Raw genomic sequence first — 57,671 nt, 5'->3', positions numbered from 1 at the left:
CCCGAGATGTGGCTGAAACATTGAAGCTGGAGCTTGCTGGCACCGTTCGAAGCCATCAGGAGACAGCCATGAACAAGATCTCGTTGACCCGCCGCGCTTTCGTCACCTCTGCCAGCGCCGCAGGTCTGCTCGGCGCATCGGGGCTCGCTTTGCCCTATTATTCGCGCGCCAGCCAGCGCCCGGCCTTCACCCATGGCGTCCAGTCCGGCGATGTCGATGCCTCGAGCGGCATGGTGTGGACGCGCACCGACCGGCCTTCGCGCGTCATGTTCGAAGTGTCGTCGACGGAAAACTTCGCCAATGCGACGCGGCTGGCGCCGCTCGATACCTCGCCGGCCAGCGACTTCACGGTCAAGCGCCTGCTTACCGACCTCGCCTCCGACCAGGATATCTTCTACCGGATGACTGCCGCCGACCTGTCGGATATCAACGCCGTTTCCGAACCGATCGTCGGCCGTTTCCGCACAGCACCCGCCTCGAAGCGCGACATAAAATTCGCCTGGTCGGGCGACACGGCCGGCCAGGGCTGGGGAATCGATGAGACCGGCATGAAAACCTACGCCACCATCGCCAGGCACACGCCGGATTTCTTCCTGCATTCCGGCGACACCATCTATGCCGATGGCGCCATGAAGGACGAGGTAGACCTGCCTGGCGGCGGCAAGTGGAAAAACGTCGTCCTGATCGACGGCAAGCGCAAGGTGGCCGAGACGCTGGATGAGTACCGCGACCAGTGGAAATACAACATGATGGACAAAAACGTTCTGGCCTTGAGCGCCATCTGCCCGACCTTCTACCAGTGGGACGATCACGAGGTGCTGAACAACTGGTCGGATTCGAAGAATCTCGGCGCCGACAGCCGCTACACCGAAAAATCCATCCATGTGCTCGCGGCGCGTGCGGCGCGCGCCTTCCATGAGATGACGACGATCCGCTACGAGCCGTCCGAGCCCGGCCGCGTCTACCGCAAGATCGCGCATGGGCCGCTGCTCGACGTGTTCTTCCTCGACATGCGCTCCTATCGCGGCCCGAACGGCCCCGACATGCAGGAGGACATGACGCCGCAGTCACGCATGCTGGGCGAACAGCAGACGAAATGGCTGAAGCGCGAGCTGACGAATTCCAGGGCGACCTGGAAGATCATTGCCGCCGACATGCCGCTCGGCCTCGTCGTCTGGGACGACGGCGCCAAGAAGGTCGGCGCGGAAGCCATCAGCAATGGCGACAATGGCCTGCCCAAAGGCCGCGAGCTCGAGATCGCCGACCTGTTGCGCTACATCAAGACTGCCGGCATCACCAACACGGTCTGGTTGACCGCCGATGTCCACTACACGGCGGCGCACTATTACAACCCCGACAAGGCGCGGTTCCAGGATTTCAATCCTTTCTGGGAATTCGTCTCGGGCCCGATCCACGCCGGTACCTTCGGTCCCAATGATTTCGACATGACCTTCGGCCCGGAGCTGAAATTCATCAAGGCGCCGACCACCGAACAGGGCCAGAACCTGCCACCCTCGGCCGGCCTGCAGTTCTTTGGCCTGGTGGACATTTCAGGGGCGACAGAGCAGCTGACCGTGCGGCTGATGGATCGCGACGACATCGAGCTTTACAAGGTGACGCTCGATCCGGTGCGGTCGGCGTAAGCCTTTGGGTCGGTGCGAAGGATCGCTATGCCTGGAATGGGCAGCCGTCAGTCCGGGTAGCAAACCGTCGGAATCTTCGGCCACACCGCGCTGTCGCAGCCTGCAACCTGCTGCCTCTGCTTGAAAGAGGCGCTGACCGGGCCGGTGACCACGGGGTCGACGCCATCAGGGGCGTCGGCAAACATCTGCTCGGCCGTCCGGTCGGACGACGAAGCCGGATTGGCTTCCTTCACCGTGGCGGCCGATTGAGCGGCATTGGCCGCCAGCACGGCAGCGAATGCGACCGAAGCGATGAGGGGCCAAAATCGGTTGAGTTTGTCGGTCATGAATTTCGAACTACCCGGGCCCAGAAAGGTTCCCGCCTTGGTTAACAAAACCATCTCACACCGAGATGCTTAAGATTTGATGAGTATTTGGTGGTGCGCCTCCTCTTTCGCAATTGCGAAAAACCCTGTATGAGCCGCGCAACCGAAAGAGGCGGCGCCTTTTGGCCTGCTGCCTGCAACGCTCCCGAGACCACAAAATGAAAATTCGTAATATCGCGATCATCGCGCACGTCGACCATGGAAAAACCACCCTCGTCGACCAATTGCTGCGGCAATCCGGTTCCTTCCGCGACAATCAGCGCGTCGCCGAGCGCGCCATGGATTCCAACGACCTCGAAAAGGAACGCGGCATCACCATCCTGGCCAAGGCGACCTCGGTCGACTGGAAGGACACCCGCATCAACATCGTAGACACCCCCGGCCACGCCGATTTCGGAGGTGAGGTCGAGCGCATCCTGTCGATGGTGGATTCGGCGATCGTGCTGGTCGACGCGGCCGAAGGCCCGATGCCGCAGACCAAGTTCGTCGTCGGCAAGGCGCTCAAGGTCGGCCTGAAGCCGATCGTCGTCATCAACAAGATCGACCGTCCGGACGCCCGCCACGTCGAAGTGGTCAACGAGGTGTTCGACCTGTTTGCAGCGCTTGACGCCACCGACGAGCAGCTCGACTTCCCGATCCTCTACGGTTCTGGCCGCGATGGCTGGGTCTCGGAAAATCCGGAAGGCCCGAAGGACCAGGGCCTGGCGCCGCTGTTCGACCTCGTCATCAAGCATGTGCCGGAGCCGACCGTTCATCCCGGCCCGTTCCGCATGATCGGCACCATCCTGGAAGCCAATCCCTTCCTCGGCCGCATCATTACCGGCCGTATCGAGAGCGGCACGCTGAAGTCCAACCAGGCGGTCAAGGTGCTCCACCATGACGGCACGCAGATAGAAACCGGGCGCATCTCCAAGATCCTCGCGTTCCGTGGCCTTGAGCGCCAGCCGATCGAAGAGGCGCAGGCGGGTGACATCGTCGCCATTGCCGGCCTGTCCAAAGGCACCGTCGCCGACACGTTCTGCGACCTGGCGGTGACCGAGGCGTTGCATGCGCAACCGATCGATCCGCCAACCGTGACCATGTCTTTCCTGGTCAACGATTCGCCGCTCGCCGGCACTGAAGGCGACAAGGTGACCAGCCGCGTCATCCGCGACCGCCTGCTGCGCGAAGCCGAAGGCAATGTCGCGCTCAAGATCGAGGAATCGCCCGACAAGGATTCGTTCTTCGTTTCCGGCCGCGGCGAATTGCAGCTGGCCGTGCTGATCGAGACGATGCGCCGCGAAGGCTTTGAAATCGCCGTGTCGCGTCCGCGCGTCGTCATGCAGAAGGGCGAGAACGGTGAATTGCTGGAGCCGGTCGAGGAAGTCGTCATCGACGTCGACGAGGAGCATGCCGGCATCGTCGTGCAGAAGATGTCGGAGCGCAAGGCCGAGATGGTCGAGCTGCGCCCCTCCGGCGGCAACCGCCAGCGCATCGTCTTCCACGCGCCGACACGCGGCCTGATCGGTTACCAGTCGGAACTGTTGACCGACACGCGCGGCACCGCCGTGATGAATCGCCTGTTCCACGCCTACCAGCCCTACAAGGGCGAGCTGCCGGGCCGCACCAACGGCGTGCTGATCTCCAACGAACAGGGCGAGGCAGTGGCCTATGCCATGTGGAACCTCGAAGACCGCGGCCCGATGGTCATCGACCCGGGCGTCAAGGTCTATCAGGGCATGATCATCGGCATCCATAGCCGTGACAACGACCTCGAAGTGAACGTGCTGAAGGGCAAGAAGCTGACCAACATCCGCGCCGCCGGCAAGGATGAGGCGGTCAAGCTGACGCCGCCGATCCGCATGACGCTGGAGCGCGCGCTGGCCTGGATCCAGGACGACGAGCTGGTCGAGGTGACGCCGAAGACCATCCGCCTGCGCAAGCTCTATCTCGACCCGAACGAGCGCAAGCGCTTCGAGAAGTCGGCCAAGGTTGTGGGCGCGGCGTAATCGTCTGATTGTCTAAATTCGAGAGGGGCGAAGCACCGGTGCTTCGCCCCTCTTGTCATTCACCCACGGCAGCCGAAATGATGGCTTCACGATCCGGCTCGTCGGCCAGGTCAATGCGAATCGCCGTGCCGTCGCGGGCCGGCTTGCGCAAAGCTCTGGCGCCTTCGGGAACAACAACCAGCAATCGTTTCTCCTCCAGCGCCTGAAGCCTTGATCGGGAGATGCCGAGTTCGCCGGCGAGCAAGCGGTCGAGCCGCAGCGATGTCGGCATTTCCAGCCCAAGCCTGATTTCAAGCGCGGCTGCGGGTCGGCCTTCGCCGCCGAGCCGGTGTTTGTGAACGGCGACATCGGGAAACTCCTCGACGCGACCGACCCGGTTTCGCAAAGCCACGACATCGAAGGCATGGCGGCGGGCGGGGGCCGGATCGTTGCTTTCGAGCGCTGCCAGCAGCGCGGGTTCGATGTCGCGGCGGTTGCAGCGTTCGAAAATGCCGAAATTCCACGAATTGTCGCAGTCGATGCAGCGATAGATCAGCCAGACATCAATGCGTTTGCCATTGGCGTTGACGCGGAATTTGTCGCTGCAGCGATAGGCTTTCACGGCGCTGCAGCGGTCGCAGTGGACCAGGGGTCGAGGCGCGATTTCGGGCGTGATTGCCCAGTGGATAGCGAGATGTTGGGACAAGCCGGAAAACCTTCCAGGTGGAAGTTCTTCAGGTCGGCAATGGCGAGATGCCCATGCGGGCACGGCGTGGCGAGAGCTAGCTATGTCGGAAATCAGCTGTCACGGGCGGCAAAGCGCGCGACAACGGTTCAGCAGTGCCAAACCGGTCTCGAACCGCCGCCTGAGGAACACGTGAAATGGAGCAGGCACCGCTTAATGCGGCGCCCTGCCAAGTGTGATCAGGGGAGTTGGCGAGACCGGCGGTTACTGAGGCAAAATGAAGCTCGAAATGAATGTCGGGACGGTTCTTCTAGCGGCAAGATGCCGAGCGGCAAGGTTCATAGGGTGTCTCGCCCTGCTCAGGCGAAGGCGATCTGTACCTTCATCGATTTGTTGCGGTCGCCGGCGATCTCGAAAGCCGCAACCGCCTCGTCCATTGGATAGATGCCGGTCAGCAGCGGCTTAACGTCGACGCGACGGTTGTTGATCAGATCGACGGCCAGCGCGAACTCGTCGTGGAAACGGAAGGAGCCGCGCATTTCGATCTCCTTAGCGACGATGAGATTCTGAGGCAGCGACATGTCGCCGCCTAGGCCGAGCTGCACGAGCACCCCGCGCGGCTTCAGCACATCGAGCCCGGCTCGCACCGCGCGCTCATTGCCGGAGCATTCGAACATGACGTCGAAACTGCCCTTCTCGACATTGTAGCCAGCGAGCTTGTCGGCATCTGTGGCGACATTGATGGTGCGGTCGGCGCCGATCTCGTTGGCCTTGGCCAGAACCGCGTCCATGACATCGGTGACGACGATCTCACGCGCGCCGTGGACACGTGCGGCAAGGATGCTGAGCGCACCGATCGGCCCGCTGCCTGTGACCAAGACCCGCTTGCCGAGCAGCGAGCCGGCGCGGTTGACGGCATGCAGCGTTACCGCGAACGGCTCAGAAAAGGCGGCTTCGTTGATGGAGACATGGTCGGCGATCTTGTGGCACTGCCAGGCCTCGGCGACGAGGCACTGGCGGAAGGCGCCCTGTATATGTGGCATCGGCATGGCGCTGCCGTAGAATCGCATGTCGAGGCATTGGTTCTGCACGCCCTGCAGGCAGTAGCGGCACGCATTGCAGGGCCGGCTGGGCGAAATCGCGACGCGGTCGCCGACCACGAGGCTGGAGACGCCGGCGCCAAGCGCCTTCACCGTGCCAGCGACCTCATGTCCGAGGATCATCGGCTCGCGCAGGCGCACCACGCCGAAGCCGCCATGATTGTAATAGTGCAGGTCCGAGCCGCAGATGCCGCCGGCCTCGACCGATATTTCGACCTGTCCGGCGCCAGGCGCGCCCGAATCGGTCTCTTCGATGCGCAGGTCTTTTGCGGCGTGGATGACGATTGATTTCACGGCCGCGATCCTTTCTCAAACCGCTGGCACGGGCAAGTCCGATCTCCGAAATGTGTCGCGTTCGTTGGCCCATCAGGCAGAGGGGTGCCAAATTGACGCCGATCGGATATCATTTGCCATCCAACGCTCGAAGGCTCCGCCATGCACCTCACCTCGCTGCTGATCTTCGCCGCCGCTCTCTTCGTTGCCGCCGGCTCCCCCGGCCCATCGATCGCGGCACTGGTTGCCCGCGTCATCTCGAAGGGCTTTCGTGACGTGTTTCCGTTCCTGCTCGCCATGTGGATCGGCGAGGCCATCTGGCTGTCGCTGGCGGTGTTCGGGCTGGCGGTCGTGGCGCAGACCTTCCATTTCGCCTTCGTCGTCGTGAAATGGATCGGCGTCGCTTACCTCGCCTACCTCGCCTTCAAGATGTGGAACGCACCTGTCGACGCAAAAGAAGGCGAGATGCCGCGCGAGGATTCGGCGACAAAGCTGTTCTTTGCCGGCATGGCGGTGACGCTCGGCAATCCCAAGATCATGATGTTCTATCTGGCGCTGCTGCCGACGATCATCGACCTCGCTTCGGTGAGTGTCATCGGCTGGGTCGAACTGACGGCGACGATGGCGGTGGTTCTGATCGCCATCGATCTCGCCTGGGTCGTCGCGGCCTCACAGGCGCGCAAACTGTTGAAGAGCAAGCGTGCGATGAAGATCGCCAACCGCATCAGCGCCACGACGATGGCCGGCGCTGCCGGGGCCATCGCGGCGCGATCCTGACCGCCTTTCTATGGGAACCTCAAAGCTAGACTTTGTCCAATAGATCCATGCTATCAGACGTGCCAACTTTCCAGCCGGCGAAGCATCCCAAAACGCCACAGGCCGCGCATCGTACGCCAACATACAGCCAGCGAACGCCGTCACGTTCCGGGTAGATGGAAAACCCGACGCCGATGTTTGCAGCTTCGGAGCCGCACTCGGTGCACGCCCATCGTTCCGGCTGGGCTTCGTCCCAAAATTCCGCACTGTCGCAGATAAGATGCTCGGATCCGCAGACCGTGCACGTTCGTCGCGCCACACCCTCGTCATCGTCGGCATCGAGGAGAAACGAGATGGAACCGCACTTGCAGCGGGCGAGCCTGAAGTCATGAACCTCGGCGTTGTCGGCGCCATAGGCTTCCAAGTATTCTCCGATGTCAGTGGGCTCGCTGCCAACCCACCACTTGCCTGACGTATCTATCGTCATTGGTCACCTCGCCATGGCGTGGTATTCGTCGTTCGGGCGCATGTCGATGGCCGCCGCCACGCGGTTCGACATGTTGAAGAAGGCGGCGGTCGAGGCGATGTCCCAGATGTCGCGGTTGGTGAAGCCGGCGTTGCGCAGTGCTTCCCTGTCCGCCTCGACGATCTTTGCCGGCTCTTCCGTCAGCTTGACGGCGAATTCGAGCATCGCCGTCTGTTTCGGTGAAAGATTGGCAGCGCGGAAGTTCATCACCATCATCTCGCCGAGAGCCGGATCGCCGGAGATCTGGCGCACCGCCGCGCCATGCGCGGTCAGGCAATAATAGCAATGGTTGATCGAGGAGACGACGACCGCGATCATCTCCCGTTCCAGCTTCGACAGGCCGGATTCACCCAGCATCAGATCATTGTAGGTTTCGGTAAAGGCGCGCAGCTTCTTCTCGTCGAAGGCATAGGCAAGAAGCACGTTGGGAACCAGGCCGAGCTTTTCCTCGCATTTGGCGAAATAGGCTTTTGTCGCCTCGCTCAGTTCCGCGATACCCAAGTCAAGTGCGCTGATTTTGCCGGACATGGGGTCTTCCTCCTCGTTCACCGCCGCCTGACCGTCGAATTCCTGTAATTCTTATCGAGCCGTCAAACCTTTGTCGCCAAACAGCGGTCATCTGCTACCATAGTCGTAAAAGCATGTGACGGGAGGACAACATGGCGAGCGTGAAATCCGCAGCTAAGCCGAAGAAAACAGCCACTGCCGGGGTGAAACCCGACGGGAAGCCGGCCAGGCTCGCCGACTATCTGCTGGCCCGCGCGCCGGCCGAAGACATTGCCGCCTATGACGCCGCCGACCTGGAGCGAGCCGCCGACCTGGCAGGACGTGCGGTCGCCGCCCACAAGAAGGGCCAAAGTGTCGTCGCCGTCGATGCCGGGTCGGGCGTCTCCCGCGAGGGCCGCCCGATGACGATCATCACCGTCGTCAACGACAACATGCCGTTCCTGTTCGATTCGATCCTCGGCGAGATCACAGAAACTGCCGGCGAACCGACTTTGGTCACCCATCCGGTCATCGTCGTGCGTCACGGCAAGGCCGGCGTCGACGAGATCCTCGGCGACGGCAGCGCCCTCAAGGACGATGGCAATCACGACCGCCTGAGCGTCGTCCATGTCCATATTCCGCGCCTGACGGCGGAGCAGGCCGACGCGCTGGCCGACCGCCTGCGCAAGATGCTCAACCAGGTGCGCGCCGCCGTCAGCGACTGGAAGCCGATGCTCGCCCGTCTCGACCAGGCGATTTCCGAATTCCGCTATTCCGCCGTGCCGCTCGACAAGAAGAGCGTTGCCGAGGCCATCGCCTTCCTTGAATGGCTGCGCGACGACAATTTCACTTTCCTTGGCATGCGCGAGTTCAAATATTCCGGCGGCGCGGAGAGCGGCAATCTGGAGCGCGCCGACAAACCCGGTCTCGGCATCCTCGCCGACCCGGATGTGCTGGTGCTCCGGCGCGGCACCGAGGCGGTGACGACGACGCCCGAAATCCGCGCCTTCCTGCATGGGCCGGAGCCGCTGATCGTCACCAAGGCCAACGCCAAGTCGCTGGTGCACCGCCGCATTTATCTCGATTATATCGGCGTCAAAACCTACACCGCCAAGGGCACGCTTGCCGGCGAGTTGCGCATGGTCGGCCTGTTCACCTCGACTGCCTACACGCGCTCGGTGATGAAAATCCCGTATCTGAGGTCAAAGGCCGAGACCATCATCGCCAAGTCCGGCTTCGACCGGCACGACCATTCCGGCAAGGCGCTGATCAACGTTCTGGAGAGCTATCCGCGCGACGAACTGTTCCAGGTGCCGGTGCCGATCCTGAAGAAGCACGCCTCGGCCATTCTCGGCCTGGTCGAGCGGCCGCGGGTGCGGGCGCTGGTGCGCGCCGACCAGTTCGACCGCTTCGTCTCGATCCTCGTCTTCGTGCCGCGCGACCGCTATGACAGCGTCGTGCGCGAGAAGATCGGCACCTATCTCAAGACCGTCTTCGAGGGCCGTTTGTCGGCTTACTATCCGGCTTTCCCCGAGGGCGGGCTGGCGCGTGTGCATTTCATCATCGGCCGCTCCGGCGGCAAGACGCCGAAGGTCGAGCAGGCTGTGATCGAAGCGGCGATCCGCGACATCGTGCGAACCTGGGACGACGCGCTGGCCGAAGCCGCGGAAGCCGTCGGCGGCGATCCATCGCTGAAGGCGATCGCCGCGCGTCTGCCTGAGAGCTATCGCGATTCCTTCAGCGCGGCCGTCGCGCTGAAGGATGCGGGGCGCATCGCCGGCATCAGCACCGCCAACCCGATCGCCATCGACTATTACCGCCATGCCGAGCAGAAACCGCATCAGGCAGCGCTGAAGATCTACCACCACGGCAGCCCGGTAGCGCTGTCGCGTCGCGTGCCGGTGCTGGAAAACATCGGCTTCCGCGTCATCAGCGAGCGCACCTTCGAAGTTGGCGAGGACGGCGGCGACACCGTCTTCGTCCACGACATGGAACTGGAGAACAGCTACGGCAAGCCGATCGACCTCAGCGATGGCGGCGCGCTGTTCGAGGACGCGTTCCTGTCGGTCTGGCGCGGCGACATCGACAATGACAGCTATAACGGGCTTGCCCAGACCGCCGGCCTGTGGTCGGGCGAAGTCAGCATTCTGCGCGCCTATGGCCGCTACCTGCAGCAAGCCGGTATCCCGCAGAGCCAGGATTTCATCGCGGCCGCGCTCAATCGCTATCCCGACATTGCGCGCGGCCTGCATGCACTGTTCGTCGCTCGTCTCGGCCCGACCGCCGAGACGGAAGGCGTGATCGCCGCCAAGCACCTCAAGGCCAAGATCAAGGACGCGCTGGAGGAAGTCCCTAACATTGATGACGACACGATCATCCGCCGCTATCTCAACCTGATCGAAGCCTCGTTGCGCACCAACCATTTCGTTGCGGGAACGAAGGCGCGGGGCCAGTCGCTGGCGATCAAGCTCGATTCGCAAGCGGTCGAAGGATTGCCAGCGCCGCGGCCGTGGCGCGAGATCTTCGTCTATGGTTCCGAGGTCGAAGGCGTGCATCTGCGCTTCGGCCCGGTTGCGCGCGGCGGCCTGCGCTGGTCGGACCGCGCCCAGGATTACCGCACCGAGGTGCTCGGCCTGGTCAAGGCGCAGCAGGTCAAGAACGCCGTCATCGTGCCGGTCGGCGCCAAGGGCGGCTTCTATCCGAAGAAGCTGCCGATGAGCGCCGGCCGCGACGCCATCTTCGAGGCCGGCACCTCGGCCTACAAGAATTTCGTTTCCAGCCTGCTGTCGATCACCGACAATATCGGCCTCGATGGCGTCATACCCCCAGCCGGCGTCGTCAGGCGCGATCCTGACGATCCCTACTTTGTCGTCGCCGCCGACAAGGGCACGGCAACCTTCTCCGACACCGCCAATGCCATTTCGGAGAAACACGGTTTCTGGCTCGACGATGCCTTCGCCAGCGGCGGCTCGGCCGGTTACGACCACAAGAAGATGGGCATCACCGCCAAAGGCGCCTGGGAAGCGGTCAAGCGGCATTTCCGCGAGATCAACCGCGACATCCAGGCCACCCCCTTCACCGTCGTCGGCGTCGGCGACATGTCGGGCGACGTGTTCGGCAACGGCATGCTGCTGTCGCCGCAGACCAGGCTGATCGCCGCCTTCGACCATCGCGACATCTTCATCGATCCCGATCCAGACAGAGTGGCGTCGATGGCCGAGCGCGAGCGCATGTTCGCGCTGCCGCGTTCGTCTTGGCAGGACTATGACGAGACCAAACTGTCGGAAGGCGGCGTCATCGTCTCGCGCAGCCAGAAGTCGATCACGCTGCCTGCGGCAGCGGCGGCGGCGATTGGCCTCGCCAAGACCACCGCGACACCGGCCGAGATCATGACCGCCATCCTCAAGGCGAACGTCGACCTTCTGTGGTTCGGCGGCATCGGCACGTATTTACGGGCCTCGGGCGAAACCAATGCCGAAGTCGGCGACCGCGCCAATGACGCCATCCGCATCACCGCGCTCGATGTGCGGGCCAAAGTGATCGGTGAGGGCGCCAATCTCGGCGTCACGCAGCGTGCCCGCATCGAATTCGGCATGAATGGCGGTCGCTGCAACTCCGATGCCATCGACAATTCCGGCGGCGTCAACTGCTCCGACGTCGAGGTCAACATCAAGATCGCGCTGGCGTCCGCCATGCGCAAGGGATCGCTGACCCGGCCGGCCCGCAACAAGCTGCTGGCCGAGATGACCGACGAGGTCGCCGGCCTCGTGCTGTCCAACAATTACGAACAGACGCTGGCGCTTTCCATCGCCCGCAAGCGCGGCCTTGCCGACATCGCGCACCAGAGCCGGTTCATGGCGGCGCTGGAGGCTCGGGGCCTGCTCGACCGCGCTGTCGAGACGCTGCCGTCGCCGGCCGCCCTTGCCGAGCGCGAGGCGCGTGGCGAGCCGCTGACCCGGGCGGAGCTTGGCGTGCTGCTCGCCTATGCCAAGATCGTGCTGTTTTCCGACATCGTCGCCAGCGACGTGCCTGACGACGCGCATTTCGACCGCGACCTGATGGGCTATTTCCCTGACCGGATGGCGAAGAAATATGCGGCCGAGATCCATGGCCACCGGCTGCGCCGCGAAATCATCGCCCGCGTCGTCGCCAACGATCTCGTCAATCGCGGCGGACCGTCATTCGTCAACCGGCTGCAGGAAGCCACGGGGCGCAGCGCGGCCGACGTGGTGCGCACCTTCGCCGTGGTGCGCGACGGCTTCGCGTTGCCGGCGCTCTATCGGGAGATCGATGCGCTGGACAGCCACATCGACGGCCAGGCGCAGCTCGATCTCTACCAGTCCGTCAGCCGGCTTATCTTCGTGACCAGCGGCTGGTATCTGAAGAACGATGCCGGCACCGCAGCGCTCGGCCAGCGCATTGCCGAACTGCAAGAGGCGCGCATGGCGCTGGAGCCGAAGCTGCTCTCGCTGCTACCGGCCTTCTCGCGCGAGCGGGTCGAAGAGCGGCGGCACGGCCTCTTCAAGGCCGGCGCCCCGGAAAAGCTCGCCGGGCAGCTGGCAATGGCCGATGTGGCGGGACTGATCCCCGACATCGCACTGACGGCGCGCACGGCCAATGCCGACGTCGTCGCCTCGGCCAAGGCGTTCTTCGCCGTCAGCGATGCCTTCCGCATTCCGCGCGTCGAAGAGGCGGCGCGTTCTATCACGCCGTCGGACTATTACGACCAGCTGGCGCTGTCGCGCGCCACCGACACGATCGGCGCGGCGCGGCGCGGCATCGCGGTGGCGGCTCTCGCCGGCCATGCCGGAACGGCGGATCCTGTGGCGGCCTGGCTGGAAGCCGGCGGCGAGCGCGTGGCGCGCATTCGCGAGCGGCTGCAGGCGCTGACCGAAGGCGGGGATATCACCGTGTCCAGGCTGTCGGTGGCTTCGGGGCTGATGAGCGATCTGACGGGGATGTGAGGCTCGGGACTTACCCTCCCCCTTGTGGGGAGGGTCGCTGCGAAGCAGCGGGGTGGGGGTGCGGCACCGACCCCCACCCGGACCTTCGGTCCGACCTCCCCACAAGGGGGAGGTAGGGGCGCGGCGCCTTTCTTCGCGTCTCTATGCAGGTAGACAGCGGCGACATCCAGGTGAGGGGCAGCGCGAATCTTTGGCGGTTTGCATGAGCATTCGAAACATGCAGACATGGCGTCCGACAAGCGCGGTGTCCGGGGGAATCATCATGGCGGCGATAGATGCAGTGCAGCGGGCATCCGGGCGTGGCATCTGGGGGTGGATGTTCTTCGACTGGGCGGCGCAGCCGTTTTTCACCGTCGTCACCACCTTCATCTTCGGGCCTTATTTCGTCTCGCGCATGGCGAGCGATCCGGTCTCAGGCCAGGCGGCCTGGGGCTACGGCATCGCTGTTGCGGGCCTGGTCATTGCCGTGCTGTCTCCCATCCTCGGCTCGATTGCCGACCAGACCGGGCCGCGCAAGCCATGGATTGCGTTCTTCGCCTCGATCAAGATCATCAGCCTTTGCCTGCTATGGTTCGCCGCTCCCGGCTCGAACCTTTTCCTGGTGGTGCTGTTCTTTTCTCTCGCTTCGGTCGCGGCGGAATTCTCGACCGTGTTCAACGATTCGATGATGCCGCGCCTGGTGCCGAAGAGCGAGATCGGCCACGTCTCCAACATTGCCTGGGGACTTGGTTATCTCGGCGGCATGATCGCGCTGATCTTTGTCGTCGCCTGTCTGGCGGGTTCGCCGGAGACCGGCAAGACGATCATCGGCATCGACCCGCTCTTTGGGCTCGACCCGAAACTCGGCGAGGACGCGCGCGCCACCGGGCCGCTGTCGGCCGGCTGGTATTTCCTGTTCATCCTGCCGATGTTCTTCTTCACGCCAGACGCCATCAAAGGCATTCCGATCGGGCCGGCGGTGCGCGAGGGGCTGTCGGAACTGAAGTCGACGCTGACTGAAGTGCGCCGGCGCAAAGGCATCTTCCGCTTCCTTGTCGCCCGCATGATTTATCAGGACGGCGTCAATGCGCTGCTCGCTTTGGGCGGCACCTTTGCGGCAGCGATGTTCCATTGGTCGATCACCGAGATCGGCATGTTCGGCATTATTCTCAACGTCGTCGCCATCGTCGGCTGCCTGGTTGCCGCATGGCTGGACACCGCGCTTGGCTCCAAGACCATCGTGATGATTTCGCTCGTCCTGCTCAGCATCGCCACCATCGGCATCGTTTCGACCGGGCCAGGCTACACGCTGTTCGGCGCCTGGATGATGCCGGGAGCCGATAGTGGCGGCCTGTTCGGCACGGCGGCGGAAAAGGCCTACATTTTCTATGGCCTGTTGATCGGGCTGGCGTTCGGACCGGTGCAGGCGTCGTCACGCTCCTACATGGCGCGCAGCGTGACCGCGGCCGAATCCGGCCGCTATTTCGGCATCTATGCGCTGGCCGGAAGGGCGACGAGTTTCCTGGCGCCGTTCATGGTGGCGTCGATCACGCTCGCCAGCGGCTCGGCGCGGCTCGGCATGGCGGCCATCGTGCTGTTCCTGGGCGTTGGGATCGCGATATTGATCTGGACGCCGTACCCGGCGGATCAGCCAGTGGAATAGCGCCGCACTTTTCCTTCTCCCCTTGTGGGAAAAGGCAGAGGCGCTCAATGCCTGAAATGCCTCACGCCGGTAAACACCATGGCGATGCCATGCGCGTCGGCAGCGGCGATAACGTCGTCGTCGCGCATCGAGCCGCCGGGCTGGATCACCGCCGTGGCGCCGGCTTCGATCGCGGATATGAGCCCGTCGGCGAAAGGGAAGAAAGCGTCGGAGGCGACCACCGAGCCCTTGGTCAACGGCTCCGCGAGGCCAGCTGCTTCCGCCGCGTCGAGCGCCTTGTGGGCGGCGATGCGCGAGGAATCGACGCGGCTCATCTGCCCGGCGCCGATGCCGACCGTGGCGCCGTCCTTGGCGTAAACGATGGCGTTCGACTTGACGTGCTTAGCGATGCGGAAAGCGAATTTGAGGTCGGCCATCTCGGCCGCCGTCGGCGCGCGCCTGGTCACCACCTTCAGTTCGAAATCGTCGACCACCGCGTTGTCGCGGCCCTGGACGAGCATGCCGCCAGCGACGGATTTCACAGTGATGCCGCCGGCGTGCGGATCGGGCAGACCGCCGGTGACCAGCAGTCGCAAATTCTTTTTGGCGGCGATGATGCGGACAGCGTCCTCCGAAGCGTTCGGCGCGATGATCACCTCGGTGAAGGTTTTTACGATCTCCTGAGCCGCTTCGGCATCAAGGATGCGGTTCATGGCGATGATACCGCCGAAGGCCGAGACCGGGTCGCAGGCCAGCGCCCTGGCATAGGCAGCCGACAGCGAAGCGCCCTCGGCGACGCCGCACGGGTTGGCGTGCTTGATGATGGCAACGGCGGCGCAGCGGTTGGGGTCGAACTCGCCAACCAGCTCGAAGGCGGCGTCGGTGTCATTGATGTTGTTGTAGGACAGCTGCTTCCCCTGCAGCTGGCGGGCCGTGGCGACCCCCGGCCGCTTGTCGCCATTGACGTAGAAGCCGGCGCTCTGATGCGGGTTCTCGCCATAGCGCATGACGCTTTCCAGCCTGCCGCCGAAGGCGCGCCAGGTCGGGTGCTCGATCTCAAGCGTTTCGGCGAACCAGCCGGAGATCGCCGCATCGTAGCTGGCGGTGCGGGCAAAGGCCTTGGCCGCCAGCTTCTGGCGGAAATCCAGCGACAGCGAGCCGATGTTCATCTCCAGCGCGTTCAGCACCGAGGCGTAGTCGCCGGGATCGGTGACGATGGCGACATAGGCGTGATTCTTGGCCGAAGCGCGGATCATCGCCGGGCCGCCAATGTCGATGTTCTCGACAACAGCGGCATAGTCGGCGCCGGAACGGCGGACCTCCTCGAACGGGTAGAGATTGGAGACGAGCAGATCGATCGGCTCGATACCGTGATCGTGCATCGCCTTGGCGTGTTCGGGATCGTCGCGCACGCCGAGCAGCGCGCCATGCACCGACGGGTGCAGCGTCTTGACGCGGCCGTCCATGATCTCGGGAAAGCCTGTCAGTTCCGAGACGTCACGCACCGCCAGCCCCGCCTCGGCGATCGCCTTTGCCGTACCTCCGGTCGAGACCAGCTCGACGCCGGCCGCGACCAGCCCTTTGGCGAAGTCGATCAGGCCGGTCTTGTCGAAGACGGAAAGCAGGGCGCGGCGGACCGGAACGAGGTCGGGTGCCGGAATGTTCTTGGCGGCGACGGCCATGGGCTGGCGGCCTTTCAGGGCTGATTGGAGAGCGTTGCCGGGCCGTAGCACATGAGGTCAGGAAATCAAGCCGGAAGCTCGATCAAGCCGGCGCCGGCAACGACGCTCAGCTGTTCTCGGGATAGCCGGCGATGCCGGTGCGCGTGAGCTGCCAATGCACCTCGGCGATCTCCGAGGCCTTGAAGGCGAGCACGATCTGGCGGCTGCGGCGCGGGCCGCCAAGGCCGGCGAAATAGATCGATTCCTCGACCTCCGGCACCACTTCGGTGCAGGTGAACACCCAGGTGTCGGCCTGGTCGGCGGTCAGCACCAGGCGGTCATGCTCGTCCTGCAAAAGGTTGATATCAGGGTGGATGTGGAAGCGCACCACGACGAAGTCGCGGCCATTGTTGCGGATCGCCGCACCGCCCGGGCGGAGGAAGCGATCCCTGCCGGCGAGCACATTGCCCTCGCTCGACAGTTTCAGCTCGCGCTCATGCAGGAAGCCAAAGCGCTGCATATAGCCGTCATGGCGGGCGATGAAGCCTTGCGTGCCCTTCTGGTCGATGCGCTTGCAAGGCACATGCTGCGGGCCGCCGAGCAAGGGTGAGCCGAGCAGGTCGTTGACGCGCAGCGAATGGGAAAACCGCGCCGACGAAGTGTCGTTGATGGTGGCGGTCGAATGCGCCGCGGTGGCACGGGCCAGCGGCCGGAACTCGGCGGCGCCATAGGTGTCGATGCCGGCATTGACGATATAATGCTGGCGGCCGGACGAGAGTTCGAAGGCCAGGCACCCGGCATGCGCGGCGTTGGACACATCGACGGCCGGCGACGGGCCGGTATCGGCAATCACCGTAACGCCGCCCATACACAGCCGCTCATAGCCGGAATGCGGCGCGTGCAGCAGCGGCGCGCCGGCGGTGTCGTCGTGGCGCAAGATGGTGGCAATGCGGTCGTGGATGGTCGCGCCCATGCCGTTGAAGCGGGCCAGGCTGCCATCCTGATGGCGGAAGAAACGGAGCGCCGGCAGCATGCGGTCGATGGCGCCCATCAGGGCTGCCGGTGGCGTTTCGGCCTGATTGGCATAGGTCTGACGCAGCGGCAGGAGATCGGCGAGCAGTTCGAGCACCGCCATCGGGTTGCGCGAAATATGGCCGCCATCGGGAAGGATCTGGCGGTCGAGTTCTTCCGCCAGGTTGCGGGTGGCGCCGCGCAGTGCGGAGGCCGGCGCCGGCAGCGACAGCGCGGCGAAGGCAAGCGCGATGCGAGCGCGCAGCCTGTCCTTGCCGTCCGGCATTTCGCGCGCCATCGAGCGGAGATAGCGGATCTGCACGGCGAGCGATTTCAGGAAGGCGCGATAGAACGGAAATTCGGCCCCTTGTAGGACAACCGACGAGTGTTGCAACCAGGCAATGACGCGCTTGGCGGTGGTGCCGGGCTCCCAGGCTATGCCGGAAATCTGGTTGCCATGCATGGCGACCCAGTCGGAGACAAGCGCGCGTGCATTGGCGGCGGCCAGCTCGGTGCCGGCGGCGCGCATATGGCGCAGCCAACGAAAGCCGTGCAGCGTCTTCACCCAGCCGCGATTGGCGACATCGATCTGGAATGGCGATTTGCCGCCGGTCTCGACGAGGTGTCCCGACAGCGGATAGCGGCCATAGTAGATCTCGAGCGCGATCTGCGGATCGGCGAGCCTGAGGTCGGGCGGTGCAATCAGGACGCGTTCGGGCGTGCGCCCGGAATAGCGCCAGCGATAGACTGGCCCTGCGCGAAGGCGCCGGCGCGTCTTGCGCCAAAACTCCTTAGCGACAAGCGTCCACAGACGTGTCGTGCTGCCGGCAGCCAGTGCCAAAACCCCTCCTCGTCGCCTGGAGATAGAGCATGCTGTCGCCCGAAAACCGCGTCACACTTTTCGGCATCATGTTCCGGTACCCCAGCGAAGCTTATATGATTCAAGAACTTGTGCGAAGTCGAATTCCGCCGACGTGAAGCGCCTCACGCTGCCGGCCACCGACCCGCCCCGAAAAAAGTCAAGCGCTTCGCGGGTTTATGCCCGGCAATCCGGCACTCACTTGCGGTTGTGGCGAGACCGAAATTCGCTGGGCGAACAGTTTTCCCGGTCGCGAAACAGACGGGAGAAATAGAAGGCGTCGTGGATGCCGACGGCGGCCGCAATGGACTCGATGGGCGAATCGGAGGCGGCCAGCATCTGTTTGGCGCGGTCGAGCCTCGTGCGCAGTTGGAAGGCCTTGGGCGACATGCCGGCTGCCCGCGCAAATCTGCGCCGCAAGGTTGCCGGCGACATCGAGAATTTCGCGGCGAAGGCATCGAGATCGACCGGGTCGCACGCGCAGCGGCGCAATTCGTCGACGATGGGCTGCATGTCGGCGGCATCCTGGAGGCTGGGGTTTCGTTGACGGTTGTTCCAATCCATTGCCTGGCGGGCGGCACGCACGACGATGCGATGCATCGTGGCGGCGGCTTCTGCCTGGCTCAGCATCGTATCGAGCGACAGCTCACCATGCAGCCTGTCGAACAGCCGCTGCATTTTGCCGAGGTCGCGCAAGGGGACGACAGGGGCGTCCTCGGCAATCAGCCGCAGCCGGGTGAAATCGCGTATCAAGGCGCCGTCGAAGAGCGCCCAGCGTTCGAGCCAGCCCGATGCGTCCGGCCCGTAGGAATGCATCCTCCCGGGAAGCAGCCAGAACAGGGCCGGCGCTTGGATCGTCTGCATGCCGGCAGTCCTGGTTTCAAGCCAGCCTTGACCGTTCTCAATCAGCACCACGGCGAATTCCGGCAATTTGCGCGCTTGGATCGCCTGCGTGACGCGATGCCGACCAATCCCTGTAACCGACAGGCCGCCGGCCGCGGCCGGTGCGGATCTGTAGAGTGCGTAAGAGAGATCGTTCATGAGCGAAAAGTCCATGGCTTCGTTACGTCCATGGGCGAGTGTGCAAACAGTATGGCATTTCCAGCTAAGGATGGAAAATCGCAGGTGGCTGAAATGTCAAGCTCAACAGGTGGCATGCAACGACGGAGTCCTGTTGCGTCAATCGATCTGAACGCCAACGGCAAGACATTATCGATGGCGCCGAACCGGTTGGGTCATCTCGTGCCAACCGACGCCGGGATCGGCATCGATGCCATTCGAGGCCTCCTTGCCGAGCAAGGCTATGTCTGGCTGAAAGGTATCCTGCCGCGCCGCGACGTCATAGATTTTCGCGGCTGGGTGTTTTCGTATCTGGCCGACACCGGCTTGCTGCAGCCCGGGTCCGATCCCGCGCTTGGCCTGGCGGCCGGCACGTTCGACCGTCAGCTCGCCGATCGCCGGTTGATGGCGCTGGTTCGCTCCACCGCCTATGAAGGGTTCTGCGCACAGCCCCGGATGGCCCGGCTGATGGATGCGTTCGTCGGCGGGCTGTCCTATTTGCACAAGCGCAAGATCATGCGCTTCACCCAACCGGGCACCACCGTGGCGACGCCGGCGCATTACGATCTCGTCTATCTTCGCGGCGGCACCAGCCGCATCGTCACGGCCTGGATCCCGATCGGCGACGTTCCCGTCGACATGGGCGGCCTGGTTTATCTCGAGGGATCGCACGCCATCGGCCTCGACATGGAGGCCCGGTTCGCCAGGGACAATGCCGGGCTGAGCCCGCAGGAGCGCATCAGCGCCTACAACAGGAACATGAGCGAGGGCGGCTGGGTGTCGAAGGACCTGCCCGACATGGCGGAGCGGTTCGATACACGCTGGCTGATCGCGGACTTCGAGGCCGGCGATGTCGTCCTCCACTCGCCCTACATGATCCACGCCTCGACGACCAACCAGAGTGCGGAGGGGCGTATCCGGCTCTCCACCGATATCCGCTACCAGAATGTCGATGATGAGATCGATGCAAGGTGGGGGAAGCACTGGTCCCTGGACGACATGCTTTAGGGGGCGCAGCCGTTCGGGATTAGTCGAGGCATTCGCACTTCGTCATCCCAGGGCGAAGCAGGAGCGAAGCTCCGTCGCGGAGACCCTGGGATCCATTCCGTGACCTGGGCCGTGGAGTGCGGCGGAGCAGAATTCTGGACCGTAGCGGCGCTCATGTGTCGCGGCATGGCATCCTCGGGTCTGCGCTGCGTCGCTACGCTCCTTGCTCCGCCCGTGGATGACGAAGTCACGAAGGGCTGCGGCTCTGCCGACAAAATCCTAGGCGACACGTCGCATGCGGGCGGCGAAGAAGCCGTCCAGGCCGGAAACCCCTGGCGAACCAAGGTCAAGATCGGCGGGTGTGGTGCGCAGCGTGCCTTGCGGGGTCAGGAAGGCGTCGATGCCGGCGATTTCGCCGGGCTGCAGCGGATCGTCGGCGACGGTCTTGCTGCCGGCCAGAAAGGCGCGATACAGATCCTCGCCTTCGATCGGGTCCAGCGAACAGTTGGAAAAAACAATCCGGCCGCCCGGTTTGACCAAAGTGACGGCGCGGGCGAGCAGCTTTGCTTGCAGATCGGCTAGCTTTTCGACGTCGGCTGCCGTCTTGGTCCATGGCACGTCCGGGTGGCGCCGAACCGTGCCGGTGGAAGAGCAGGGCGCGTCGAGCAGGACGGCGTCGAAAAGCTCCGCCGGCTGGTATTTCAGCAGATCGGCCTGCACGATCTCGGCGGACAGCCCAAGCCGTTCGAGGTTCTGCGTCAGCCGCGCCAGCCGGTTCTTCGAGGTGTCCAAGGCGGTGACTTTGGCGCCGGCAAGGATAAGCTGAGCGGTCTTGCCGCCGGGGGCGGCGCAGAGGTCGGCGACGCGTAATCCTTTGACATCGCCGAACAGCCGCGCCGGAAAACTGGCGGCGGCGTCCTGGACCCACCATGCGCCTTCGCTGAAGCCCGGCAGTTCGGTGACGGAGGCGCTGAGCTTTTCCACTCGCACCGTGCCGGTCGGCAGCACGATGCCGCCGAACTTTTCGGCCCACAATTCGGGATCGGCCTTGACCGTGAAATCGACCGGCGCCTCAACGCGATGCGCCGCCAGGATCTGTCTGGTCATCTCGGCGCCATAGGCGGCCTTCAGCCGGTCGGAGAACCATTTTGGCGCCTCGTCGGTGGCGGCAAGAGCTGCCGGCAGTTCGGTCTCCTTGGCGCGCACCAAAGTGCGCAGCACGCCATTAACGAGGCCGGAAAAGCGCTGCGTGCGTGGGTCCGACTTGGCGTGGGTCACAGCCAAATCGACGGCGGCGCTGTCGGGGATGTCGAGGAACAGGATCTGCGCCGCCGCAACATGCAGGATGTGCGACAAAGCTGTGGCGTTGGGTGGCAGCGGCTTTTCAAGGCGGCGGGCGAGGAGCCCGGCAATGGTCATGCGGTAGCGCAGCGCGGTCACCAGTATGGCGCGCACCAGGCCGCGGTCGCGCAGGTCGAGCACCTTGTATTGCGGATGGCCGTTCTCGTGGTCCGTCAGCCCGTCGAGCGGCGTCTTGGCGTCGATAACGGCGGCCAGCAGCCGCGCCGCTGCCTTGCGCGCGGCGAGGCCGGCGACGAATTCGTCCGAGCTGTTTTCGCGATCGCCTGAATGTGCGGGCCGGGATCTGGCGCCGCTCACGACCACGGACCTTTGGGTCCGGTCGGATTGCGGCCCCACGGATTGGCTTTCGGCTTGGCCGGTTTGGTCGGCTGCGTGGGGCGTGCTGCCTTGCCCCACGGACCTTGCTCGGCATCGGCCGGCAATTCTTCGATCGGCTCTGGCGTCGGCGCCTGGCGCGGCGCCGGCTGGCGGCCTGCCATGTCGCGCGCCATCGCCTGCAGCGCGGCGATGCGGTTGTCGGTGTTCGGGTGGGTCGAAAACAGGCTGTCCATTCGCTCGCCGTGAAGAGGATTGATAATGAAGAGATGCGCGGTCGCGGGATTGCGTTCGGCATCCGGGTTGCGGATGCGTTCGGCGCCGCGGGCGATCTTGTCAAGCGCTGATGCCAGCCAAAGCGGATTTCCAACGATTTCGGCGCCGCGCCGGTCGGCCTCGTATTCGCGGGTGCGGCTGACCGCCATCTGCACGATCATGGCGGCGAAGGGCGCGACCAGCATCGCCACCAGCACGCCGACAAAGCCGAACGGGTTGTTGTTGTCGCGGCTGCCGCCGAAGAAGAAGGCGAAATTGCCGAGCATCGAGATGGCGCCGGCGAGTGTCGCGACAATGGTCATGGTCAGCGTGTCTCGATGCTGGATGTGGGCCAGCTCATGCGCCATGACTGCCGCCACCTCCTCATGCGACAGGCGCTCCAGCAGCCCGGTCGAGGCCGCGACCGCGGCGTTCTCGGGATTGCGGCCGGTGGCGAAGGCGTTCGGCTGCGGATTGTCGATCAGATAGGTCTTGGGCATCGGCAGGCCGGCCTGCTTGGCCAACGCCTCGACGATGGCGTGGAATTCGGGCGCGTTCTTCGCGTTGACCTCGACGGCGCGGTTCATCGACAGCACCATCTTGTCGGCATTCCAGTAGCTGAACAGATTGGTGCCCGCGGCGACCAGGAAGGCGATCATCATGCCGCCGGTGCCGCCGATCAGAAAACCGACGCCCATGAACAGCGCCGTCATCGCGGCCAGGAGCATGGTGGTGCGTAGCGTGCTCATCATCTGCTCCCTGTGCGGCCGTGGCAAAAAAAGGTCGATCGGGGTGAACTCATGGCTATATGATGGGAAACGCCGCCCTTCGTTTCAATCCGCCCGGACTATCGCATGACCGACCAACCCAGCAAAGCTGATGCCGACCGGGAGAAGGACCTGACGCCGGCGGCCAGCCGGGCGCTGGCTGAAGCCGAGGCGCGCCGTGAAGCGTATCGCCAGAAGGAAGCTGCGTTGCCGAAGGAAATCGGCGGCCGCGGCGGCAAGGAACCCGGCCGCTACGGCGACTGGGAAGTGAAGGGACTGGCTAGCGATTTCTAGGGGTTCAGGAACGGAAGAACTGGGGAACTGGTGAACTGAAGAGTTGAAGAAAAAGGCGCATAGCAGTCCTCCAGTCCTCCAGTCCTCCAGTCCTCCAGTTCCTCAGGCCGCGCTGCGCTGTGCCCCCAGCGTCATCCAGCCGCTGTCATCGATGGCGATGGAGACGGTTTCGTAGCCGCCAATCGAGTTGTGCTGAGTCGTCATTGGATGCTGGTGAGTGGCGCTGATCACCATCACCGACGCGCCCGCTGCTTCCGCCGCCGCGATACCGGCCGGTGCGTCCTCGAAGACCAGACAGTCGCCGATATCGACGCCGAGCCGTTTTGCCGCCAGCAGGAAACAGTCGGGCGCCGGCTTGCCGTGCGACACATCCTCGGCCGCGACCACCAAGGCGGGAACCGGGATGCCGGCGGCCCGCATGCGCAGCAGCGCCAACGGGCGCGGCGCCGAGGTGACGATCGCCCAGCGCTCTGGCGGCAAAGCGTTGAGGAACGGCACGGCGCCGGCGATCGGCAGCACGCCTTCGACATCGTCCGACTCGGCCTGCAACAGCACAAACGCCTCATGAACAGGGTCGAGGCCGGGAAGCGCCAGCCTGGTGATGGTCTCGACCGCCCGCACGCCATGGATCGTCGGCAGGAAGGCTTCGACGTCGAGACCGTGCTTAAGCGCCCACGCCGCCCAGACGCGCTCGGCCGAGGCGATCGAATTGAGCACCGTGCCATCCATATCGAACAGGAACGCGGCGAATTTTCTGCCTGCAAACATCAGATTTTCCACGGGGTTAGGGATCGTTTCGGGAGGGTCGAAACATGTCATGCGACCGTAACGTCGCCACGCCTGCCTGGGAAGCCGCGGGAGAGCCTTTCGATAGTTCCAGGGAACCATGGTCCCGCCTCTGGCGTTTTGAGCATACTGTTTTCCACGGGATCGAAGGGGCAATCATTGTGCTGATCCGGCTCGGCTACGAAATCGCCATTGAATGCGTCGGCGCCACGCCGGTCATCTCGCTGCTTGATATCCACAGGGATCGTCAGGCCGACATCAAACGGCAGACACGCGTGCTGACGTCGCCTTCAGTGCCGAGCAAGGTCTATCACGATCTGTTCGGCAATACCTGCCGCCGCTTCACCGCACCCGCCGGCAGTTTCCGCATTCTCTATGACGCAGCCGTCGAGGACAGCGGGGAGCCTGACGCGGTCAACACGCTGGCCAGGGAAGTGCCGGTGGCGGAACTGCCGGACGATGTGCTCGGCTACCTCCTCGGCAGCCGCTATTGCGAGACCGATCATCTGAGCAGTCTGGCCTGGCAGCTTTTCGGCCATGTTCCCTCCGGCTGGGCGCGGGTGCAGGCGATCGTCGACTATGTCCACAACCGGCTGTCCTTCGGCTATGGCTATGCGCGGTCGACGCGCACCGCAGCCCAAGCGCATGAGGAGCAGGTTGGTGTATGCCGCGACTTCGCCCATCTGGCGATCACGCTCTGCCGCTGCATGAACATCCCGGCCCGCTATGTGAACGGCTATCTCGGCGACATCGGCGTGCCGGCCGACCCGGCGCCGATGGATTTTTCGGCCTGGATGGAAGTGTTCCTCGACGGCAAATGGTACACGTTCGACCCCCGTCATAATCGTCCGAGGATAGGCCGCGTCGTCATCGCGCGCGGTCGTGATGCCACGGATGTGCCGCTGCTGCACAGCTTCGGCCCGCATCAGCTCTCGCTGTTCAAGGTCTGGACCTATGAGCAGGAAGGCAATCTGTTCAACCCGCCCTATCACGGCGTCGACAAGACCGTCAGTGCGCGGATGCTGGCGTGACCGGATTCTGATTCGCTTCGACACACAATCCGGAAATGGAAAAGGCCGCCGCTTCTTGACGAAGCCGGCGGCCTTCCGTGTTTCCGTCCGTGGCGCGGCCAATGGCGGCGACCGAGGTCACCCGCCGCGCTTATCGCGCCTTAACGGGAAGACTGCTTCCCGAAAGTGCAATCCGCTGAGGCCACGTTCTGGAAAACGAAATCACTCGACATCGGATCACCTCCTTTCGATTTGTTGAACACGTACAGATGATGGGGTGCGTTGCAGCAAAAAACAAGATGCCGATTTGAAATAGCTGGCGAGCCGCCTTTTGCGCCGGGTTGCGAAGAGCCGCGAGGGCGGGCAAAATCCATGCAAGGTGGATTGTCAGGACTCGGGAGGATGGCCATGGAGGCAGCCGAGAAGGCCGCGCGCATCGTGCGAACGGTGATCGAAACGCTGAAGCCGGGTTTTGCGGTCAAGCTGTGGACCGGCGAGCGGATCGGTCCCGCCATCGGGCCCGTGCTCACCATCAACGACCAGGACATCGTCTGGCAGGTGGTGAAGCGGCCATCGTTGTCGACGCTGATCGAGATGTGGATCTCCAAGACGATAGACATCGAAGACGGGACGATTTTCGATTTCTACGCACTGCCGTCGCAAGGCAAGCTCAGGACCAAGCTCAAGTCGCTGCCGAAGCTGGCGATCCTGCGCGACCTGCCGGCGGTGCTCCTGTCACGCAAGCAGATGAGTGCACGCACCGATCTGTCGGGTCGCAACCCCTATGTCAGCGGGTCGAGCCAGGAGGCGATCCAGCATCACTACGACATTTCGAATGCCTTTTACCGGCTCTTCCTCGACGAGCGCATGGTCTACAGCTGCGGCTACTTTACGGATTTCGCCAATGGCATCGACCAGGCGCAGGCCGACAAGCTCGACCATATCTGCCGCAAGCTCAGGCTGAAATCGGGCGAAAAGCTGCTCGACATCGGCTGCGGCTGGGGCGCCATGCTGATCCATGCGGCCAAAAATTACGGCGTCGTCGGCCATGGCGTGTCGCTGTCGCAGGCGCAGACCGATCTCGCCCGCGAGCGCATCCGCGCCGAAGGGCTGCAGGACCGCATCACCATCGAGATCAAATCCTATGCGGAACTCAAAGGCTCCTTCGACAAGATATCGTCGATCGGCATGTTCGAGCATCTCGGCCTCGCCAACCACGCCACCTATTTCAAGACCATCCATCGCTTGCTGAAGCCCGGCGGCATCTATCTGCACCACGCCATCACCAGGCGCAGCAAGGGCGACTTGAAGAAAACCTTGCGCAAGGGGCCGGAGTTCAAGGCGCTGCTCAAATACATTTTCCCAGGCGGCGAACTCGACACGATCGGCATGACGCTGGGCAATCTGGAGGCGCATGGCTTCCTGGTCTACGACGTCGAGAATCTGCGCGAGCACTATGCGCGCACCTGCCGGCTGTGGGCCGAGCGGCTACAGGCTCGCTTCGACGAGGCGGTCGCCGAAGTCGGCGAGGCCAAGGCACGGCTGTGGCTGCTTTATCTCACCGGCTGCTCGATCACCTTCGAGCGCGCCTCGGCGCAGATTTTTCAGACCGTCGTCACCAAACGCGCACGCGGGCCGAGCGGGCTGCCGCCGACACGGGCGGATCTGTATCGGTAGGGATAGGATTCGGGGCCGAACCCCACGCTTTCCAAGGTCTGCGATTCGCTGCCTCGCGGTAGAGGCCTACACGAACCGCATCGGCGCGCCGATCTCGACACGGGCAGGCCTGTCCACAGTGCAATAGACGCCGAGATTATGGGCGTTGTGGCGGACCAGATTGCGCAGGATGCCGGGATCGTGGTCAAAGCCGTCCTGGCTGATGATGGTGAAGCCGCAGCGGCGGCACGGCTCCGAGACGGTCACCAGCAGGTCGCCGATGGCAAGCTTGCGGCCAATCCATTCGGTCTCGGGAAACGAGCCTTCGACCGCCGCCATGTCGACGACCATGTTGGGGCGGAAGCGGCGCGGATCGGGAATGCCTTCGGGGTGCAGCGCCTTGAGCCGGGCCAGCGATGCGGTGGTCAAGAGATGGATCGGCGCTTTGCGGTAGCGCGCCGCGGTCAGCGGGCCGGTGTAGCCGGGAGCGTTGTCCTGGCTGAACGGCCGGATCGAGGCGGCGAAGCCGAGATAGGTCGAGACGGCGCTGTCGCATTCAGCGCCCGGCGCTACCAGCCAGTCGCCGTCGGGAACGGCGATCTCCAGCTTGCGGTCCTTGCTCAGCCGGGTGCGGATGCGCGGCACCTTGTGCCACTTGGCGTCGCGGTCGGGCCGCGCGATCTCATTGTCCGAGACATCGACAAGGCCGAACAGCCGGTCGCCGTCGATGGTTTCAAGGCCGACCGAAATGGCGTCCTGGCGTTCGCCGGCAAGCGAACTAGCGGGGTAACGCCAGAGCTCCGTGACTGCGCCCAGTGCAGCCATCAAATCCCCTCAGCCCTTCTTGTTCTGGCGGTTGGCGATCAGATCATCGACCACGGCCGGATCGGCCAGTGTCGAGGTATCGCCGAGCGCGGAAAAATCGTCCTCGGCGATCTTGCGCAGGATACGGCGCATGATCTTGCCGGAGCGGGTTTTCGGCAGTCCGGGCGCGAACTGCAGCTTGTCGGGCGAGGCGATTGCGCCGATCTCCTTGCGGACATGGGCGACAAGCTCCTTGCGCAGTTCCTCGCTCGGCTCCACGCCTTTCATCAAGGTAACGTAGCTGTAGATGCCCTGGCCCTTGATGTCGTGGGGATAGCCGACGACAGCTGCTTCCGACACCTTCTCATGGCTGACGAGCGCCGATTCGACCTCGGCCGTTCCCATGCGGTGGCCGGAAACGTTGATGACGTCGTCGACGCGGCCAGTGATCCAGTAATAGCCATCGGCGTCGCGGCGACAGCCGTCACCGGTGAAGTATTTGCCCTTGTAGGTGGAGAAATAGGTCTGCACGAAGCGGTAATGATCGCCATAGACGGTGCGCATCTGGCCGGGCCAGGAATCGGCGATGCAGAGATTGCCGTCGGCCGCCCCTTCCAGCACCCTACCTTCGCCGTCGACCAGCTGCGGCCTGATGCCGAAGAAGGGCCGCGTCGCCGAACCAGCCTTGAGGTCGGTGGCGCCGGGCAGCGGCGTGATCAGGATGCCGCCGGTCTCGGTCTGCCACCATGTGTCGACGATCGGCACCTTGCCGTTGCCGACGATGTTGAAATACCACTCCCAGGCTTCCGGATTGATCGGTTCGCCGACTGAGCCCAGCACGCGCAGCGACTTGCGCGAGGTCTTCTTCACCGGTTCGTCGCCGGCGCCCATCAGCGCGCGCAGTGCCGTCGGCGCAGTGTAGAAGATGTTGACCTTGTGCTTGTCGATGACTTCCCAGAAGCGCGACTGCGAGGGGTAATTCGGCACGCCCTCGAACATCAGCGTGGTGGCGCCGTTGGCGAGCGGGCCATAGACGATGTAGCTGTGGCCGGTGACCCAACCGACATCGGCGGTGCACCAGTAGATATCACCATCATGGTAGTCGAAGACATATTGGTGGGTCATCGAGACATAGACGAGATAGCCGGCGGTGGTGTGCAGCACGCCCTTCGGCTTGCCGGTCGAGCCTGAGGTATAGAGGATGAACAGCGGATCCTCGGCCTTCATCTTCTCCGGCTTGCAGTCGCCTTTCACCGTGGCGATCTCGTCATGGTACCAGATGTCGCGTCCCTGAACCCAGCCGGTCTTGCCGCCGGTGCGGCGCACGACGACCACCTTATCGACCTTGGTGCCGGCCTTGGCGGCGATTTCGATCGCTCTGTCGGTGTTTTCCTTCAGCGGGATCGGCTTGCCGCCGCGCAGGCCCTCGTCGGCCGTGATGACGAAGGTCGACTTGCAGTCATCGATGCGGCCGGCCAGCGCGTCCGGTGAAAAGCCGCCGAAGACGATCGAGTGGATGGCGCCGATGCGGGTGCAAGCCAGCATCGCGTAGGCCGCTTCCGGGATCATCGGCATGTAGATGGTGACGCGGTCGCCCTTCCTGACGCCGTGCTTCTTCATCACATTGGCGAGCCGGCAGACATGCTCGTAGAGCTCGTTATAGGTGATCTTCTTGTCGTCGTAGGGATTGTCGCCTTCCCAGATGATGGCTGTCTGGTTGCCGCGCTTCTTCAAATGGCGGTCGATGCAGTTGTAGGAGACGTTGGTTTCGCCGTCCTCAAACCATTTGATCGAGACCTTGCCCTCGAAGGAGGTGTTCTTGACCTTGCTGAACGGCTTGAACCAGTCGATGCGCTTGCCGTGCTTGCCCCAGAACTTGTCCGGATTCTTCACGCTGTCGGCATACCATTTGAGGTAGGTGTCGTTGTCGATCAGCGCATTCTTCTTCCACGCCGGCTGGACGCGGTGGATCTTCACCTCGGACATGTCTTCACTTTCCTCCCAAACCACCCCGCCGGCTTGACCACAGCCAGGATCACGGCGACGCAGCCGCGAATTCGGCGGCATTATTAACAGTTCCGCGCTGACGACAACATTAGACGTTGGATTCGCGTGGCGGGATGCCGCAGCTCCCGTCTCGGTTGTATCAGCACTCGGCAGCGGTCGCTGCTAACTGCATGTTTTCGTGCATAAAACCCGACTGGGATCAGGAAAATCATAGACAGTTAAGGAACGGCGCGCACAATTCGGTGTTGGGAGGAATGGAGAATCAACTAGGCCAAGGGGCTGTCATGCGCGATCATTCCGAAATGGACCTGATGCTCAAGGGGTATGGCCTGACCACGGCCAAGATTCTGTACCATTTTCCCGACCACCCGCATCTGCTGCAGAGCTTCATCTGGCAGGATTACGATCTGGCGCCGAAGTTTCCGGTGCTGATCAAGTTCATCGAGTTCTGGAAGGCCAGGCTCGACGGGCCGCTGCATTCGATCAGCTACACGCACCAGAAGCTGATCGCGCCGAACGAATGGCGGAAGGTGGATGGGGAGTTCGTGCTGCACTGAGCGGCAGTATAGCTGATCTCCCCCCTTGAGGGGGAGATGGCCGCAAAGCGGCCAGAGGGGGTCGGTTCGACCGGACGCGACCCTCCTGCGGCAGATGGGGGCTAGCGCTCCACGCGCGGCGACCCCCTCTGTCGCCTTCGGCGACATCTCCCCCTCGAGGGGGGAGATTTGGCAGCGTCGGCGATCACACCGCAGGCGGGTTCAGCCGGGCGAAACCTTCCTGGCGGAGATAGGGGAAGTACGGGTAGGGCGCGGTCACTTCGCTTGCCATGTCGAGCTTTTTGACCTGCTCCGGCGTCAACGCCCAGCCGACGGCGCCGAGGTTCTGGCGCAGCTGTTCCTCGTTGCGGGCGCCGATGATGACGGAGGACACGGTCGGGCGCCGCAACAGCCAGTTGATGGCGATCTGCGGCACGGTCTTGCCGGTCTCTTCAGCCATCGCATCAAGCGCATCCATGACCCGGTAGAGATGTTCGTCCGCGACCGGCGGGCCGAAATCGGCGGTGTCGTGCAGCCGGCTCTTTTCCGGCAGGGGCTGGCCGCGGCGGATCTCGCCGGTCAGGCGGCCCCAGCCGAGCGGGCTCCACACCAGCGCGCCGATGCCCTGGTCGATACCGAGCGGCATCAGCTCCCATTCATAGTCGCGACCGACCAGCGAGTAGTAGACCTGATGCGCGGCGTAGCGCGGGTAGCCATGCTTGTCGGCTTCCGCCAGCGATTTCATCACCTGCCAGCCGGAGAAGTTGGAGACGCCGACATAGCGCAGCTTGCCGGCGCGCACGAGGTCGTCCAGCGTCGACAACACCTCCTCGATCGGCGTGCCGGCATCGAAGGCGTGCAGCTGCAACAGGTCGATGTAATCGGTGCCCATGCGCTTCAGGGCGGCGTCGACGGCTTTGATCAGCCGCGAGCGCGACGAGCCGTAGTCGGCCGGTCTGTCGCCCATCGGCAGCGAAGTCTTGGTCGAGATCAGCACCGCGTCGCGGCGGCCTTTGATGGCTTCGCCAAGCACTTCCTCGGAGGCGCCGTTCGAATAAACATCGGCGGTGTCGAACAGATTGACGCCGGCCTCGAGGCAGATGTCGATCAGCCGCCGCGCTTCCTTGGCATCGCTGTTGCCCCAGGCCCCGAACAGCGGCCCGGAGCCGCCGAAAGTGCCGGCGCCGAAAGAGAGTGCGGGCACTTTCAGGCCCGATGCGCCGAGACGTCGATAATCCATTTTATGCTCCTTGATGATGTCGAAGAAGGATTGCGCGTGATGCTCATGACTGGGCGCAGACCGGCGCCCCGATTGTGGGGGCGCGATCGAGGCGCAGCGCCAGGGCAGCGACGCCAAGAGCCGCGACCGGCAGCAAAGCGGCGATCCAGGTTAGTGAGCCGAGGCCGAGGCCATGGGCAATCACCGCGCCGCCAAGCCAAGCGCCGGCGGCATTGCCGAGGTTGAAGGCGGCGATGTTGAAGGACAAGGCGAGGCTCTGGCCCGCGCCTTGCGCCTTTTCCAGCACCCACATCTGCAGCGGCGCCACGGTGGCGAAGGCGGCGGCACCAAGCAGGCCGACATAGATGACGGCCAGGATTTGGCTGTGGACGGCGAAGGTCATTGTGGCCAGCACCAACGCCAGCACCACGAGGCTGCCGAGCACCGCCGGCACCAACCAGCGGTCGGCGACCTTGCCGCCAAGCAGATTGCCGGCGATAAGACCGCCGCCGAAGACGAGCAGGATCGGCGACACGGCGGCTTCCCTGAAGCCGGTGATCTCGGTGAGCAGCGGGGCGATGTAGGTGAAGACGGCGAAGACGCCGGCGTAGCCGAGCACGGTGGTGGCGAGGCCGAGCAGCACCGGCGTGCGGCGCAGCACGGCGAGATCGGCGCGCAGGTTGGTCTTCTCGGGCGCCGTCTGGCTGCGTGGTACCAGAAGCAGGATCACTGCGAAGGCAGCGAGACCGACCAGAGCTACCGCCCAGAAGGTGGCGCGCCAGCCGAAGGTCTGGCCGAGCCAGGTGCCGAAGGGCACGCCGAGGATGTTGGCGATGGTCAGGCCGGTGAACATCAGCGCGATCGCCGAGGCTTTCTTGTTGGGTGCGACCAGGCCGGTGGCAACCACCGAGCCGACGCCAAAGAAAGTGCCATGGGCAAGGGCGGTGATGATGCGGGCGCCCATCAGCGTCCAGTAGTCGGGGGCGATCGCACAGGCGAGGTTGCCGAGCGTGAAGATCGCCATAAGGGCCAGAAGGACGGTCTTGCGGGGCCAGTTGCCGGTGGCGATGGTCAAAAGCGGCGCGCCGATGACGACGCCCAACGCGTAGCCCGAAATCAACTGGCCGGCGGCCGAGATCGAGACTCCGAGATCTTTGCTGACATCGATCAGCAGCCCCATGATGACGAATTCGGTGACACCGATGCCGAAGGCGCCGGCAGCGAGGGCGTAGAGAGCAAGAGGCATGGCGGTTTCCAGTTCGAACTCGAATGAGCGCGCTGTCCAGACCCGCGCCCCGACCGCAGAGATCGTGTTGCCATGCCTTGTGAACCAGACTTGCTTTGGGCATATTTCCTGTGAAATAGATTCACAAATGGCCAGACCCGATATCAACCGTTCCGGCGAGATCGAAGTGTTCGTCCGCGTCGTCGAGGCGAGCAGCTTCTCGGCTGCGGCTCGTTCGCTGCGTATGACACCGTCGGCGGTGAGCAAGCTGATCGCGCGACTGGAGGCAAGGCTCGGCGCGCGGCTGGTCACCCGCTCCACGCGCAAGCTGCAGCTGACGCCGGAAGGGACGGCGTTCTATGACAGCGGGGTGCGCATCCTGGCCGATATGGCGGCGGCCGAGCGCGAGGCGGCCGTGGGTGCCGCGCCGCGCGGACGGCTGCGCGTCAACTCCTATGTGCCCTTCGGGGTGCATCGGCTGATCCCGCTGCTGCCTGAGTTCCTCGAACGCTATCCCGAGATTTCGGTCGATCTGGTGCTTACCGACAGCGTCATCGATCTGATGGCTGAACGTGCCGACGTCGCCATCCGCGCCGGGCCGCTCGGCGAGTCGCGGCTGGTGGCGCGCAAGCTCGGGCAAACCCGGATGACAGTCGTTGCCGCACCGTCCTATCTCAAGACGCATGGCACGCCGCTGATGCCGGCCGATCTCGACCGGCACAATCGCATGGCTTTCGGCTTTGTCCGGCATGTCGATAGCTGGTCGTTTGTCGATGCAACCGGGAACGCCGTCATGGTGCCGATCACCGGAAACACGCTGGTCGGCGATGGCGAGTCGATGCGGCTGATGGCTGTTGGCGGCGCCGGCATCGCCCGGCTGGCGCACTGGCATGTGGCCGATGACATCGCGGCGGGCCGGCTGACGGCGCTGCTGGAGGATTTCAATCCGGGCGACGAGGAGCCCACCCACGCCGTCTATGTCGGCCAGGGCCGGCATTTGCCCGCACGGGTGCGGGCGTTTCTCGACTTTCTGGTCGAGAGCGTGCGGATGAGCTGAAAAGACGTTGGGGAGCCAGATGACCCCCCAAGCATCAGGCGACAGCGATGACTACTTCTTCGGGGCGAACGGAGCCGGGCGACGGCCGGCGCCCTGGCGCTCCAGCATCCAGCCGGGATATTCGGCCGGCAGCGCACTGACTTCGTCCAGTTTGGCAAGATCGTCGGCGTCGAGCTTCAGCTCGGCCGCGGCAAGGTTCTGCTCGAGCTGCTCCATGCGGCTGGCGCCGATGATGACGCTCATGACGAAAGGTTTGGCCAGGACATAACCGAGCGCGACCGTAGCGACGCTGACATCGTGCTTTTTGGCGATGTCGCGCATGACTGCGACGGCTGCCCAGGCGCGGTCCTCATTGACCGGCGGGAAGTTGAAGGCGGCGCGGCGGCCTTCGCCATTGCCGGGCGCGCCCGGTCCGTACTTGCCGGACAGCAGGCCACCGGCCATCGGCGACCAGACCATGAGGCCGAGCTTCTCCTCGTTGATCAGCGGCACGATCTCGCGCTCGAGGTCGCGGCCGGCGATCGAATAATAGGACTGGATGGTCTCGAAGCGGGAAAATCCCTTGCGCTCGGCTATGCCGAGGGCCTTAGAGATGCGCCAAGCCGCCCAGTTGGAGACGCCGACATAGCGGACCTTACCGCTGGCAACGAGATCGTCGAGCGCCCGCAGCGTCTCGTCGATGGGGGTCACCGTGTCGGTGCCGTGCAGCTGGTAAAGATCGATATGGTCGAGCTGCAGCCGCTCCAGGCTGCCCTCGACCGAATCCATGATGTGGCCGCGCGAAGAGCCGCGCTCGTTCGGGCCCTGGCCCATGGCGCCATGCACCTTGGTGGCAATGACGACGTCTGAGCGCTTGACGCCAAGATCCTTGAGCGACTGGCCAAGCAGGCGTTCGGACTGGCCGAATGAATAGACGTCGGCCGTGTCGAAGAAATTGACGCCGGCGGCGACGGAACGGGCAACGATGTCGTTGACGCCCTTCTGGTCGAGGCTGGCGATCAGGCCCCATTGGGCATTCTCGCCGGCGGCGCCGAAGGTCATGGTGCCGAGGCACAGTTCGGAGACGAACATCCCCGTATTTCCGAGTTGATTGTAGCGCATGGTGGCTCCAGCAGATTGGTGATGACTCCAAGCAAATAGGAACGGCGCGTTTCGTTTCCAGTCGTGGCGCAATGATGGGCCGGCTCTGGCTCAACCTGCGGCCGACCCCAACACCGGATCAACACAGGCGGGTCAGGCTTCCCAAGGGTTGAACATTGTGACGCCAGTATCGTCGAAATCGGCGACGTTGCGTGTGACCAGTATGAGGTCGTGGAAGAGCGCCGTCGCGGCTATAAGCCCATCTGCGTCGCCGCGCGTGCGGATCGCGGAGATGCGACCCCATTGGGCAGCGATGCTCTCGTCTATGCCGAGAATTCGGTTTTCGTAGCTGTGGCGCAGACCGTGGAACCACGCTGCTAAATGGTTTGCAGTGTCGGGGTCGTTTCGCCGCTTCATTTCGATTCCGCGTGCGATTTCACCGAGCGTGATGACGCTTAGAAACAGAGACTGGCGCTCTTGCTTGATTATCCAATCCGCCACTGGCCCCTCTCGCTTTCGCGCACCCGACACGACGTTCGTGTCCAGAAGAAACATCAGAGGTCCACGTCTCTGCCGGGCCCCTTGGAGCGGCGATTGACCTCTTCGACGAAGTCGTCGTCCCACTCGGGACCGGAAAGAAGGTATTCCGCAAGTGAGGGCTTAGAACCGACGAGCCTTTCGTATTCTTCAGCGGCCAACACGACAGCAGCGGGCTTTCCACGCAAGGTGATGGTCTGCGGGCCCTTTTCACGAGCCTGCTGAACCAGCTTCGAGAGATTGTTTTTTGCGTCCTGCAGATGCCAGTTCATGGAAGATACCTAGCTAGCTTGGCTAGATATAGCATCGCTGCAGCGATGCAGCAACAAATGCTACTGTTAGGGCCGCGAGATCACCGAGGTTATCGGCCGCCAAAAATCGCCGAGCCGACGCGGACGCTGGTGGCGCCGAAGGCTATGGCGGTCTCGAAGTCGCCAGACATGCCCATCGACAGTTTTGCCACGCCGGCCTCCATGCCGAGCTTTTCCAGCAGGGCGAAATGCGGGCCGGGGTTTTCGTCGGCCGGCGGGATGCACATCAGGCCTTCGATGGCGAGGCCATGGACATCGCGGCAGCGGGCGACGAAGGCGACGGCGTCGCGCGGCTCGATGCCGGCCTTTTGCGGCTCCGAGCCGGTATTGACCTGGACGTAGAGTTTCGGCGTGCGGCCCTGGCGCACGATTTCCTTGGCGAGTTCGGCGGCGATCTTTTCGCGGTCGACGGTCTCGATGACGTCGGCGAGAGCTACGGCTTCCCTCGCCTTGTTCGACTGCAGCGGGCCGATCAGATGCAGTTCGATATCAGGGAATTCCGCTTTCAAGGCCGGCCATTTGCCTTGCGCTTCCTGCACGCGGTTTTCGCCGAAGACGCGCTGGCCAGCCTCGATGACCGGGCGGATGACGTCGGCCTCAAAAGTCTTCGACACCGCAACCAGCGTCACCGAACCGGCGTCGCGGCCGGCCTCGCGCTCGGCGGCAGCGATCCTCGTCTTGACGGCGAAAAACTGTTCGACGGCGCTGGCCATGTCCATATCCTGCCTGTCTTTAATCGTCTTGGCCGGCTCGCCGCAGTTGACGGGTCCGGCAATCCATGGTGAACACCGCGACGACATTTACCTTGGCCACCGGGCCTTGTCCGGCGGTCTGCGCCTGCTTTTAAGTGAAAATCATCCGATGGCAACCGAACGATACAATCCGCGCGCGTCAGAGCCCAAATGGCAGAAGGCCTGGGCCGAAAAGAAGCTGTTCGAAGCGCATAACAACGATCCAAAGCCGAAATACTACGTGCTGGAGATGTTCCCCTATCCCTCGGGGAAGATCCATATCGGCCACACCCGCAACTACACGATGGGCGATGTGGTGGCGCGCTACAAGCGGGCCAAGGGTTTCAACGTGCTGCATCCGATGGGCTGGGACGCGTTCGGCATGCCGGCCGAGAATGCCGCGATGCAGAACAAGGTCCATCCCAAGGAATGGACCTACGCCAACATCGCTGCCATGCGCGAGCAGCTCAAGATGATGGGCCTGTCGCTGGACTGGTCGCGTGAATTCGCCACCTGCGACGTCGACTATTACCACCGCCAGCAGATGCTGTTCCTCGATTTCGTCGAGAAGGGGCTGGTGACGCGCAAATCCTCCAAGGTCAACTGGGATCCGGAGGACATGACGGTGCTCGCCAACGAGCAGGTCATCGATGGGCGCGGCTGGCGTTCGGGCGCGCTGGTCGAACAGCGCGAGCTGACGCAATGGTTCTTCAAGATCACCGACTATGCGCAGGACCTGCTGGATTCCCTGAATGGTCTCGGCGAGTGGCCGGAAAAGGTCAAGCTGATGCAGCAGAACTGGATCGGCCGCTCGGAAGGGCTGCTGATCCGCTGGCCGCTAGCAGAGCCTGTTGGCGACACGAACGAGCTGGAAGTCTACACGACCAGGCCCGACACCATCTTCGGCGCCTCCTTCATGGCGGTCGCCGCCGACCATCCGCTGGCCAGGAAGGCCGCGGAGAGCAATGTCGAACTGGCCAAGTTCATTGACGAAATCAGACATATGGGCACCTCGGTGGCCGCACTTGAAACGGCGGAGAAAAAGGGCTTCGACACCGGCATCCGCGTCGTGCATCCGTTCGACGACACGTGGACGCTGCCGGTCTTTGTCGCCAATTTCGTGCTGATGGAATACGGCACCGGCGCCATATTCGGCTGCCCGTCCGGCGATCAGCGCGACCTCGACTTCGCCAACAAATACGGCCTGCCGGTCATCCCGGTGGTGATGCCGGAAGATGGTGACGCAAAGACTTTCCAGGTCACGGAAGAGGCCTATGTCGACGACGGCGTGATGATCAATTCACGTTTCCTCGATGGCATGAAGCCGGATCAGGCATTCGACGAAGTCGCAAAACTGCTGGAGCAGAAGGCCATCGGCGGCCGGCCGATGGCCGAGCGCAAGGTGAACTTCCGCCTGCGCGATTGGGGCATTTCGCGCCAGCGCTACTGGGGCTGCCCGATCCCGATGATCCATTGCGAGGATTGCGGCGTGGTGCCGGTGCCGAAGGCCGACCTGCCGGTCAAGCTGCCCGACGACATCGAATTCGACCGTCCCGGCAATCCGCTCGACCGTCATCCGACCTGGCGGCATGTCAAATGCCCGCAATGCGGCAAGGATGCGCGACGCGAGACCGACACGATGGACACGTTCGTCGATTCGTCGTGGTATTTCGCGCGCTTCACCGCGCCCTGGACCAACGAGCCGACGGAGCCGAAGGCTGCCGATGACTGGCTGGCCGTCGACCAGTATATTGGCGGCATCGAGCACGCGATCCTCCATCTGCTCTATTCGCGCTTCTTCACCCGCGCCATGCGCGCGACCGGGCATCTCGACCTGGCCGAGCCGTTCAAGGGCCTGTTCACGCAAGGCATGGTGGTGCATGAGACCTACCGCGTCGGCGGTGCGTCGAGCAATGGCCGCTGGCTGTCGCCGGCTGAGGTCAGGATCGAGGATGTCGGCGGCAAGCGCCGCGCCATCGAGATCGCCACCGGCGAAGAGGCGGCGATCGGCTCACTCGAAAAGATGTCGAAGTCGAAGAAGAATACGGTAAGCCCGGAAGACATCACCGATGGCTACGGCGCCGACACTGCGCGCTGGTTCATGCTGTCGGATTCGCCGCCCGAGCGCGACGTCGAATGGACCGACGACGGCGCGGCCGGCGCGCACCGCTTCATCCAGCGCATCTGGCGCCTGGTGTCGATCGCCGCCGAGACGCTCGACGGTGTCAAGCCGCAGGCGGCGAAGGAGGGCGAGGCGGGTGCCGTTTCCAAGGCCGCGAACAAGATCCTGAAGGCCATCGGCGAGGATATCGAGAAGCTCGGCTTCAACCGCGCCATCGCCCGCATCTACGAACTGGCCAATGCCTTGACCGCGCCGCTCAACGACGTCGCCGAGGGCAAGGCCGACGCGGCGCTGAAAGGCGCCTGCCGCGAGGCGGTGGAGATTCTTGTGCATGTGGTCGCGCCGGTCATGCCGCATTTGGCCGAAGAGTGCTGGCACACGCTGGGCGGCACCGATCTGGTCGCCGAACGGCCATGGCCGGTCTACGATCCGGCGCTGGTCGTCGACAACGAGATCGTGCTGCCGGTCCAGGTCAACGGCAAGAAGCGCGGCGATTTGACAATTGCCCGCGACGCGGACCAAGGTGCGGTCGAAAAAGCGGTTCTGGCTCTCGACTTCGTGCAGAAAGCGCTGGAAGGTAAGGCGCCCCGCAAGGTGATCATCGTGCCGCAGAGGATCGTCAATGTCGTTGCTTGACCTCAGAAGGATGGGGCCCGATCTGGAAAAGACGACGCGCTTGCTGCGCCGCGCAGCGCTGTACGGCATGGTCGCTTCGATGGCGCTGGTTTCGGCCTGTACGGTCAGGCCGCTCTATTCCAGCGCGCCGTTGACGGCCGGCTCGACGCTCAGCGCTTCAGCGGAACTGGCGTCGGTCGCGGTCAAGCCGGTCAAGACCCGCTACGCCCAGCAGGTCCGCAACAATCTGATCTTCGCCTTCGGCCAGGGTGCCGGCGAAACGACGGCACCGGTCTACATGCTCGATCTCGGTGTCACCGAACTGGTCGAATCGGCCGCGGTGGTGCAGATCCAGACCGACGAAGACGAGCCGACGGCAGGCACGGTGACGCTGACCGCAAACTATGTGCTGACCGATGCCAGGACCGGCGTGGTGATCGCAACCGGCAAACGGTCGATCCCATCATCCTTCGACAAGCCGACGCAGGAGTTCGCCTCCTACCGGGCGCAGCTCGACGCCGAGAACCGCGCCGCGCGTGAACTGGCTGAAATGGTGAGCCTGTCGGTCGCCCAGGACTTGGTCAGGCACGGCAAGAAGGCCTGAGCATTCCCTGGCGCTGCCAACTAGACTTTTAGCAGTCCGCAACAAAAAGGCCGGTTTCCCGGCCTTTTTTCGTTTGTATCGAACCGATCTCAGCCGATCTTCTGGCCGGTCTTGGCCCAGTCGGCAGCGAACTGATCCAGGCCCTTGTCGGTCAACGGGTGCTTGACCAGCGCCTTCAGCGTCGCGGCCGGCGCGGTAACGACATCGGCGCCGATCAGGGCTGCCTGCTTGACGTGGTTCACGGTGCGAACCGAAGCGACGAGGATCTCGGTGTCGAAATCGTAATTGTCGTAGATCTGCCGGATCTCCTGGATCAGTTCCATGCCGTCCGCGCCGGTATCGTCGACGCGGCCGACGAAGGGCGAGATGAACGAGGCGCCGGCCTTGGCCGCCAGCAGCGCCTGGTTGGCCGAGAAGCACAGCGTTACATTGACCATGCGGTTCATCTCGGTGCGGATCGTCTTGCAGGCGCGCAGGCCGTCGAGCGTCAGCGGCACCTTGATGCAGACATTGTCGGCGATCTTGGCCAGGATGTTGGCCTCGGCCATCATGTCCTTGTATTCGATCGCAACGACCTCGGCCGAAACCGGGCCCTTGACGATGTCGCAGATCTGCTTGGTGACCTCGGCGATCTTGCCGCCGGATTTCAGGATCAGCGAGGGATTGGTGGTCACGCCGTCGAGCAGCCCCAGGTCGTTCAGTTCCTTGATGTCCTTGATGTCAGCGGTGTCGACAAAAAATTTCATGGGGGTCTCCTGAAAGATTTCCATGTGCATGCCATGCACATTCCGGGTTGCCCTTTGATCTAGACCAAAGTCGGGGCAAGGTCACGCCCGATGATCGAAGATTCGCCCTTTGTCGCAGCCGCGCCGGTGCTGGTGCCGATGCCGGCCGAACGGCCCTACACCTACGCTGTGCCTGCCGGCGTGCGCGTGGTGCCGGGCTCGATCGTGCGCGTGCCGCTCGGTCCGCGCCAGGTTGCCGGCATCGTCTGGGATGGTGCGGTCGAGAATATCGACGCCAAAAAGCTGCGCCCGATCGAACAGGTCTTCGACTGCCCGCCGATCGACCGCGGCATGCGCCGCTTCGTCGACTGGGTGGCGCAGTACACGCTGTCGCCGCCCGGCATGGTGGCGCGCATGCTGTTGCGCGCGCCGGAGGCGTTCGATCCCGAACCATGGATCGAGGGCCTGCAGCGGACCCTCGTCATGCCCGACCGGATGACGGATGCCAGGACGCGCGTGCTGGAGACGGCGGAAGGGGGGCTTGCCTGGACGCGATCCGGCCTGGCGCACGCGGCGGGCGTGTCGTCGACGGTGGTCGAGGGGCTCAAGGCGCAAGGCGTGTTCGAGACGGTGATGATCCCGCCTCGACCGGTGGTCGCCGCGCCCGATCCCTCCTACGCCATGCCGGAGCTGATGCCGGACCAGGCAGACGCGGCCGCCATGCTGCGCGCCAATGTCACGGCCGCTGCTTTCAACGTCACGCTGCTCGACGGCGTCACCGGTTCAGGCAAGACGGAAGTTTATTTCGAGGCGGTGGCGGCAGCCCTCGACCAGGGCAAGCAGGTGTTGATCCTTTTGCCGGAGATCGCGCTGACGCATGCCTTCCTCGAACGCTTCCAGCAGCGCTTCGGCGCCAAGCCGGCGGAATGGCATTCCGACCTGCCGCCCCGAATGCGCGAAAAGGTCTGGCGACAGGTGGCGGAAGGCGGCGTGCGCGTCGTCGCCGGCGCACGCTCGGCGCTGTTCCTGCCGTTCCGCGAGCTCGGGCTGATCGTCGTCGACGAGGAGCACGACCCTGCCTACAAGCAGGAGGACCGCGTCTTCTACAATGCCCGCGACATGGCGGTGGTGCGCGGCCATATCAGCGGCTTCCCGGTGGTGCTGGCGTCGGCGACGCCATCGGTCGAAAGCCGGGTCAATGCGCAGCAGGGCCGCTACAGCAGGGCGGTGCTGTCGGCGCGCTTTGCCGAAGCCGCGCTTCCCGATCTCAAGACGATCGACATGCGGCGCGCGCCGCCGGCCCGCGGCGGCTTTCTGTCGCCGCTGCTGATCGACCAGATGCAACGTACGCTGGAGAAGAAGGAGCAGTCGCTGCTGTTCCTCAACCGGCGCGGCTATGCGCCGCTGACGCTGTGCCGCGTCTGCGGCCACCGCTTCGGCTGCCCGGTTTGTTCGGCCTGGCTGGTCGAGCACCGCTTTCGCGGCCAACTCGTCTGCCATCATTGCGGGCACAATGAGAAGCGGCCGGAGGCTTGTCCGGAATGCGGCACGCTCGACCATCTGGTCGCCTGCGGGCCTGGCGTCGAGCGGATAGCTGAAGAAGTCGTGGCGCATTTCCCCGACTCGCGCACGATCGTCCTGTCATCCGATTTGATGGGCGGGGTGCGCCGGCTGCGGCTGGAGCTCGAGGCCATCGCCAATGGCGAGGCCGACATCGTCATCGGCACGCAGCTAGTCGCCAAGGGCCATAACTTTCCCAACATGACGCTGGTCGGCGTCGTCGATGCCGATCTCGGCCTCGCCAATGGCGATCCGCGCGCCGCTGAGCGCACCTTCCAATTGCTCAGCCAGGTGACTGGACGCGCCGGCCGCACCGGCAAGAAGAGCCTCGGCCTGCTGCAGACTTTCCAGCCGGACCATCCGGTGATGCGGGCGATCGTCTCGGGCGATGCCGAGGCCTTTTACGAACGCGAGATCACTGAGCGCGAACGGGCAGCCCTGCCGCCCTTCGGCAGGCTTGCCGGCGTCATCGTCAGTGCGGTGACGCGGGCCGAGGCCGAAGGCCACGCGCGCGGCCTGCGCCGTGCAGCACCCCAGGCCAGCGACCTGTTCGTGCTCGGTCCGGCCGAGGCGCCGCTGTCGCTGCTCGGTGGGCGCCATCGTTTCCGTTTGCTGATCCAGGGTGAAAAGCGCGCCGACATCCAAGGCTTCATCCGCACCATGCTGGCCGAAGGGCCGATGCAGCGCGGCTCGGTCCGCGTGCAGGTCGACATCGATCCGCAGAGCTTCTTGTAAGCACAAAGGCTGACGCCGCCGCCGGCCGCCCGTAAGCCGTTTGTCAAGAAAACTCAGCATCTTAGTGCCGGCTAAAGTGCGCGCCGTTCATGTACCCGGCTCCCATCCGTTCGCTGACTAATCCTGATTTGAAAAGCCACAAAATAAATGTTGACTCGTTTTATCATGAATTATAACTGGGCCTTTCCGCTCTGGCGCTGGGGACCAGGGCATGGATGGGGACAGCATGCGCAGATTTTTCAGTACGCTTCTTTGGTCATCGGCTTTGGGTTCGTCGATTATGGCAGGCGCGGCATTTGCCCAGGAAGCCGCTCCGACGGACCAGCAGGGAGCCACCGTGCTCGATCAGATACTGGTCACCGGCCGCAATGAAAGGTCGATTTCCAGCGTCGCTCAGTCTGTCCAGGTCGTGGAACAGGAACAGGTCGAGGAAGCCGCGCAGGAAAATATCGACGCCGCGACCCTGATCAGCCGCATCGTCCCCGGCTACGCGCCACGCAACCAGACCATTTCCGGCGCTTCGGAAACCTTCCGCGGGCGCAGCGTTCTCATCATGGTCGACGGTGTGCCGCGCAACACACCGCTGCGGGACGTCTCACGCATCCTGTCGATGATCGACCTGAATTCGGTCGAGCGCATCGAAGTCATCAATGGCGCGTCCAGCCTTTATGGCGCCGGCGCCACCGGCGGCACGATCAACTTCATCACCAAGCGCGGCGACAGCGACAAGCCGAAGGTGACGGTGCGCACCGGCGTCACCGCCTTCACCGAAAACCCCGGCAAGTCGGCCGGGCCAAGCACCAGTGTCTCAGTCGAGGGCAAGAAAGGCGATTTCGACTATTTCTTCTCGGCGTCCGGTGATCTGTCGCGCCGCACCTATGACGGCCACGGCAACGAGGTGGCTTCCGACGCCATGCTTGGGCAAGGCGGCGGCGACCGCACCGGCAGGGGCAATCTCTTCGGCGTGGCCGGCTACCAGTTCGATTCCAGGCGCTTCGAGGCCAGCGTCGACTGGACCTATGCCAACCAGAAGCCGGACTGGTTCACCGATTACACGACCAATCCCGTCTCCCCGGATTTCGGCGATCCCTATGAAGGCAAGCCGCTGAAGGAAGATTCGAAATATCTGACCGCCAAATACACCGACAGCGACTTCGCGCTCGGAAACCTCGAGGTCAAGGCGTTCTACAACGACATCTTCAAGCAGTCGCCCTTTACCAAATTCTCGGCCGTCAACAGCCAGGTGTATTTACCGACGAACCCGACGCGGCCGGTGATCCTGCCGCCGGGTACGGACCCGACCGCCGACTTCAACCAGACGGCGCTGCAATCGCGGCGCAGCGGCGTCAACCTGACCGTCAACACGCCGATGGACTTTATCACTCAGGGCAGCACGCTGACCTGGGGCGCCGACTACGTCTTCGATGCCACCGATCAGCAGCTGACCAACGGTCAGGACGCCATCTCGCCCACGACCCAGAACTCGGTTGCCTTGTTTGCGCAAGGCGAAATTCCGGTGACGGATCGCTTTCGCATCAGCGGCGGCGCGCGCTACGACCAGTTTTATCTCAATGTTGAAGACTTCACCCGGCCTGCCGCTGCCGTTCTGCTCGGCCGCAACATTATCGGCCTGCCGGCGATCCGGGTGACCGGCGGCTCGTTCGACTACGACGCCGTCACCTTCAACGCCGGCGCCGTCTACGATCTGACCGAAAGGATGCAGCTTTTCGGCAATTTCTCGCAAGGCTACAGCCTGACCGACATTGGCGGCTTCACCCGCCGGGCCGGGTTGAACTCCAACGCCGAAACCTGCGACGCCTATGGCACCGCCATCCGGCCGCTGCTGCCGTGCACAAACGCGCCGGATTACGCGATCAGCTATGCCGATATCGCGCCTGAACCCCAGCTGGTGAACACCTGGGAAGCCGGTCTGCGCGGCGATTGGGGCGACTATCGCGGCGGCGTCAGCACCTATCTGTCGACCTCGGACAACGGCGTCAGCTACGACATCGTCAACAACCGGGTATCGCAGCAGAAGGAACGTATCTGGGGCGTCGAAGCCAATCTCGAGGCAGACCTCAGCGGCATGTTCACGCTGGGCGGATCGGTCGGCTATGTCGAAGGCAAATACGACGCGGATCGCGACGGCCACATCGAAGCGAACGAGTATCTGCCGAACAACCGTGTCCCCTCGACCTACAAGGGCCTGGTCTATCTCACCACCCGTTTCGAGAACGAGCTGACCCTGCGCAGCGAGTTGGAGCTGTTTTCCGGACGCGACCGCATCGCCACCCAGGAACTGGACGGTGCAGCACTGGTCAATCTCGCCGTCTCGAAGACGTTCGGCAATGAAAGCGTGCTGAACCTTGCCGTGCGCAATGTGTTCGACACCTACTACATCAACCCTTCCGCATCGGCGACCCGCGGCGCCGACGTTCCGGGTCTGGGACGTTCGGTTGCGTTGTCCTACCAGATCACATTCTGAGGGGCGGCGGTGGCGGTGTCTCTCCAACGAAACGGTGCATTAGTCTCGCTGCTGGCAGAAGCGCCAGCCGATCCGGCGGATGGCGCGCGCTATATCGAGGCGCTCGGCCGCCTTTCGCAGGAACGGGAGCCGTTCGTGCTCCTGGTCGATATCCGCATCGAGGTCGCGCTGAGCGACGCCCAGCGCAAGGCGCAAAACCTCTGGTACAAGGCGGAACGCGAGCAGCTCGAAAAAGCCTGCCGCGCCTGTGCGCTGGTGCGCCCCGCCGCCGACGAGAACATGCAGCGCGTCTGGCAAAGCCTGTTCGGCTTTCCAGTGCTCGTCACCCGCAGCCGGGCGGAGGCCGGCGCCTTCCTGAACGGTTACGCACCGAAGGACTATGTCAAATGAGCGCCGACGCAGACCGGCCGGCGCCCGCCGGGCTTTCGCGCCTGCGGCTTTTCGTCGTTCTCGCCTGCCTTTATCTGGCGCAGGCCATCCCGAGCTATCTGTTTGCCGCGGCGATCCCGCCGATCCTGCGCGAGCAGGGCGTGTCGCGCACCGCCATTGGCTCGATGGCGCTGCTGATGCTGCCGCTGGTGCTGAAATTCCTCTGGGCGCCGCTGGTCGACCGCTTTCGGCCAATGGCCCGCGCCCATCGCGCCGGCTGGGTCATCATCACCCAGATCGGCGTCATCGCCGGCATCGCCGCCATGCTTTGGATCGAGCCGACCGATGTCGCCGGGATCTTTGCCGTCGGCCTTGTCGTGAGCCTGTTGATGTCGACCCAGGACATCGCCACCGACGGCTACGCGGCCAAATATCTCGACCCGAAGGACAGGCCGATCGGCAATGCGATCCAGGGCGGCGCCGTCGCGCTCGGCGTCGTTCTCGGCGGCACGCTCGGCCTGTTGGCTTATCATCATGCCGGCTGGCAAACCATGGTGGCCATGGTGGCCGCGCTGTCCATCATCCCGCTGGTCGCCGCCTTCGCCATGCGCGAGACCGATCCCGTCGCCAGCGCGCCGCAGGCGGCCATCGACCGCCCCTCGATCCTGCGCTTTCTGCGCCGGCCGGAGGCACGCCAGATCCTGTGGATCGCGCTCATCTACCGCGCCAGCGAGGGGCTGGTGAAGTCGATGGAAGGCTCCTATCTCGTCGATGCCGGCGTGCCGCTCGATATCATCGGTTATCTCTCGGGCGGTGCCGCGCTCACCGTCGGGCTCGGCGGCTCGGCGCTGGCGGCGTGGCTGCTGCACAACAGGGGCGCCGCCTCGGTGCTCGGCCTGCTCGGCGCGCTGCGAACCATCTGCTTCCTGATCTTCGCGCTGCACGCTTTCGGCGCTATCGCCGGCTTCTGGCCGATCTTCGGCGCCTCGTTCCTGCAGACGCTGGTGCGCTACATGGAGATCGTGGCGCTCTACAGCCTGTTCATGTCCGTCACGTCGTCGGACCAACCCGGCACCGATTTCACCATCCTGTCCTGCGCCCAGCTCATCGTCTACCTCGTCGGCTCCATGCTTGCCGGCCGCCTTGCCGACATGCTCGGCTACTCCGCGTTGTTCACCCTGGCGACAGTGCTGTCGGGCATCGCCGTGGTGGCGACCTATCGCATGCTGAATGCCCATTTCGCCGATGCCGCAAAGACCCAGCCAGGAACGCCGATGCCGCTGCCGAAGGTCGCCGAATGAGTGCGGGTTCGCTAGTGCTTATGAACCATGGCTGCAAGACCGGCTGCGGCCAGAGCCAGCGCCGCGCAGCCGGCCAGCGGCGCAAAGGGCCAGAGCGTGAAGGCGAAGCCGCCGGCCAATGCGCCGATGCTCTGGCCGAGCACATGGGTGCTGGTGAGCCAGCCGGCCGCCGCGCCCTGCTCGCCGGGCTCCAGGCGCTTCATCAGCCAGGCGGTGTAGCCGGGTGTCGCCAGGGCAATGCCGGCCGCCGCCACCACCAGAGACGCTGCCGAGGCAACATGGCTGGCCGTGACGGCCAGCGCCGTCATGCCGACGCAAACCATGAGACAGCCGACGATGACGCTGTTGCGCTCCGCCAGCCGCAGGCGCGCCATGAGCAGTCCCTGGACCAGAACCATGACGACGGCGACCAGCATCAGGGCCAAGCCGGTCAACGTCGTGGCCTGCGTCGCACCAAGGCCAAAACGCTGCTGGGTCATCGGGCCGAGCATCATCTGCACCTGTCCGAAGCCGAGCGTCAGGCACAAGCCCATCGCCAGGCAAGGCAGAGCGCGGCGATCGAAGGGCGATATTCCACGGCCGACGTCGGCCGCCCTGCCGTCGGTCCGTCCGCCGGCTTCCCCTTTGCCCCGCGCGAGCCACAGCAACAGCGGGCTGAACAGGAACAGGATGGGCGGCAGCAGCGGCGACAGGACGGCAGCCGTTGCCGCCAGCGCGCCGGCCAGCCGCCCCATGCTGACGCCGGCGCCAAGCAGTCCCAGCGCGGCCTGTCGCCTGTCATCGGCAACCGAGCGGCTGGCCCAGACCTGCGCCGTCGGCATGACGCCGGACGCGGCAAAACCGTACACGGTTCGCGAAAGCATCAGCAAAGCGATGCCCAGCGCGGCTCCCGTGCCGGCTATCAGCAGAATGGCGAACACCGCCTGGCCGGCCAGCATGGCGAGGCCGAGCAAGCGCAGCAGCCTGGCATGGCCAAGCCGCTCGCCCATGCGACCCCACAGCGGCGAGCCGACCAGAAAGGCCGCCGCGCCGACAGCAGTTGCCGCGCCGATGGCAAACGTGTCGAGCCTCAGCCGCTCCATCACCAGGGGAACGAGCGATACGAAGGCCGACTGGCCGAAGCCGATTGCCGAGACCGCGGTTGCCAGGCGGCGCAGAAGCGAAGATCGATTTTTCATACGGGTCGTCACAAGACCAAGCTTATTTCTTGTTCAGAATAGATAATCAACAGAAATGTTTAAAGACGACAACGTATAAATGCAATGCATGCAGTTATTGGGATTTATGGGGGATGCACATGGAACAAGTAAAACCAGAATCTTCCTCTGCATTAAGCCCGTTACTCAATGCGTTGCTGCGGGAATGGGATAGCTGGGAATTCGTCGACGCCAGGCAAACCGGGCTGTTTCGGCCGCAGGCAGCCGTGCTGCGTCTGAATTTCCCTGCCTCGCGCGCGGCGGTGCTCGTCGAGGCGCGGCATCGCTCGAAGGTTGGTTACCACGATTTAGCGATGCCGCTCTGGCGCCTCGATACTAGTAACGAGGGGGCCGATGGCGAAGCGACCGAGATCGACCTTTTCAGCCTTTTGGCGCTGATCCTGGCGGATCCCGACATTGCCGGCCGGGCGACAGCGAAAAGCCGACTGACCTTCCTGCGCCGCAGCCTGGCCAGCATCGCCGCAATCGCTGACGCGACTGCGGCGCGTGGATCGTCGCGGCCCTTCTCCGAAGGCGATCCTGATTTCATCGATGCCGAAAGCGCCCTGCGCTTCGGCCATGCCGTGCATCCGGCGCCGATGAGTCGCGAAGAGTTCACGCACACGGATTCCGCGCGCTTCGGGCATGAATACTGCAATGCGTTCAAACTGCGCTGGTGGGCCGTCGACCCGACCATCCTCACTGGAGGCAGCGTCGAGCCGCTAGATGTCACCGAGATGGTCCGCGGGCTTGCCGCCAGCGATCCGCAGCTGCTTGCTCGGGCTGGCAAGCAACAGGGCAAGGTTCTCGTTCCGATGCATCCGTGGCAGGCCGTACGGCTCATGCTGGAAGACCGCGTCGAGCGCCTGTTTCGCGCCGGTCGTATCGTCGATGTTGGGCTCGGCGGACCAGCGTGGCGGGCCACGACCTCGCTGCGCACGGTTCATTCGTCTGAAGCCGAGTGGATGCTGAAATTCTCGCTCAGCCTGCGCCTGACCAATTCCAGGCGCATCGTCGAGGAGCATGAGTGCCGGCGCGGCCTTTCGGTGCACCGGCTGGTCAAGGGCAAGCTCGGCTATGCCTTGCAGCGGCGCTGCCCGACCATGACGGTGCTGGGTGAGCCCGCCTGGTTCGGCCTGCGTGACGAAGACGGCCGGCTGATGACGGATACCATCGTCTCGTTTCGCGAAAATCCGTTTCGCGGCACGGGCAATCCGCCGGCTGCCGTTCTCGGCGCGCTTTGCGAGCGCCATCCCGGCCGTACCGAAAGCCATCTGTCCGACCTGGTCCACCGTATCGCCCGCGACGAGAAGCGACCTGTCGAGGAAACGGCGCGTTTGTGGTTCGAGCGTTTCCTTCATGCCGCCATCGAGCCGTTTATCGTTGCCTTCTCGGAATTCGGCCTGCTGTTCGGCGCCCATCAGCAGAACCTCGTCGTCGGCCTCGCCGGCGGCTGGCCGAATGCGCTCTATTTTCGCGACTGCCAGGGCACCGGGTATGTCGAGGAATTCCTGCCCAGGCTGCGCGAATTCGTGCCCGAGGCTGGTCAGGCGGGCGATCATGTCTTCCCAGCGGAAGCGGCTGCGAAGCTGTTCGGCTACTATCTGGTCGTCAATGGCGCTTTCGCCGCCGTCGCAGCCCTTGCCGCCGCTGGCCTCACCAACGAAGACGATCTGCTGGCGATATTCCGCCGCTCGCTCGAGCGGCTGGCCGCCACGCCGATGGCTGACCGGTCCTGCGTCGACAATTTGCTCAACGCGCCGACGCTGGCTGCCAAGGGCAATTTCCTGATCGCGCTGCGCGACATCAATGAGAACACCGAGGTGACCGATCCGCTGGCAGGTTACGTCGAGCTTCCCAACCCCCTGCATGTGAGAGAATACGCATGAACATCGAGGCTGCGAAGAACTGGTCACCCGCCACCGTCGCCGGCAACGAAGGATGGCAGCATCTGGCCTCGGCCGCGGAGCCGCTCGCCATCCGTGCCGGCGATGGCCATGTCAGCCTGGTCAACGCTGAGGGAACAGCGGTGGGACAGGCCCGCATCTCCGACGCGGATGGCCGCCTGCTCATCGACGATGTCGCGTTTATTGGCGGCCGCCTCGACCAACCGCAAATCCTGGCAGGTCTCGTCGACGCCGTGCTGCGCCTGCATCCTTCCTTCGACTGCGCCTTCCTGCCGGCGGCCAAGACGCTGTGGCCGGTTTCGGCGCTGGCCACCGAGACGGTTCCGGGTGAACCGGAATGCGCCGTCATCCATCGCTCGGTCCTGCGCCAGCTGCCGCTGCTGTGGCGCAGCCAGGCCTCGCATGTCACCTATCCGGCATTGACGACCGCTATCGGCCCGGAAGACCGGCTGCCGCCATTGCGCCAACCGCGCCCCTGCGGCCCGATGTACGAACGCTGGATTCCGGAAATCGGCCTCGCCGTGTCGCTGCGGCCGATCGACCGCCGGACCGATCTCGACCTCTTCCATCGCTGGATGAACGATGGCCGCGTCGCCTTCTTCTGGGAACTTGCCCAGAGCCATGAGGATCTCGACAAATATCTCGCCGAGCAGGAAAGCGATCCGCATATTTTCGGCGTCATCGCCAGCTTAGACGGCGAGCCGACCGGCTATTTCGAGTTCTACTGGGCCAAGGAGGACCGGCTCGGGCCCTATTATGAGCCGCTCGACTGGGACCGCGGCTGGCATGGGCTGATCGGCAATATGCGCCATCTCGGCCGGCCGAAGACGCTGTCACTGTTCCGCTCCGTCACCCACTATCTGTTCCTCGACGAGCCGCGCACGCAGCGCGTCGTCGGCGAGCCACGCGCCGCGCACCAGAAGATGCTGAGCTATTGCGCCGGCGCCGCCTACGACAAAGTCAAGGAGTTCGACTTCCCGCACAAGCGCGCGGCGCTGGTCTGCTGCGAACGCGAGCGCTTCTTCCGCGAGGTGCCGCTGTGACGGTGCAGCAACCGATTGCCAAAGCGGGGGAGGCGACACGCTGGGCCGCGATCAACCGCGACGCCGTCGCCAAGGCCATTTCCGAACTGACCTTCGAGGAGTGCCTGTCGCCGCGCGAGCTTTCGCCCGGCCGATGGGAGCTGACGCCCGGCCCCGGCGTGACCTATCGCTTTGCCGCGACGCGGCGCCTCTGGGGCCAGATCGCCGTCCGTCCGGAGACGCTGACTCGCGACGCCGGCATCGAGCTGCCGGTCGACGATGCGGTCGCCTTCTTCGCCGACGCGCGCGAGACGCTCGGCATGTCGCCGGCAACATTCTGCACCTATGCGAAGGAGCTTTACAACACGCTGATGGCCGACATGCGGATCGCCAAGGCACGCGGCAATCGACCGGCCGCCGATCTAGCCGCGCTGCCGGATACCGAGTTGCAGGCATTGCTCGACGGCCATCCGAAGGCCCCTGCCAACAAGGGACGGCTTGGGTGGGGACGGGACGACTTCGAGCGCTACGCGCCAGAATCGGCCACCGCATTCCAGCTCTTCTGGCTTGCCGCCGCCAGCGATCGCTGCCTGCTGGCGCTTGACTGCGGGCTCGACGAAGAGGCGCTGCTGCAGGCCGCACTCGGCGACTACGAGCGCGCAAGGCTCGAAGCGGCTTTCAGCGCCGCCGGGATCTCGCGATCGACGCATAGGCTGCTGCCGGTCCACCCCTGGCAGTGGCAGGCGATGATCGCCTCGCAATATGGTAGCGAGATCGCCGCCGGCCGGCTGGTGCCGCTTGGCCAGTTCGGCGATCCGTTCCTGCCCTTGCAGTCGCTGCGCACGCTTGCCAATGTGGCACGGCCCGAGGCGCTGCACGTCAAGCTGCCGCTGACCGTCCTCAACACCTCAGCGTGGCGCGGCGTGCCGGGCAAATACATGGCGATCGGCGCCGATCTGTCGCGCTGGCTGGCCACGGTGGCGGCCGCGGACCCGGTGCTCAAGGACGTCAAGGTCTTGCAGGAAGTCGCCGGCGCCTTCTATCCGCATCCGCACTATACCGGCGTTGAAGGCGCGCCCTATCAGTTTTGCGAGATGCTGGGCGCCATATGGCGCGAAAGCCCCGAAAAGGATCTGACAGCGGGCCAGCGGCCGATGATGATGGGCGCCCTGCCGCAGCGCGACGCCCATGGCAGGCCGATCGCCAGCGCCCTCATCGAGCAATCCGGCCTTGGTCCGGAGGCATGGCTGGACCGCCTGTTCTCCACGGTGTTCGTGCCGCTCTACCACTTCATGTGCCGTTACGGCGTCGGCTTCATCGCCCATGGCCAGAACGTCACCATCATCCTCGACGGAGCGGCGCCTCTCGGCGTGGCGGTCAAGGATTTCCAGGGCGACCTCGATCTCGTCGACCAGCCGTTTCCCGAACTGGCCGGCCTCGACCCCAAAATCCTGTCGACGCTGAAGCGCCGGCCCCCGGCACATCTTCTCCAGCATCTGCAAACGGGACACATCGTCAGCGTTCTGCGTTTCCTGTCCGAGGCGCTGGCCGCCTATGACCGCTTCGACGAGAGGACTTTCTACGCCATCCTGGCCGGCGCCATCCGGCGCTACCAGGCGCAGAACCCGGATCTGTCGGAACGGTTCGCGCTCTTCGATCTGTTTGCTCCGAAGATCCCACGCATCGCCATCAACAAGGTGCGCTTCGCCATCGGCTACGGCGACAGCGGCGAACGCCCTCTGCCCGACCTTGGCACACCGCTCGACAATCCGCTTAACCCCGAGTCAGCCCGGCGATCTCCCATCAGCCCAGCCAGCTCCATAAGGAGTTCGCCATGACCCATACGCTTGACCTCGCAGGCATCGGCATCGGGCCGTTCAATCTCAGCCTCGCCGCCCATCTCGATGCGGTGGACGGCGTCGAAGCGCGCTTCTTCGATCGGGCGACGCGGCTCGAATGGCATCCGGGCATGATGCTGCCGGGCGTCGAACTGCAGACATCCTTCCTCAAGGATCTCGTCACCGCGACGCATCCGACCAGCCCATGGTCGTTCATGTCCTATCTGGTCGCGCAGAAGCGGTTCTATGAATTCCTCAACGCGGATTTCTCAGCCATCCCGCGGCCGGAATTCGCCCGCTATCTCGGATGGGTCGGCGAGAACTTGTCTTCGCTGCGCTTCGCCAGCGCCGTCGACCGGATCGACTTCGACGGAACGAATTTCAGGCTGCGTATCGGCCGCGAGCAGGTGAACGCGCGCAATCTCGCCATTGCCGTCGGGCTGGTGCCCAACATCCCCGCCTGGGCGCGGGCGGCGGCCTCCGATCAATGCTTCCACAACGCCCAGGCCGCCAACCGCCTCGATCGCCTGAGCGGACAGCGTGTCGCCGTGATCGGCGGTGGCCAGAGCGGCGCCGAAGTGCTTCTGCATCTGATCTCCTCCGACCGCTTCGCCGGCCGCGAAATCGAGTGGATCTCGATGCGGCCGAATTTCCTGCCACTGGACGACTCGCCTTTCACCGACGAACTCTTCACGCCGGGCTATGTCGAAAGCTTCCATCGGCTGCCGCAAGGGCGGCGCGAGACGATCCTGGAACAGCAACTGCTTGCCGGTGACGGCGCATCGACGAGCACACTGAAGGCGATCTATCGCCAGCTTTACACGCTGCGGCACCTCTCGGAGGAAACGACGGCGGTCAACATGACGCCCCACCGCGAAGTGCTGAACGTGACGCGGGAAGGCAGCGAATACCGGCTGATCATGCGCAACGGCTTCGACGGCGCCATCGAGACGCGCACCGTGGATGCGGTGGTTCTGGCCACCGGCTATGCCTTTGCCATTCCTGATTGCATGGCGCCGCTCATGAACAGGATCGCGCTGGACGAGCGCGGTCATTACAGGCTCAACGCCAGCTTCGAGGTCGAATGGGACGGGCCCGACGACCGCCGGATCTACGCACTCAATGCCGGCCGGCTCAGCCATGGCATAGCCGAGCCGCAGCTCAGCCTGATGGCTTGGCGCAGCGCCAAGATCGTCAATTCGCTGCTCGGGCGGGCACAGTTCGATCTCGATCTGCCCGATCCGCCGGTTGCCTGGAGTTCAAGGCACACGATACAAAGCCTGCATCATCTCGGCGCCAATGCGAGGATGACCGAATCGGGCGCGCGGTGATGTTTGTGGAGGCGGGCCGAAGAGCGTGGTACGGCGCGCGTTAAGGTTGACATCAACCCTAAAGCTTTTCTGTGAGAGAGATCGTTCGGTCCTGCTGGAGGCTCAGCGCATGAAAACCCTTGGCCTCATCGGCGGCATGAGCTGGGAATCGACGGCGATCTATTATCGCCTGCTCAACGAGATCGTGCGCGAGCGGCTGAGCGGGCTGCATTCGGCAAAGCTGTTGCTCTATTCCTTCGACTTCGCCGAAATCGCCGACCGGCAGCATCATGGCGACTGGGACAGTGCGGGCGTGCTGCTGGCGGATGCGGCGCGCAAGCTGGAGGCGGGCGGCGCAGAGGGGCTTTTGATCTGCACCAACACCATGCACAAGCTCGCCGACCGGGTGCAGGCGGCGGTGTCGATCCCGCTTATCCACATTGCCGACGCCACGGCCGTCGCGGTCAAGGGCGCCGGCGTCAAGCGGCCGGTGCTGCTGGCGACCCGCTTCACCATGGAGCAGGATTTCTACAAGGGCCGGCTGACGGAGAAATACGGGCTGCAGCCCGTGGTGCCGGACCAGGCCGGGCGCGACATGGTGCACCAGGTAATCTACGACGAGCTCTGCCGGGGCATCGTCAACGCGGCATCGAAGGCGGCCTATATCGACGAGGTCGCCCGTCTGCGGCGCGATGAGAAGATCGATGGCGTCATCATGGGCTGCACCGAGATCACCATGCTGATTGGCGAGCGCGATTTCGACATTCCGGTGTTCGACACCACGCGCATCCATGCCGAGGCGGCGGTCGCATTCATGCTGCCCTGAAGGGCCAAAACAGAGATCAGGGCTGGGCGGCCACGGCGACATTGCCGCTGCCGACAACTTTCAGCTTCCATCGATCTGCTTCCGTGCCGGCCAGATTGAGGTGCCTGGTCAGGAAATAAAGGCGATCGGTGTCGGGGCCTTTGGCTGTGCAAAACCGGTCCTGCAGATAGGAGGGAGGCGTCGCCTGATAATACAGGTTGGCCACGATGCTGGCCGGACGCGCGCGCGGCCTAAACAGCCTTCCGCTCCTTAACGAATTGCGTGCCAAAACTGCCGCGCGCTTGACTTCTTTTTGCAGCGACATTCAATACATCCGGCATTGCTGTGAGGGGATGAAAGCAAGATGGAATTTGCGTTTCCGTGGCCGACCAGCCAGGGCGAATGGCTGGCTTGGTCCAGCGCCGTCGTCACCTTGGCGCTCGGTCTGCTGTTTTTCCTCGCGCCAGGGCTGGCATTTCGGATTCTGCGGCTGCAGGTCCGGCCCGAAAGGGGAGCGGCAATCGCGGAAGGGCGCGGCCGGATGTCGGGCTTCTATCTCGGCGTCAGCCTGTGCTGCATTCTGTTGGCGCAGCCGTGGCTCTATATGGCACTCGGCTTTTCCTGGCTGTTCACCGCTTTTGGCCGTTTGCTGTCGATGATGTCGGACGGCGCCAACACGCCTTTCAACTGGGCGTCGATCGTCGTCGAACTCGTCCTGGCCGCGTTGCCTCTTGCCTTCGTCTTCGGCTTTCTGCCCTGAATCGGCAGCCAATCCAAAGGCTTCAGTTGAACTCTGCGGCCGGATGCGACAATAGTGCCCGAAAAGCATGCGGGACGACGCATTGCGGTCTTAAAATGCCTGTGCTAGACGGCAATCGACTTTCGGCCGGGGATAGCGGAAGCCGCGCCTCCGTGCTTGGAAAAACTTAGTAAGGTCAAAGATTTAGCCAGAGTTTTTGCTCGCGCCAACAATCTGCGGCCCCTCAGACAAGAGAAAAGACGGTCCGTGGCTCAATCGTCATCGCCAATCTCGGGTGTCGCAGAACGCTACGCGGGTTCGCTGTTCGAACTTGCGCGGCAGTCGAATTCGGTGGCCAAGGTCGAGGCCGACCTCAACAGTTTCGCCAGGATGCTGGATGACAGCGCCGACCTGACGCGCCTCATCAACAGCCCGGTGTTCTCCAGCGAGGACCAGGCCAAGGCAATCGCGTCGATCGCCGACAAGGCCGGCATCACTGGCCTGACCGGCAATTTCCTGCGCGTCGTCGCCCGCAACCGCCGGCTCTTCGCGGTGCCCGGCATGATCAAGGCATTTCGCCGGATCTCTGCCGAACAGCGCGGTGAGACATCAGCCGAGGTCACTTCGGCGCATGAACTGACGGCTGCCCAGCAGACGGAACTCAAGGCCGCGCTGAAAAGCGTCGCCGGCAAGGACGTGGCCATCACTGTTACCGTCGATCCGTCGCTGCTCGGCGGGCTGGTGGTCAAGATGGGCTCGCGCCAGATCGATACGTCGCTCAAAACCAAACTCAATTCGCTCAAGCTTGCACTGAAAGAGGTCGGCTGATGGACATCCGCGCCGCGGAAATTTCCGCAATTCTCAAAGACCAGATCAAGAATTTCGGCAAGGAGGCCGAGGTCTCCGAAGTCGGCCAGGTGCTGTCCGTCGGTGACGGTATCGCTCGCGTCTACGGCCTCGACAATGTCCAGGCCGGCGAAATGGTCGAGTTCCCCGGCGGCATCCGCGGCATGGCGCTCAACCTCGAAGCCGACAATGTCGGCGTCGTCATCTTCGGCGCCGACCGCGACATCAAGGAAGGCGACATCGTCAAGCGCACCGGCGCCATCGTCGATACGCCTGTCGGCATGGGCCTGCTCGGCCGCGTCGTCGACGCGCTAGGCAATCCGATCGACGGCAAGGGCCCGATCAAGGCGACCGAACGCAAGCGCGTCGACGTCAAGGCGCCAGGCATCATCCCGCGCAAGTCGGTCAACGAGCCGATGTCGACCGGCCTCAAGGCCATCGATGCGCTGATCCCCGTTGGCCGCGGCCAGCGCGAGCTGGTCATCGGCGATCGCCAGACCGGCAAGACCGCGATCATCCTCGACACGATGCTCAACCAGAAGGCCGTGCACGACAACGGGCCGGAAAAGGAAAAGCTCTACTGCGTCTACGTCGCCATCGGGCAGAAGCGCTCGACGGTCGCGCAGTTCGTGAAGGTTCTCGAAGAGCGCGGCGCCCTTGAATATTCGATCATCGTCGCCGCCACAGCTTCCGATCCGGCGCCGATGCAGTTCCTGGCGCCGTTCACCGGCGCCACCATGGGCGAATATTTCCGCGACAACGGCATGCATGCGCTGATCAGCTATGACGATCTGTCGAAGCAGGCCGTCGCCTATCGCCAGATGTCGCTCTTGCTACGCCGCCCGCCGGGTCGCGAAGCCTATCCGGGCGACGTGTTCTACCTGCATTCGCGCCTGCTCGAGCGCGCCGCCAAGCTCAACGACGATCTGGGTGGCGGTTCGCTGACCGCGCTGCCGATCATCGAGACGCAGGCCAACGACGTGTCGGCCTACATCCCGACCAACGTGATCTCGATCACCGACGGCCAGATCTTCCTCGAAACCAACCTGTTCTTCCAGGGCATCCGTCCGGCGGTCAACGTCGGCCTGTCGGTGTCGCGCGTCGGTTCGTCGGCGCAAATCAAGGCGATGAAGCAGGTCGCCGGCTCGATCAAGGGCGAGCTCGCGCAGTACCGCGAAATGGCTGCGTTCGCGCAGTTCGGCTCCGATCTCGACGCCGCCACGCAGCGCCTGCTCAACCGCGGCTCGCGCCTGACCGAACTGTTGAAGCAGCCGCAGTTCTCGCCCCTCAAGGTCGAGGAGCAGGTCACGGTGATCTTCGCCGGCGTCAACGGCTATCTCGACAAGCTGGCGCTGAACCAGGTCGGCAAGTTCGAGCACGGCCTGCTCAGCCATATGCGCTCGGCCGGCAAGGACGTGCTGGACGGCATCCGCAAGGAAAAGGCGCTGTCGGACGATCTGCGCGCCAAGCTGAAGGCCGAGATCGACGCCTTCGCCAAGACCTTCGCTTGAGAAGAAGCCGGACGCTCGGGATCAGGTTTGAAGCATGCCTTCATTAAAAGACCTTCGTAACCGTAT

48 protein-coding genes (1 of these 48 only partly in view) are annotated in these 57,671 nt (G+C 63.9%); 26 read left to right on the top strand and 22 right to left on the bottom strand.

The window, feature by feature from the left end; genetic code table 11:
- Positions 1-68 precede the first annotated feature (68 nt).
- On the top strand, positions 69-1,643 hold the full coding sequence (locus tag NLY36_RS13930) for an alkaline phosphatase D family protein (RefSeq protein ID WP_023700189.1): 1,575 nt from the start codon (positions 69-71) through the stop codon (positions 1,641-1,643).
- A gap of 47 nt (positions 1,644-1,690) precedes the next feature.
- Here the strand turns inward: NLY36_RS13930 and NLY36_RS13925 are convergent, their stop codons facing one another.
- On the bottom strand, positions 1,691-1,969 hold the full coding sequence (locus tag NLY36_RS13925; protein WP_023753187.1) for a hypothetical protein: 279 nt from the start codon (positions 1,967-1,969) through the stop codon (positions 1,691-1,693).
- A 197-nt stretch (positions 1,970-2,166) separates the two neighbouring features.
- On the opposite strand from NLY36_RS13925, the gene typA reads away from it, so the two are divergent.
- Positions 2,167-3,996, top strand: a complete 1,830-nt coding sequence (gene typA, locus NLY36_RS13920) for a translational GTPase TypA (protein WP_023681424.1) — start codon at positions 2,167-2,169, stop codon at positions 3,994-3,996.
- Between the two features lie 55 nt (positions 3,997-4,051).
- Here the strand turns inward: typA and NLY36_RS13915 are convergent, their stop codons facing one another.
- The gene (locus tag NLY36_RS13915; protein ID WP_023736820.1) at positions 4,052-4,681 is read right to left on the bottom strand and encodes a DUF1062 domain-containing protein; all 630 of its coding nucleotides are present in this window, start codon (positions 4,679-4,681) and stop codon (positions 4,052-4,054) included.
- Between the two features lie 338 nt (positions 4,682-5,019).
- Positions 5,020-6,054 (bottom strand): L-idonate 5-dehydrogenase, encoded by a 1,035-nt coding sequence (locus NLY36_RS13910; protein WP_023736821.1) that lies wholly within the window; start codon positions 6,052-6,054, stop codon positions 5,020-5,022.
- Positions 6,055-6,195: 141 nt separating this feature from the next.
- On the opposite strand from NLY36_RS13910, the gene NLY36_RS13905 reads away from it, so the two are divergent.
- Entirely contained in the window at positions 6,196-6,810 is a 615-nt protein-coding gene (locus NLY36_RS13905; protein WP_023736822.1) for a LysE family translocator, read from the top strand.
- A 25-nt stretch (positions 6,811-6,835) separates the two neighbouring features.
- Here NLY36_RS13905 and NLY36_RS13900 read toward each other — a convergent pair whose 3' ends face one another.
- Both NLY36_RS13900 and NLY36_RS13895 read right to left on the bottom strand, forming a co-directional pair.
- Positions 6,836-7,276: a hypothetical protein gene (locus NLY36_RS13900; protein WP_023736823.1), complete on the bottom strand. Its 441-nt coding sequence runs from the start codon at positions 7,274-7,276 to the stop codon at positions 6,836-6,838.
- Positions 7,277-7,279: 3 nt separating this feature from the next.
- On the bottom strand, positions 7,280-7,843 hold the full coding sequence (locus NLY36_RS13895; RefSeq protein ID WP_023736824.1) for a peroxidase-related enzyme: 564 nt from the start codon (positions 7,841-7,843) through the stop codon (positions 7,280-7,282).
- Positions 7,844-7,974: 131 nt separating this feature from the next.
- On the opposite strand from NLY36_RS13895, the gene NLY36_RS13890 reads away from it, so the two are divergent.
- Both NLY36_RS13890 and NLY36_RS13885 read left to right on the top strand, forming a co-directional pair.
- Complete coding sequence (locus tag NLY36_RS13890; RefSeq protein ID WP_023736825.1) at positions 7,975-12,765, top strand: NAD-glutamate dehydrogenase; 4,791 nt, start codon at positions 7,975-7,977, stop codon at positions 12,763-12,765.
- Between the two features lie 262 nt (positions 12,766-13,027).
- A complete protein-coding gene (locus NLY36_RS13885; RefSeq protein WP_023736826.1) occupies positions 13,028-14,407 on the top strand; it encodes an MFS transporter in 1,380 nt (459 codons plus the stop codon).
- A gap of 44 nt (positions 14,408-14,451) precedes the next feature.
- Here NLY36_RS13885 and purH read toward each other — a convergent pair whose 3' ends face one another.
- The 3 genes from purH to NLY36_RS13870 all read right to left on the bottom strand — a co-directional run bounded on the left by purH (position 14,452) and on the right by NLY36_RS13870 (position 18,973).
- The gene (purH, locus tag NLY36_RS13880) at positions 14,452-16,068 is read right to left on the bottom strand and encodes a bifunctional phosphoribosylaminoimidazolecarboxamide formyltransferase/IMP cyclohydrolase (protein ID WP_023736827.1); all 1,617 of its coding nucleotides are present in this window, start codon (positions 16,066-16,068) and stop codon (positions 14,452-14,454) included.
- Between the two features lie 106 nt (positions 16,069-16,174).
- Positions 16,175-17,899, bottom strand: a complete 1,725-nt coding sequence (locus NLY36_RS13875) for a heparinase II/III family protein (RefSeq protein WP_023704963.1) — start codon at positions 17,897-17,899, stop codon at positions 16,175-16,177.
- 216 nt (positions 17,900-18,115) lie between these two features.
- Positions 18,116-18,973 (bottom strand): helix-turn-helix transcriptional regulator, encoded by an 858-nt coding sequence (locus tag NLY36_RS13870; protein WP_444848998.1) that lies wholly within the window; start codon positions 18,971-18,973, stop codon positions 18,116-18,118.
- Positions 18,974-19,072: 99 nt separating this feature from the next.
- On the opposite strand from NLY36_RS13870, the gene NLY36_RS13865 reads away from it, so the two are divergent.
- Entirely contained in the window at positions 19,073-19,984 is a 912-nt protein-coding gene (locus tag NLY36_RS13865; protein WP_032905197.1) for a phytanoyl-CoA dioxygenase family protein, read from the top strand.
- 258 nt (positions 19,985-20,242) lie between these two features.
- On the opposite strand, the gene NLY36_RS13860 is transcribed toward NLY36_RS13865, so the two are convergent.
- A complete protein-coding gene (locus NLY36_RS13860; protein WP_023736828.1) occupies positions 20,243-21,628 on the bottom strand; it encodes an RsmB/NOP family class I SAM-dependent RNA methyltransferase in 1,386 nt (461 codons plus the stop codon).
- Positions 21,619-22,644: a zinc metalloprotease HtpX gene (gene htpX, locus NLY36_RS13855; protein ID WP_023700198.1), complete on the bottom strand. Its 1,026-nt coding sequence runs from the start codon at positions 22,642-22,644 to the stop codon at positions 21,619-21,621. The genes NLY36_RS13860 and htpX overlap by 10 nt, the downstream gene beginning before the upstream one ends.
- Positions 22,645-22,749: 105 nt before the next feature.
- On the opposite strand from htpX, the gene NLY36_RS13850 reads away from it, so the two are divergent.
- Positions 22,750-22,956, top strand: coding sequence for a DUF1674 domain-containing protein (locus NLY36_RS13850; RefSeq protein WP_023688862.1), 207 nt, complete (start codon positions 22,750-22,752; stop codon positions 22,954-22,956).
- A gap of 102 nt (positions 22,957-23,058) precedes the next feature.
- Here NLY36_RS13850 and NLY36_RS13845 read toward each other — a convergent pair whose 3' ends face one another.
- Positions 23,059-23,724 carry an HAD-IA family hydrolase gene (locus tag NLY36_RS13845; protein ID WP_023704958.1) on the bottom strand — a complete coding sequence of 222 codons (666 nt, stop codon included), beginning with the start codon at positions 23,722-23,724 and terminating at the stop codon, positions 23,059-23,061.
- Positions 23,725-23,903: 179 nt separating this feature from the next.
- Between NLY36_RS13845 and NLY36_RS13840 the strand changes: the two genes are divergently transcribed.
- Both NLY36_RS13840 and NLY36_RS13835 read left to right on the top strand, forming a co-directional pair.
- Positions 23,904-24,773 (top strand): transglutaminase-like domain-containing protein, encoded by an 870-nt coding sequence (locus NLY36_RS13840; RefSeq protein WP_023693194.1) that lies wholly within the window; start codon positions 23,904-23,906, stop codon positions 24,771-24,773.
- Positions 24,774-25,160: 387 nt separating this feature from the next.
- Positions 25,161-26,429 (top strand): class I SAM-dependent methyltransferase, encoded by a 1,269-nt coding sequence (locus tag NLY36_RS13835; protein WP_023736829.1) that lies wholly within the window; start codon positions 25,161-25,163, stop codon positions 26,427-26,429.
- Positions 26,430-26,495: 66 nt separating this feature from the next.
- Here the strand turns inward: NLY36_RS13835 and NLY36_RS13830 are convergent, their stop codons facing one another.
- Entirely contained in the window at positions 26,496-27,233 is a 738-nt protein-coding gene (locus NLY36_RS13830) for an MOSC domain-containing protein (protein WP_023736830.1), read from the bottom strand.
- 9 nt (positions 27,234-27,242) lie between these two features.
- Positions 27,243-29,198 carry an acetate--CoA ligase gene (acs, locus tag NLY36_RS13825; protein WP_023726119.1) on the bottom strand — a complete coding sequence of 652 codons (1,956 nt, stop codon included), beginning with the start codon at positions 29,196-29,198 and terminating at the stop codon, positions 27,243-27,245.
- Between the two features lie 305 nt (positions 29,199-29,503).
- On the opposite strand from acs, the gene NLY36_RS13820 reads away from it, so the two are divergent.
- Positions 29,504-29,776 carry an usg protein gene (locus NLY36_RS13820; protein WP_023668649.1) on the top strand — a complete coding sequence of 91 codons (273 nt, stop codon included), beginning with the start codon at positions 29,504-29,506 and terminating at the stop codon, positions 29,774-29,776.
- Between the two features lie 184 nt (positions 29,777-29,960).
- Here NLY36_RS13820 and NLY36_RS13815 read toward each other — a convergent pair whose 3' ends face one another.
- Positions 29,961-30,995 (bottom strand): aldo/keto reductase, encoded by a 1,035-nt coding sequence (locus tag NLY36_RS13815; RefSeq protein ID WP_023736831.1) that lies wholly within the window; start codon positions 30,993-30,995, stop codon positions 29,961-29,963.
- 43 nt (positions 30,996-31,038) lie between these two features.
- A complete protein-coding gene (locus NLY36_RS13810) occupies positions 31,039-32,220 on the bottom strand; it encodes an MFS transporter (RefSeq protein WP_286462045.1) in 1,182 nt (393 codons plus the stop codon).
- Between the two features lie 127 nt (positions 32,221-32,347).
- Here NLY36_RS13810 and NLY36_RS13805 point away from each other — a divergent pair, with 127 nt between their 5' ends.
- Positions 32,348-33,256: a LysR family transcriptional regulator gene (locus NLY36_RS13805; protein WP_023736833.1), complete on the top strand. Its 909-nt coding sequence runs from the start codon at positions 32,348-32,350 to the stop codon at positions 33,254-33,256.
- A 51-nt stretch (positions 33,257-33,307) separates the two neighbouring features.
- Here NLY36_RS13805 and NLY36_RS13800 read toward each other — a convergent pair whose 3' ends face one another.
- From NLY36_RS13800 to NLY36_RS13785, 4 genes are all read right to left on the bottom strand, one after another.
- Positions 33,308-34,357, bottom strand: a complete 1,050-nt coding sequence (locus NLY36_RS13800) for an aldo/keto reductase (protein WP_023736834.1) — start codon at positions 34,355-34,357, stop codon at positions 33,308-33,310.
- A 132-nt stretch (positions 34,358-34,489) separates the two neighbouring features.
- Positions 34,490-34,891, bottom strand: a complete 402-nt coding sequence (locus NLY36_RS13795) for a type II toxin-antitoxin system VapC family toxin (protein ID WP_023728699.1) — start codon at positions 34,889-34,891, stop codon at positions 34,490-34,492.
- Positions 34,891-35,145 carry a type II toxin-antitoxin system Phd/YefM family antitoxin gene (locus NLY36_RS13790; RefSeq protein ID WP_023684084.1) on the bottom strand — a complete coding sequence of 85 codons (255 nt, stop codon included), beginning with the start codon at positions 35,143-35,145 and terminating at the stop codon, positions 34,891-34,893. The genes NLY36_RS13795 and NLY36_RS13790 overlap by 1 nt, the downstream gene beginning before the upstream one ends.
- Positions 35,146-35,234: 89 nt before the next feature.
- Complete coding sequence (locus NLY36_RS13785; RefSeq protein WP_023736835.1) at positions 35,235-35,897, bottom strand: YggS family pyridoxal phosphate-dependent enzyme; 663 nt, start codon at positions 35,895-35,897, stop codon at positions 35,235-35,237.
- A gap of 148 nt (positions 35,898-36,045) precedes the next feature.
- On the opposite strand from NLY36_RS13785, the gene leuS reads away from it, so the two are divergent.
- Positions 36,046-38,673, top strand: coding sequence for a leucine--tRNA ligase (gene leuS, locus NLY36_RS13780; RefSeq protein ID WP_023736836.1), 2,628 nt, complete (start codon positions 36,046-36,048; stop codon positions 38,671-38,673).
- The gene (locus NLY36_RS13775) at positions 38,660-39,256 is read left to right on the top strand and encodes an LPS assembly lipoprotein LptE (RefSeq protein ID WP_023736837.1); all 597 of its coding nucleotides are present in this window, start codon (positions 38,660-38,662) and stop codon (positions 39,254-39,256) included. Before leuS ends, NLY36_RS13775 begins: the two co-directional genes overlap by 14 nt.
- An 89-nt stretch (positions 39,257-39,345) precedes the next feature.
- Here NLY36_RS13775 and fsa read toward each other — a convergent pair whose 3' ends face one another.
- Positions 39,346-40,002 carry a fructose-6-phosphate aldolase gene (fsa, locus tag NLY36_RS13770; RefSeq protein WP_023684088.1) on the bottom strand — a complete coding sequence of 219 codons (657 nt, stop codon included), beginning with the start codon at positions 40,000-40,002 and terminating at the stop codon, positions 39,346-39,348.
- Between the two features lie 90 nt (positions 40,003-40,092).
- On the opposite strand from fsa, the gene NLY36_RS13765 reads away from it, so the two are divergent.
- From NLY36_RS13765 to NLY36_RS13750, 4 genes are all read left to right on the top strand, one after another.
- On the top strand, positions 40,093-42,276 hold the full coding sequence (locus tag NLY36_RS13765; protein ID WP_023736838.1) for a primosomal protein N': 2,184 nt from the start codon (positions 40,093-40,095) through the stop codon (positions 42,274-42,276).
- A 280-nt stretch (positions 42,277-42,556) separates the two neighbouring features.
- Entirely contained in the window at positions 42,557-44,761 is a 2,205-nt protein-coding gene (locus NLY36_RS13760; RefSeq protein WP_050591547.1) for a TonB-dependent receptor, read from the top strand.
- Positions 44,762-44,776: 15 nt separating this feature from the next.
- Positions 44,777-45,151 carry a hypothetical protein gene (locus NLY36_RS13755; protein ID WP_156933267.1) on the top strand — a complete coding sequence of 125 codons (375 nt, stop codon included), beginning with the start codon at positions 44,777-44,779 and terminating at the stop codon, positions 45,149-45,151.
- Positions 45,148-46,431 (top strand): MFS transporter, encoded by a 1,284-nt coding sequence (locus NLY36_RS13750; protein ID WP_023736841.1) that lies wholly within the window; start codon positions 45,148-45,150, stop codon positions 46,429-46,431. Before NLY36_RS13755 ends, NLY36_RS13750 begins: the two co-directional genes overlap by 4 nt.
- A gap of 11 nt (positions 46,432-46,442) precedes the next feature.
- Here the strand turns inward: NLY36_RS13750 and NLY36_RS13745 are convergent, their stop codons facing one another.
- Positions 46,443-47,609, bottom strand: a complete 1,167-nt coding sequence (locus NLY36_RS13745) for an MFS transporter (protein WP_023712027.1) — start codon at positions 47,607-47,609, stop codon at positions 46,443-46,445.
- Positions 47,610-47,854: 245 nt separating this feature from the next.
- On the opposite strand from NLY36_RS13745, the gene NLY36_RS13740 reads away from it, so the two are divergent.
- The 5 genes from NLY36_RS13740 to NLY36_RS13720 all read left to right on the top strand — a co-directional run bounded on the left by NLY36_RS13740 (position 47,855) and on the right by NLY36_RS13720 (position 54,530).
- Positions 47,855-49,516: an IucA/IucC family protein gene (locus NLY36_RS13740; RefSeq protein ID WP_245260312.1), complete on the top strand. Its 1,662-nt coding sequence runs from the start codon at positions 47,855-47,857 to the stop codon at positions 49,514-49,516.
- Positions 49,513-50,577, top strand: coding sequence for a GNAT family N-acetyltransferase (locus NLY36_RS13735; RefSeq protein WP_031249388.1), 1,065 nt, complete (start codon positions 49,513-49,515; stop codon positions 50,575-50,577). The genes NLY36_RS13740 and NLY36_RS13735 overlap by 4 nt, the downstream gene beginning before the upstream one ends.
- The gene (locus tag NLY36_RS13730; protein ID WP_050591548.1) at positions 50,574-52,394 is read left to right on the top strand and encodes an IucA/IucC family protein; all 1,821 of its coding nucleotides are present in this window, start codon (positions 50,574-50,576) and stop codon (positions 52,392-52,394) included. Before NLY36_RS13735 ends, NLY36_RS13730 begins: the two co-directional genes overlap by 4 nt.
- Entirely contained in the window at positions 52,391-53,725 is a 1,335-nt protein-coding gene (locus tag NLY36_RS13725; protein ID WP_023736845.1) for a lysine N(6)-hydroxylase/L-ornithine N(5)-oxygenase family protein, read from the top strand. The genes NLY36_RS13730 and NLY36_RS13725 overlap by 4 nt, the downstream gene beginning before the upstream one ends.
- Positions 53,726-53,834: 109 nt before the next feature.
- The gene (locus tag NLY36_RS13720) at positions 53,835-54,530 is read left to right on the top strand and encodes an aspartate/glutamate racemase family protein (RefSeq protein ID WP_023736846.1); all 696 of its coding nucleotides are present in this window, start codon (positions 53,835-53,837) and stop codon (positions 54,528-54,530) included.
- Between the two features lie 16 nt (positions 54,531-54,546).
- Here NLY36_RS13720 and NLY36_RS13715 read toward each other — a convergent pair whose 3' ends face one another.
- Complete coding sequence (locus tag NLY36_RS13715; protein ID WP_023736847.1) at positions 54,547-54,834, bottom strand: hypothetical protein; 288 nt, start codon at positions 54,832-54,834, stop codon at positions 54,547-54,549.
- A gap of 39 nt (positions 54,835-54,873) precedes the next feature.
- Here NLY36_RS13715 and NLY36_RS13710 point away from each other — a divergent pair, with 39 nt between their 5' ends.
- From NLY36_RS13710 to NLY36_RS13695, 4 genes are all read left to right on the top strand, one after another.
- Positions 54,874-55,269: an AGROH133_08824 family phage infection protein gene (locus NLY36_RS13710; RefSeq protein WP_023736848.1), complete on the top strand. Its 396-nt coding sequence runs from the start codon at positions 54,874-54,876 to the stop codon at positions 55,267-55,269.
- 246 nt (positions 55,270-55,515) lie between these two features.
- On the top strand, positions 55,516-56,076 hold the full coding sequence (locus tag NLY36_RS13705) for a F0F1 ATP synthase subunit delta (protein WP_023736849.1): 561 nt from the start codon (positions 55,516-55,518) through the stop codon (positions 56,074-56,076).
- Positions 56,076-57,605, top strand: coding sequence for a F0F1 ATP synthase subunit alpha (gene atpA, locus NLY36_RS13700; protein WP_023684101.1), 1,530 nt, complete (start codon positions 56,076-56,078; stop codon positions 57,603-57,605). Before NLY36_RS13705 ends, atpA begins: the two co-directional genes overlap by 1 nt.
- A 34-nt stretch (positions 57,606-57,639) precedes the next feature.
- On the top strand, positions 57,640-57,671 hold the beginning of the coding sequence (locus tag NLY36_RS13695; RefSeq protein ID WP_023668672.1) for a F0F1 ATP synthase subunit gamma. The gene runs 853 nt beyond the window's last position; 32 of the gene's 885 nt are visible here — the first part of the coding sequence; its start codon is at positions 57,640-57,642; the stop codon falls past the right edge of the window.

Origin of the sequence: Mesorhizobium sp. C399B, assembly GCF_030323185.1 — a bacterium.
Classification (GTDB): domain Bacteria; phylum Pseudomonadota; class Alphaproteobacteria; order Rhizobiales; family Rhizobiaceae; genus Mesorhizobium.
The sequence above is the reverse complement of the archived record's forward strand: the minus strand, read 5'-3'. Positions and strand labels throughout refer to the sequence as shown.

Coding starts and splice junctions, on each gene's coding strand:
- NLY36_RS13930 (WP_023700189.1), top strand. CDS start 69: ATGAACAAGATCTCGTTGACCCGCCGCGCTTTCGTCACCTCTGCCAGC.
- NLY36_RS13925 (WP_023753187.1), bottom strand. CDS start 1,969: ATGACCGACAAACTCAACCGATTTTGGCCCCTCATCGCTTCGGTCGCA.
- typA (WP_023681424.1), top strand. CDS start 2,167: ATGAAAATTCGTAATATCGCGATCATCGCGCACGTCGACCATGGAAAA.
- NLY36_RS13905 (WP_023736822.1), top strand. CDS start 6,196: ATGCACCTCACCTCGCTGCTGATCTTCGCCGCCGCTCTCTTCGTTGCC.
- NLY36_RS13900 (WP_023736823.1), bottom strand. CDS start 7,276: ATGACGATAGATACGTCAGGCAAGTGGTGGGTTGGCAGCGAGCCCACT.
- NLY36_RS13895 (WP_023736824.1), bottom strand. CDS start 7,843: ATGTCCGGCAAAATCAGCGCACTTGACTTGGGTATCGCGGAACTGAGC.
- NLY36_RS13890 (WP_023736825.1), top strand. CDS start 7,975: ATGGCGAGCGTGAAATCCGCAGCTAAGCCGAAGAAAACAGCCACTGCC.
- NLY36_RS13885 (WP_023736826.1), top strand. CDS start 13,028: ATGGCGGCGATAGATGCAGTGCAGCGGGCATCCGGGCGTGGCATCTGG.
- purH (WP_023736827.1), bottom strand. CDS start 16,068: ATGGCCGTCGCCGCCAAGAACATTCCGGCACCCGACCTCGTTCCGGTC.
- NLY36_RS13870 (WP_444848998.1), bottom strand. CDS start 18,973: ATGGACTTTTCGCTCATGAACGATCTCTCTTACGCACTCTACAGATCC.
- NLY36_RS13865 (WP_032905197.1), top strand. CDS start 19,073: ATGCAACGACGGAGTCCTGTTGCGTCAATCGATCTGAACGCCAACGGC.
- htpX (WP_023700198.1), bottom strand. CDS start 22,644: ATGAGCACGCTACGCACCACCATGCTCCTGGCCGCGATGACGGCGCTG.
- NLY36_RS13850 (WP_023688862.1), top strand. CDS start 22,750: ATGACCGACCAACCCAGCAAAGCTGATGCCGACCGGGAGAAGGACCTG.
- NLY36_RS13845 (WP_023704958.1), bottom strand. CDS start 23,724: ATGTTTGCAGGCAGAAAATTCGCCGCGTTCCTGTTCGATATGGATGGC.
- NLY36_RS13835 (WP_023736829.1), top strand. CDS start 25,161: ATGGAGGCAGCCGAGAAGGCCGCGCGCATCGTGCGAACGGTGATCGAA.
- NLY36_RS13830 (WP_023736830.1), bottom strand. CDS start 27,233: ATGGCTGCACTGGGCGCAGTCACGGAGCTCTGGCGTTACCCCGCTAGT.
- acs (WP_023726119.1), bottom strand. CDS start 29,198: ATGTCCGAGGTGAAGATCCACCGCGTCCAGCCGGCGTGGAAGAAGAAT.
- NLY36_RS13820 (WP_023668649.1), top strand. CDS start 29,504: ATGCGCGATCATTCCGAAATGGACCTGATGCTCAAGGGGTATGGCCTG.
- NLY36_RS13815 (WP_023736831.1), bottom strand. CDS start 30,995: ATGGATTATCGACGTCTCGGCGCATCGGGCCTGAAAGTGCCCGCACTC.
- NLY36_RS13810 (WP_286462045.1), bottom strand. CDS start 32,220: ATGCCTCTTGCTCTCTACGCCCTCGCTGCCGGCGCCTTCGGCATCGGT.
- NLY36_RS13805 (WP_023736833.1), top strand. CDS start 32,348: ATGGCCAGACCCGATATCAACCGTTCCGGCGAGATCGAAGTGTTCGTC.
- NLY36_RS13800 (WP_023736834.1), bottom strand. CDS start 34,357: ATGCGCTACAATCAACTCGGAAATACGGGGATGTTCGTCTCCGAACTG.
- NLY36_RS13795 (WP_023728699.1), bottom strand. CDS start 34,891: ATGTTTCTTCTGGACACGAACGTCGTGTCGGGTGCGCGAAAGCGAGAG.
- NLY36_RS13790 (WP_023684084.1), bottom strand. CDS start 35,145: ATGAACTGGCATCTGCAGGACGCAAAAAACAATCTCTCGAAGCTGGTT.
- NLY36_RS13785 (WP_023736835.1), bottom strand. CDS start 35,897: ATGGCCAGCGCCGTCGAACAGTTTTTCGCCGTCAAGACGAGGATCGCT.
- leuS (WP_023736836.1), top strand. CDS start 36,046: ATGGCAACCGAACGATACAATCCGCGCGCGTCAGAGCCCAAATGGCAG.
- NLY36_RS13775 (WP_023736837.1), top strand. CDS start 38,660: ATGTCGTTGCTTGACCTCAGAAGGATGGGGCCCGATCTGGAAAAGACG.
- fsa (WP_023684088.1), bottom strand. CDS start 40,002: ATGAAATTTTTTGTCGACACCGCTGACATCAAGGACATCAAGGAACTG.
- NLY36_RS13765 (WP_023736838.1), top strand. CDS start 40,093: ATGATCGAAGATTCGCCCTTTGTCGCAGCCGCGCCGGTGCTGGTGCCG.
- NLY36_RS13760 (WP_050591547.1), top strand. CDS start 42,557: ATGGCAGGCGCGGCATTTGCCCAGGAAGCCGCTCCGACGGACCAGCAG.
- NLY36_RS13750 (WP_023736841.1), top strand. CDS start 45,148: ATGAGCGCCGACGCAGACCGGCCGGCGCCCGCCGGGCTTTCGCGCCTG.
- NLY36_RS13745 (WP_023712027.1), bottom strand. CDS start 47,609: ATGAAAAATCGATCTTCGCTTCTGCGCCGCCTGGCAACCGCGGTCTCG.
- NLY36_RS13735 (WP_031249388.1), top strand. CDS start 49,513: ATGAACATCGAGGCTGCGAAGAACTGGTCACCCGCCACCGTCGCCGGC.
- NLY36_RS13725 (WP_023736845.1), top strand. CDS start 52,391: ATGACCCATACGCTTGACCTCGCAGGCATCGGCATCGGGCCGTTCAAT.
- NLY36_RS13720 (WP_023736846.1), top strand. CDS start 53,835: ATGAAAACCCTTGGCCTCATCGGCGGCATGAGCTGGGAATCGACGGCG.
- NLY36_RS13715 (WP_023736847.1), bottom strand. CDS start 54,834: ATGTCGCTGCAAAAAGAAGTCAAGCGCGCGGCAGTTTTGGCACGCAAT.
- NLY36_RS13710 (WP_023736848.1), top strand. CDS start 54,874: ATGGAATTTGCGTTTCCGTGGCCGACCAGCCAGGGCGAATGGCTGGCT.
- atpA (WP_023684101.1), top strand. CDS start 56,076: ATGGACATCCGCGCCGCGGAAATTTCCGCAATTCTCAAAGACCAGATC.